Genomic DNA, 56,919 nt, shown 5'->3' on the forward strand with positions numbered 1-56,919 from the left:
CGATGTCGGCTCATCGCATCCTGGGGCTGTAGTCGGTCCCAAGGGTTGGGCTGTTCGCCCATTAAAGCGGTACGCGAGCTGGGTTCAGAACGTCGTGAGACAGTTCGGTCCCTATCCGTCGTGGGCGTTGGAAGTTTGAGAGGAGCTGTCCTTAGTACGAGAGGACCGGGATGGACACACCGCTGGTGCACCAGTTGTTCCGCCAGGAGCATTGCTGGGTAGCTACGTGTGGTCGGGATAAGTGCTGAAAGCATCTAAGCATGAAGCCCCCCTCTAGATGAGACTTCCCATCATTTTAAATGAGTAAGATCCCTCAGAGACGATGAGGTTGATAGGTTCGAGGTGGAAGCGTGGTGACACGTGTAGCTGACGAATACTAATCGATCGAGGACTTAACTATATGTTTTATATGTCTTTCGTTCTTATCTAGTTTTGAAGGTATACAAAAAGTATTTGCTTTTTTGTCTAGAAAGTAATAGACTATATCTTGTCCTTGAAATTTGAATAACTGTTTGGTGGTAATGGCGGAGAGGTCACACCTGTTCCCATGCCGAACACAGAAGTTAAGCTCTCCAGCGCCGATGGTAGTTGGGGCATTGCCCCTGCGAGAGTAGGACGCCGCCAAGCATTAGAAAACCCGATCAACTTTTAATAGTTGATCGGGTTTTTGGGTTTTCATTGATACCGTTCGCTTTTTTTATTTCTCCCTATGCATATCCACGATTCACTGGAGTAACATACATTGCTATAATAATTGCTCTATGTTTTAGCTATCCAATTCTAACAAGTTCTATTTAATTTTTAAACTACATACTCTATACTTTAGTAAAATTGTCATTCATTTAATCTTTTAAGCAAACATTATTTTATCTAAAAAGGGTAAACAAAGGATATAGAAAAGAGGGGTAGCAATGGAAACATTAGTAGATGATATTGGAAGTGGCCACTTTAGTTTAATTATGGTTCGGATTCTAGTTGCACTTATTTTATCAGGTTTAATTGGTTTTGAGCGTGAATTGAACAATCATTCAGCTGGATTTAGGACGCACATTCTTGTTGGAGTTGGATCGTGCCTAATGATGCTATTATCTTTATATGGATTTGAGACTTACCTTGAGGAAAATAAGAATATTCAGTTTGACCCTGCACGAATACCGTCCTATGTCATTAGTGGCATCGGTTTTTTAGGTGCCGGCACTATTATTGTTAATGGTGTTACCATTCGAGGACTCACAACGGCAGCATCCATATGGACAGTAGCAGGGCTTGGTTTAGTTATTGGTGCTGGAATGTACAGTGCAGCTGTTTTTACTACTATTGTTATTCTATTGAGCCTTGTCTTTCTAAATAATGTAGAAAAAGTGTTTACCAAAGGACGTAGACGTTTTCGTATGCGAATTGTTGCTGGGAACAAGGTGAAAATGGGACAGATAGAAGCGGTTATCGATTCCTTTCATCTATCGATTCGTCGAATGGAAATAGAAAAGAATTCGGACGATGAACGTACGGTGCTAATCGAAATAGAAAAGGGGCATGAAATTAACCAAGTAGTCTTGTTTGGAAAATTAGCAGAAATTGAGGATGTTAAATATATAAATGAAAGGGATTAAGTAAAATTACCAAGTATGGAGGTTTTTTTACACAAGTATTGTCAATAATAATGCTAACTATTTGCATCATCGCTTGACTGGAGTATAATATAAATAAAGTCAAAGATAGTCAAAGTCAAGATCTGAGGAGGAGGGTAAATGAGCAACATTTCGGATATCATTGAGCAATATTTAAAAGAAATATTAAAAACAAACCAAAATAATGAAATCGAAATTAAACGAAGTGAAATAGCTGATCGTTTCCAGTGCGTTCCTTCTCAAATTAATTATGTGATTAATACGCGCTTTACTGTGGAAAAGGGTTATATAATTGAAAGTAAACGTGGCGGAGGCGGCTATATCCGAATCATTCGTGTAAGGAACAAAGATAAAGCAAAGCTAATTGATGAAATTATTGCCATGATTAATCCAGAGGTGTCCCAACAAGCTGCACTTGATATTTTAGAAAGAATGTTTGAGGAAGATTTTATTACAAAGCGTGAGGCACGAATTATGATGAATGCAATTAATCGCAACACATTATCCTTTCAATTACCACTTCGTGACGAGATTAGAGCTAGAATTATGACAGCTATGCTTGTCGCTCTTAAATACGATTAAGGGGGGAGAAATAATGGAGTGTCAGGAATGCCATGAACGTCCAGCAGCTCTACACTTTACACAAGTAGTAAACGGTGATAAGACAGAAGTGCACGTTTGTGAACATTGTGCAAAAGAAAAGGGCTATATGTCGTACGGTGAGGAAGGATATTCTTTACATCATCTATTGTCAGGGTTGTTTAATTTTGAGCCTTCTCCTTTTGGGAAGTCAACATCAACGTCAAATGAAAAGATTTCAGAACAGGGTTTAAAATGTCCGAAATGTGGAATGACCTATAAGGATTTCACCCGTGTAGGCAAGTTTGGCTGTTCGGAGTGTTACCAAGCTTTTTCAGATCGATTAAATCCTATTTTTAGACGTGTTCATAGCGGAAATACAAAGCATGATGGTAAGATACCTAAACGGATTGGAAGCAATCTTCATCAGAAGAAAGAGTTAGAACAGTATCGAATTAAATTACAGCAATTGATTGAACAGGAAGCTTTTGAGCAGGCAGCAAAAGTTCGTGATCAAATAAAAAAGTTAGAAAAAGAAGTGCATTGTAAGGAAGAAGGTGAGTTCTGATGTCTTTAGAACAGTTTATTAGTAAGGCGGTTAGTCCTTGGTTAAAAGAAGATGGGCCTGACAGTGATATCGTGTTAAGCAGTCGTATACGCCTTGCCAGGAATTTTGATCAGATACCATTTCCGATTATTGCAGATAAAAGTGAGTTAGAAAAAGTATTGGATTTTTTTGGTCAAGAATATCAGCACCAATCGTTTAAAGCATATGAGGATTTAGAGTTAGTTCAAATGCGTGATTTAAAACCTATTGAGAAGCGGGTTCTTGTTGAAAAGCATTTAATAAGTCCGCACCTTGCTGAAAGTAATGGTGAGAGCGCCGCCTTAATATCGAAAAGCGAACAAGTTTCATTAATGATTAATGAAGAAGACCACATTCGTATTCAACTGTATCTTCCAGGCTTTCAACTAGAGCGCGCACTACAACAGGCATTTGAATTTGATGACTGGCTAGAGGAGAAGATTAATTATGCATTTGATGAGCAACGAGGTTATCTTACAAGTTGTCCGACAAATGTTGGTACAGGAATGCGCGCATCGGTCATGATGCATATTCCTGCTTTGGCATTAACCCAACAAATTAACAGAATGATCCCTGCAATAAGTCAGCTTGGTCTAGTAGCGAGGGGCATTTATGGCGAGGGTAGTGAAGCATTAGGTAATATTTTTCAGATTTCCAATCAAATTACTTTAGGGAAATCAGAATGGGATATTGTGGAAGACTTGCAAAGCGTCGTGCAACAGTTAATTGAACGGGAGCGTAAAGCTAGGCAATCGCTAATGGATCAAACAGGCCTTCAGCTAGAAGATCGTATCTTTAGATCTTATGGTATCTTAGAACATAGTCGTATCATAGAATCCAAAGAGGCGGCAAAATGTTTATCAGATGTAAGACTGGGTATTGATTTAGGATATTTAAAAAACATTTCCAATACGATTTTAAACGAGCTAACCATTTTGACACAACCAGGATTCTTACAGCAATATGCAAAAAAAACGTTGTCTCCAGATGAACGAGATGAATTAAGAGCATCTTTAATTCGGGAACGACTGGATCTTGAAAAATAACTTTTGTAAGGAGGAAGGCCTTTATGATGTTTGGTCGTTTTACAGAGAGAGCACAAAAGGTTCTAGCACTATCCCAAGAAGAGGCGGTTAGGCTAGGTCATAATAATATAGGTACAGAGCATATTTTATTAGGTTTAGTTAGTGAAGGTGAAGGTATTGCTGCAAAATCTTTAACATCTTTAGGGTTAGAAACAGAAAAAATACAACAAGAGGTAGAGCAACTGATCGGACGTGGTCAAAAGGCCTCCCAAACGATTCATTATACACCACGAGCAAAAAAGGTGATTGAATTGTCCATGGATGAAGCGAGAAAGCTTGGACATTCATACGTCGGAACAGAGCATATTCTTCTCGGGTTAATTCGAGAGGGTGAAGGTGTAGCAGCAAGGGTGTTAAATAATTTAGGTGTCAGCCTAAACAAAGCACGTCAACAAGTGCTTCAGTTACTTGGTAGCAATGAGTCAACATCTGCTCAGAATGGACGTGGTGGACAATCGGCAAATGCAAATACGCCAACGTTAGATTCACTAGCTCGAGATCTTACTTCTATTGCAAGAGAAGGAAATATTGACCCTGTAATTGGTAGGGAAAAGGAAATTGAGCGTGTTATTCAAGTACTTAGTCGACGGACAAAAAATAACCCGGTATTAATTGGTGAACCAGGAGTTGGTAAAACTGCTGTTGCAGAAGGATTAGCACAACAAATTATCAATAATGAAGTACCTGAAACATTACGCGATAAACGTGTGATGACATTAGATATGGGAACAGTTGTAGCTGGCACCAAATACCGTGGTGAGTTTGAGGATCGTTTGAAAAAAGTGATGGAGGAAATTCGGCAAGCTGGAAATATTATTTTATTCATAGATGAGTTGCATACGCTTATTGGGGCAGGTGGTGCAGAAGGAGCAATTGATGCTTCCAATATTTTAAAACCGTCCCTTGCTAGAGGTGAACTACAGTGTATAGGTGCAACTACTTTAGACGAATACAGGAAATATATTGAAAAGGATGCAGCCCTTGAACGGCGATTCCAACCAATCCAAGTAAATGAACCGACAGTAGAACAGTCTGTCCAAATATTAGAGGGACTTCGTGACCGATATGAGGCACACCATCGAGTAACGATAACAGATGAAGCGATTGAAGCAGCTGCACAGTTTTCAGATCGTTATATTAGTGATCGTTTTCTTCCAGATAAAGCGATTGACTTAATAGACGAAGCAGCGTCAAAGGTTCGTTTGCGTTCCTATACAGCTCCACCTAATTTAAAGGAATTAGAGCAAAATCTAGAAGAAGTTAGAAAAGAAAAAGATGCGGCAGTACAAAGCCAAGAATTTGAAAAGGCAGCCTCGTTAAGAGACACAGAACAGCGGTTACGTGATGAACTTGATAAAACAAAAAATGAATGGAAAGAAAAACAAGGTCAAGAAAGCTCAGAAGTAACAATGGAAGATATCGCAAGTGTCGTATCCACATGGACGGGTGTTCCTGTTTCTAAGCTAACGAAGGACGAAAGTGAACGTCTTTTAAACATGGAAGAAATCTTACACAATCGCGTAATTGGTCAAGAAGAAGCGGTAAAGGCCGTTTCCAAAGCTATTCGACGTGCAAGAGCAGGGTTAAAAGATCCAAAACGTCCAATCGGCTCTTTTATCTTTTTGGGTCCAACGGGTGTTGGTAAAACGGAGCTTGCTAGAGCATTAGCAGATGCGATGTTCGGTGATGAAGATGCCATGATCCGAATTGATATGTCTGAGTACATGGAAAAACATGCAACATCTAGGTTAGTAGGTTCACCACCAGGCTATGTTGGATATGAAGAAGGTGGACAGCTGACTGAAAAGGTACGAAGAAAACCTTATTCTGTTGTCTTATTAGACGAAGTGGAAAAAGCACATCCAGAAGTGTTCAATATTTTGCTTCAAGTTTTAGAGGATGGCCGACTAACAGATTCAAAGGGCCGCGCTGTTGATTTTAGAAATACAGTATTAATCATGACCTCTAATGTCGGAGCGAGTGAGCTAAGGCGTAATAAGTATGTTGGCTTTAATTTAGATGGTGATGATGATCAGGACTACAAAGGTATGAAGTCAAAGGTTATGGATGAGATGAAAAAAGCCTTCCGTCCAGAGTTTTTAAACCGTATTGATGAAACGATCGTATTCCACTCTCTAGAGAAGAAACATATGAGTGAAATTGTTACTTTAATGGTAGAACAACTGCAAAAACGCTTGTCTGCTCAAGAAATTGACTTTACAATTTCCGATAAAGCAATTGAGAAAATAGCAAATGAAGGCTTTGACCCAGAATATGGAGCTCGCCCGCTTCGTAGATCCATTCAGAAAAATGTAGAGGATTTACTTTCAGAAGAGCTATTAAGGGAAGCGATCACTAAGGGGCAGAAAGTAAAAATAGATGTAGATAAAAAGGGTGCATTTAAAGTTAGTCCTAAGAAGTAATGGGAGTTCTTTATCTTTTGGATGATGAGATCGGGAGGTTTTTAACACCTTCCGATTTTTAATACATCAATAATAAATTTTAAGAAAATTGATAGAATGATGTAACATCTATGATAAGTAATTCGTATATAATGGAGAGGTAGACAAGGGAGAGGTATGTTTGGCTAAGCGAAAATCAAAATTTGTCTGTCAAGAATGTGGATATGAATCCCCGAAATGGATGGGTAAATGTCCAGAATGTCAAAACTGGAATACGATGGTAGAGGAATTCGTAGCCTCCTCATCTCAGAACAGTTATCTGCACACATTTCAGGGTGTAAGCAGCACGAAAAAACCAGAGATCATAACCAAAATTAAATCAGAAAAAGAGCCTAGAATTACCACAAAAATGCCAGAATTTAACCGAGTTTTGGGAGGGGGAATTGTTCCAGGCTCATTAGTTCTTATTGGTGGAGATCCTGGTATTGGAAAGTCTACCTTATTGCTTCAAGTGTCAGCCCAGCTAGCAGATAAAGCATTTCCTGTTCTGTATATTTCAGGAGAAGAATCGACCAGGCAAACAAAGTTACGTGCTGACAGACTTGGAATTAAATCGGACTTACTTTATGTTTTGTCTGAAACAAATTTACTAGATGTAACGAATCAGATCGAGTTATTAAATCCCTCATTTGTCGTGATTGATTCTATTCAAACGATCTATCGAGAAGAGGTTTCAAGTGCACCAGGAAGTGTGTCACAGGTTAGGGAATGTACGAGTGAGCTTATGCGTATCGCAAAAAGCAAAGGAATTCCAATTTTTATTGTGGGGCACGTCACAAAGGAAGGTTCTATAGCAGGCCCGCGATTACTTGAGCATATGGTGGATGCCGTACTATATTTTGAAGGTGAGCGCCATCATACCTTTCGAATCCTTCGAGGGGTGAAGAATCGATTTGGTAGTACGCATGAAATGGGAATATTTGAAATGAAAGAAGAAGGATTACGCGAAGTAAATAATCCGTCTGAAATTTTCCTAGAAGAGAGATCACAAGGTGCAGCAGGTTCGACCGTCGTTGCTTCCATGGAAGGAAGTAGGCCAGTTCTAGTTGAAATTCAGGCACTAATATCACCAACTAGTTACGGTAACCCTAGAAGAATGGCTACTGGGATTGACCATAACCGGGTTCCTTTGTTAATGGCAGTCCTAGAAAAAAGAATCGGATTAATGCTTCAGAATCAAGATGCATATGTTAAAGTAGCAGGCGGTGTCAAGCTGGATGAGCCTGCAATTGATTTAGCCGTTGCAGTAAGTATCGCTTCTAGTTTTCGTAATCAGCCTTCAAGACCTGATGATGTTTTAATCGGAGAGGTTGGCCTCACGGGAGAGGTGAGAAGGGTTGCTCGAATTGATCAAAGGGTGCAGGAAGCAGCAAAGCTTGGTTTTAAACGTGCGATTATCCCCCAGAAAAATCTAGAAGGTTGGACTCCGCCAAAGTCGTTGGAAGTAGTGGGTGTGAACTCAGTTCAAGAGGCCCTGAAAGCAGCCCTAGGAGGAGCATAAATGGATTGAAAAACAAAAAACAAATGATTATTCGACAACCCTATTTAAATTGACTAAAACTGGTAATTATGATAAAGTTATATATTATTATGTATTTATTTATTTAGAATTAGATTATTTTTAGAAAATTGGGTAATACTGTCTGATAGGAGGTGACGGCGGTGTTAAAAAAAATAGTGCAGCTATTCATCGTTATAGCAGGAGGTACAGTTGGCTATTTGTATATGCCAGATGTGGTAAGGTTACTTAACCCTACTGAAACGAAGTGGATGGAGTCCAGTTATGTAGGATTAGTGTTAGGTGCAATTATCTTGTTTTTATTAACATTTTGGTTTGTTGATTATATCGTAGATTTCCTGCGTTGGGTGGAAGAGACGCTAGTGAAAGCGCCGATTAGTGATTTGTTATTTGGTAGTCTAGGAATCATAGTAGGTTTGGTTATTGCTTTTTTAATTAATATTCCGATCAAGGATATAGAGATTCAACCTGTGTCACAAGTTTTGCCAATCTTTTTGACATTTTTCTTAGGCTATCTGGGATTTCAGGTTGGATTTAAAAGAAGAGATGAGTTCTTAGGGCTGCTTATGATTGCCCGTAAAGAAAAGGATAGAGAGCGAAAAAAGCAATCGGATCAAGATGACTTAGATGATAACAAGCCCAAAGAAAAAATTCTGGATACAAGCGTTATTATTGATGGCAGAATTGCAGATATTTGCCAAACTAGTTTCCTAGAAGGAACGGTTATTATTCCACAGTTTGTCCTTGAGGAGCTACAACATATAGCGGACTCTTCTGATGTGTTAAAGCGTAATCGTGGACGACGTGGATTGGATGTGTTGAATCGAATGCAAAAGGATTTACCAGTTAACGTAGAAATTTATGAAGGTGATTTTGAGGATATACAAGAAGTGGATAGCAAACTTGTTAAGCTTGCGAAGGTTATTAATGGAATTGTCGTAACCAATGATTTTAATTTAAACAAAGTATGTGAATTCCAAAATGTTCAGGTGTTGAACATTAATGATCTTGCAAATGCTGTGAAACCAGTAGTGTTACCTGGTGAGGAATTGACTGTCCAAGTCATAAAGGACGGAAAAGAACAGAATCAGGGTGTAGCCTATTTAGATGACGGTACCATGATTGTTGTAGAGGAAGGAAAGAATTATATCGGTAAAACGATCGAGGTGCTTATCACAAGCGTTCTTCAGACTTCTGCGGGAAGAATGATCTTTGCAAAGCCTAAACTACTTGAAAAAGCATTATAAAAAAGGTATAACAAATAGAGGAAAGCAAAAGTGATAACATTATGTTATCGCTTTTGTTCTTTATAGTGGATCGATGGTAAAACAGTCACCAAATGATAACCTGTGTCTAATTTGCCGACTTTTTTGAACCCACTTATAATAGTCAGTATAGGCGGAATAATATGATAGAATATCGTGTAATCGTTTTAGCAGCGGGTGAGGGGAAACGGATGAACGCAGGGGAAAATAAACAATTTATCAAAATTGGTCATAAGCCGTTAATCCTTCATACGTTAGATGTATTTAATAAAGACAAATGGTGTACGTCCATCGTATTAGTTGTCAATAAACGTGAAAAGGATCGGATGAAATCTATTCTCAAGGGCTTTCCATTGAAAAAAACCTTATCACTTGTTGAGGGCGGAATGGAACGTCAGGAAAGCGTTTTTTATGGACTAAAGCACATCAATGATGATGGATCGATTGTGTTTATTCATGATGGCGCCAGACCTTTTGTTTCGGTAGATAGCCTACACGAGCTAGCAGAGGAAACGAGTAAGACAAAGGCGGCTCTTCTTGCAGTTCCTGTTACAGACACAATTAAACAACGTAAGGGTTCTGAATTAAACACACTAGATAGAAAAACGTTATGGGCAGCACAGACACCGCAAGCTTTTCACTATGATATTATTTATCATGCACATAAACAAGCGGCTGAGACGGGCTTCCTTGGTACCGATGACGCTTCACTTGTGGAACGTACAGGACATCCAGTGTCAATTGTGAAGGGTAGTTATGATAATATTAAATTAACAACCCCTGAGGATTTAAACAGAGCACAATCGTATTTAAAAAACAAATAGCCAGAAAAGAGGATTTACATGTTTCGAATTGGCCAAGGTTTTGATGTCCATCAATTTGTAAACAATCGAGATTGTATCATTGGTGGGGTCAAAATACCTTATGAAATGGGGCTTTTAGGTCATTCTGATGCGGATGTTTTATTACATGCCATTACAGATGCTTGTTTAGGGGCGATCGGTGAGGGAGATATCGGAAAGCACTTTCCTGACACAGATCAACAATATAAGGGCGCAGATTCCCAAGAATTACTCAAGGAAGTTTGGGGTATTGTTCGTGATAAAGGTTATCGTCTCGGAAATATGGATTGTACCATTATTGCACAGTCACCTAAATTGGCGCCGTATATAGAAACGATATGCAAAAATATTGCCAGAATTCTAAAAGTCAATACATCACAGATTAATGTAAAGGCAACAACTACAGAAAAGTTAGGATTTACAGGGAGAAAAGAAGGGATTGCAGCACAAGCGGTTGTTTTACTATATGCAAACGAATCGTCTGACAACGTGCTTTAGCCTAAACGAATCGAAAGGAGAATGACATTGACAAATACTGTTCGTGTGCGTTATGCACCAAGCCCAACAGGTAATTTACATATTGGAAATGCTCGTACTGCGTTATTTAATTATTTATATGCTCGCCATTTAGGTGGGAAGTTTATTATTCGTACCGAGGATACAGATGAAAAGAGAAATGTCGCTGGTGGAGAAAAAAGCCAGTTCCATTTTCTGAAGTGGTTAGGTATTGACTGGGATGAAGGTGCTGATGTTGGTGGCGATTATGGCCCGTATCGACAAACGGAACGGATTGATTTATACAAGCAATATGTTGATGAACTACTGGATCGTGGGCTCGCGTACAAATGTTATATGACGGAAGAGGAACTCGATCAAGAAAGGGAGACCCAACGTGCTAACGGACAAGTTCCAAAGTATTCTGGAGCCCATCGTAATTTAACCGAACAACAAATTCAACAATTTGAAGCGGAAAATCGTAAGCCCAGCATTCGTTTTCGCGTTCCAGAAAACCAAACATATTCCTTTAATGACATAGTTAGAGGCGATATCAATTTTGAATCATCGGATTTTGGGGATTGGGTAATAGTAAAGAAAAACGGAATTCCGACGTATAATTTTGCCGTTGCAGTTGATGATCATTTAATGAAAATTTCCCATGTTTTGAGAGGAGAAGAACACATTTCTAATACTCCAAAACAAATGATGATATATGAAGCTTTTGGGTGGCAGCCGCCAAAATTCGGCCATATGACTTTAATTTTAAATGAAAATCGAAAAAAACTTAGTAAACGTGATGAGCACATTTTACAATTTATTGAGCAGTATAAAAACCTTGGTTATTTACCAGAAGCGATGTTTAACTTCATAACCCTACTAGGGTGGTCGCCTGTTGGTGAGGAAGAAATTTTTTCAAAAGAACAGCTTATTGAAATATTTGATCCTGAAAGGTTATCCACCTCGCCAGCTATTTTTGATCCGCAAAAATTAAAATGGATGAACAATCAATATATAAAAGCGGCAGACATGAAACGTGTGGAAGATTTATCGTTACCACATTTAATTGCAGCTGGAAAATTACCTGAGGATATGGGTGAAGACGAAAAAAAGTGGGCACTTGAATTAATTAGCCTATACAAAGAACAAATGAGCTATGGTCAGGAAATTGTTCCGCTAACAGAGCTATTCTTTAAAACAGATATAGAATATGATGGTGAAGCGATGGATATTTTAAAGGGTGAGCAGGTTCCTGAAGTATTGTCGGTATTCGCGACGAAACTAGAAAAACTGGAACCATTCTCTCCAGAAGCGATTAAAGGGGAGATAAAGGCGACCCAGAAGGAGACGAAGCAAAAGGGTAAAAAACTTTTTATGCCTATACGTGTGGCTACAACAGGCCAGGCGCATGGCCCAGAGCTTCCAAATGCAATTCACCTGCTCGGAAGAACTGTTGTATTAAAACGGTTACGTAATACACTTGATAAACTTTAATAGGATGTTCAAAAATAACACTATGGCTTGCCAGACTACACGTAAGGCTAAAGATTACTATTTCGTAAAAAAGTCATCAAATATGTAAGCAGTCTTATTCACAAAACCAAAATCGTGTAATATAGTAGTAATACACTATATATGGAACATTGATGAGGAGAAGTAAAAAGTAATGGGCTTAAGCAGAGAAAATCACCTTGGCTGAAAGTGATTATAAGCACGGACTTTTGAAATGCACCTCGGAGTCCCTTGTTGAATAAGTAGACAAGGGCGGATTTCCTTCCGTTAATAGGACTCAAGTTGAGGATTCTTCTTTCATCCTAAACAGAGTGGAACCGCGCTAAATGCGTCTCTGTGTTGTCATACACAGGGGCGTTTTTTAATTTTAATCGTAGTTAGGGGGCTGACTAGGTATGGGACTTTTTAAAATGCTTAAGGAAGACGTTGATGTAGTATTTGACCAAGACCCTGCAGCGCGCACATATGCCGAGGTATTGCTTACTTATTCTGGATTACACGCAATATGGGCACACCGAATTGCTCATGCCTTTTTTAAGAAAAAGTTCTTTTTTATTGCCCGGGTAATATCACAGGTGAGTCGCTTTTTTACTGGAATTGAAATACATCCAGGTGCTAGGATTGGTAAACGCTTCTTTATTGACCATGGAATGGGTGTCGTCATAGGAGAAACGTGTGATATTGGGGACAATGTAACCATTTTTCAAGGTGTAACACTTGGGGGAACAGGAAAGGAACGAGGGAAGCGACATCCTACAATAAAGGATAATGCTCTAATAGCTACAGGTGCTAAAGTGTTAGGATCTATCGTAATTGGCGAGAGTTCAAAAGTCGGTGCAGGTTCAGTGGTTTTGCGTGATGTGCCAGACCACTCAACAGTAGTTGGTATTCCGGGTAGAGTGGTGGTTCAAAACGGGGAAAAGATAAGAAGGGACCTAGATCACCATTTGCTACCAGACCCCATTTCGGAAAAACTTAAAGAAATGGAACGAGAAATAGATCGTCTTACAAATGAAGTGAAAAAACGGTAAGCGGGTATGCATTAAAAGCACATGTCAAATTCAGCTAAGCAGAAGTTTAACTAAGAGTAAAGGAGTGATCGTCCGTGTCGATAAAAATTTATAATACCCTTACACAGCAAAAGGAAGATTTTGCGCCTATTGAAGAAGGAAAGGTACGAATGTATGTATGTGGTCCAACCGTTTATAATTACATTCATATCGGGAATGCAAGACCAGCTATTGTTTTTGATACAGTAAGAAGATATTTTGAGTATCGTGGTTATGACGTTAAATATGTGCTTAATTTTACGGATGTGGACGATAAAATTATTAAGGCAGCAAATGAGCTAGGAGAATCTGTTCCTGAAGTGTCTAATAGATTTATTGAAGCTTATTTAGAGGATGTTCGTTCACTTGGCGTGAAAAAAGCTGTTCATCATCCAAAGGTAACGGACACGATGGAAGATATTATTGCTCTGATCGATGAATTAGTGGAAAAAGGATATGCTTACGAATCGGAAGGGGACGTATATTATAAAACGCGTGCCTTTAACGGTTACGGAAAGCTTTCACATCAATCCATCGATGAACTGCGATCAGGGGCACGAATACAGGTTGGAGAGAAAAAAGAGGATCCGCTTGATTTTACGCTATGGAAACAGGCAAAACCTAAGGAAATTGCATGGGACTCTCCATGGGGAAAAGGTCGACCTGGTTGGCATATTGAGTGTTCAGCAATGGCTAAAAAATATTTAGGTGAGACCATAGATATCCATGCAGGCGGGCAGGATCTCGCGTTTCCACACCATGAAAATGAGATTGCTCAATCTGAGGCAAGTACAGGTAAAACATTCTCTAACTATTGGATGCACAATGGCTACATTAATATTGATAACGAAAAGATGTCAAAGTCACTAGGTAATTTCGTCCTAACACATGATTTAATCCAAGCACATGATCCCCAGGTTATTCGCTTTTTTATGTTAAGTGTTCATTATCGAAATCCAATTAATTTTAGTGAAACTTTACTAGAAAGCGCAAAAAACAGTTTGGACAGAATTCGAAATGCGTATCTTAATTTAGAACACCGTAAGAATTCTAGCACGAATCTTGACAAAGACGCTGAAGCTTGGCTGAAAAAGTTGAAATCGCATGAAAAAAGATTTGTTGAGGAAATGGATGATGACTTTAATACTGCAAATGCAATTTCCGTATTGTTTGAGGTGACAAAGGATGCAAATGTATACCTTCAATCAAAACAAACGTCTGTTGAAGTGATCGAAGCCTTCCAAAAACTTTTTAACGAAATAACAGAAGTATTGGGCGTTCAATTAAAGGTAGAGAATGAATTACTGGATGAAGAGATTGAAGCGTTTATTCAACAACGGATAGAAGCGAGAAGAAACAGAAATTTTGCACTTGCAGACAAAATTCGAGATGATTTGAAAGAAAAGAATATCATATTAGAAGATACACCTCAAGGAACCCGCTGGAAAAGAGGATAAAAAGCTATGGTAGATGTGAAGCAAATGAAAAGTTTATCCCTTGCTTATATGGGGGATGCTGTGTATGAACTTTATGTTCGACATCATTTAATAGACAAAGGGAATGTGAAGCCACAACAGCTTCATCAGAACGCCATTAAATTTGTATCCGCGAAATCCCAAGCAAACGTTATTTTGAAGTGGATCAAAACAGACAAACTAAATGAAGCGGAAACAAGTATCGTACGGAGGGGCAGAAATGCCAAATCAGGCTCTGTCCCTAAAAATACGGATGTCCAAACGTATCGCTATAGCACCGCATTTGAGGCATTAATCGGCTATCTGTATTTAGAAGGACAACAGGAGCGGATGGAACAATTAATTGTAAACGCAATTCAATATGTAGAGGAAAGGGGTTGATGCGTATGGCAGATGAGTGGATTATAGGGATAAATCCAGTTATGGAGGCGCTGCGTTCTGGACGTACCATGAATAAAATCCTTGTTTCAGAGCAGTTACACAACCAATCCTTTCAAAAAATCCAAAAACTAGCTAGTCAAAAGGGTTTTATCGTTCAAAAGGTCCCTAGAAAAAAGCTGGATCAACTAGTTGAAGGAAATCATCAAGGAATAGCTGCTGCTATTGCTGCCTATGAATATGCAACAATGGATGATTTATTTTCAAAAGCTGAAAAACGCCAAGAAACACCTTTTTTTCTGATCTTGGATGAAATAGAAGACCCGCATAACCTTGGATCGATCCTTCGAACGGCGGATGCAACTGGTGTACATGGTGTAATTATACCTAAGCGTCGTTCAGTGGGATTGACGGCAACGGTTGCCAAAACGTCTGCTGGTGCGATTGAATATGTTCCTGTTGCAAGGGTCACCAATATAGCAAGCACGATTGATGAATTAAAGGACAAGGGTGTTTGGGTAGTTGGAACAGACGCAGATGCAACAGAAGACTATCGAAGGCTTGAAGGGGATATGTCGCTTGCCATCGTAATTGGAAATGAAGGAAAAGGAATCAGCAGACTTGTGAAAGAAAAATGTGATTGGACGGTAAGTCTTGCGATGAAGGGGAAAATATCGTCGTTAAATGCCTCTGTAGCCGCGTCTTTGTTGATGTATGAAGTATATCGAAAACGATACCCAGCTGGTGAGTAAGCGATGGTAGTCCTATTAGTTGATGGATATAATATGATAGGTGCATGGGAGGAGTTACAACGATTAAAGGATCAGGATCTTGGCCAAGCAAGAGATCTTTTAATTAATCAGTTAGCTGAGTATCAAGCATTCACTGGGGATCGTGTGATCATTGTATTTGATGCTTATTATGTTCGCGGTTTAGAAAAAAAACAAAAGGATCATCGAGTAGAAGTGATCTACACGAAGGAAAATGAAACAGCGGATGAATGCATAGAAAAATTAGTCAAGCAGGTTAAAAATGTGAAAACGAAAGTTTATGTTGCAACTTCTGATTACGCGGAACAACGAACGATATTCGCGCAAGGGGCATTAAGAAAATCGGCAAGGGAACTATATATTGAAACGAAAAACATAGAGAAAGAAATTGAAAAAGAGGTGACATTTCATAAGCACAATCAATCGTCTTCTAGAATTCCAATGAACAAAGAAATGCGAGATTTGTTTGAGAAATGGCGCCGTGGCAACAAATAAAATTTAACTATATTGCGTTACGGAAACGCTTCCTGTATAATGATATCTATATATTCACGTGAATGTTGTCGGGGGGAATCCTGGTGAGCATCAGGTATAAGGATACAGACAAGCATGAATTACAGAACCTTGAAGATGATCAATTAATTAAATTGGTTCATCAAGGTCAGGGTCAGGCACTCGATTTTTTAATAACGAAGTACCGTAATTTTGTTCGTGCAAAAGCTAGAACATATTTCCTTGTTGGTGCAGACCAGGAAGATATTACGCAGGAAGGTATGATCGGTCTGTATAAAGCGATTCGAGATTATGATGGAGACAAACTCTCATCCTTTAAAGCTTTTGCAGAACTATGTGTTACACGGCAAATTATTACGGCGATTAAAACGGCTACCAGACAAAAACATATTCCTTTAAATTCATATGTATCATTGGACAAGCCCATATATGATGAAGAATCAGATCGGACATTAATGGATGTAATTGCTGGGTCCAAAGCATTTGATCCCCAAGAACTTTTAGTTGACCGAGAAAAACTAGGTGATATGGAAGGGAAGATGTCCGAGTTATTAAGTGAACTGGAAAGGCAAGTGTTATCGCTTTATCTCGATGGGCGTTCTTATCAGGAGATTTCTGGTGAATTGAAACGTCATGTGAAATCAATTGACAATGCATTGCAAAGAGTAAAGCGGAAGTTGGAACGTTACCTCGAAATAAGTGAGATTACTCTATAGCGGTGCTACTTTTGCTGATTGCTTTTATTGATGCTTCTGATCGGACATCCGAACAATTTGATCATCTATTTACTCCTGCTACACGCATTGAAACATACGTTGACAGGCTATTTTTTCGGTGCTACATTAGTATGAGTAATAGAAGATGTCAAATAGAGAAGTAATTGTGGTGGTAAACATGAGGAAAAAATTTATTTTGGAATGCGAAATTTGTAGTAGTCGGAATTATCGATTAGATAAAAAAGCTGATCAATCAGAGCGTTTCATATTAAAAAAGTTTTGTAAAAGGTGTGGAATGCAAACCCTACACCGTGAAACGAAATAAGAGAGAAGCCTTATGGCTCATAGTTTGGGGGTACTAGCATGAACTTAGTCGCTTTTTTTAAAAATGTTACTCGAGAAATGAAGAAAGTCAGTTGGCCAAAAGGTCAGGAGTTAACGAAATATACGATTACAGTTGTAACTACTGTTGTTTTTGTGACTGCATTCTTTGCTGTTGTTGACCTAGGGATTACACAAATACTAAACTTATTTTTTGAATAAAGACTGGAATTATATGCTATAATGTTTAATAGAATAGTTTTTCGCGAAAAACCCGTTTTGCGGGTTTTTTAATATTGGAATGAAATTGGAAGCATGACTTCATAGTAAAGGGAGGGAAGGACAAGGGTATTGTCCTGTAAATATGGAAAAAAGATGGTATGTTGTACACACCTATTCTGGGTATGAAAACAAAGTAAAAACAAATTTAGAGAAGCGGGTAGAATCGATGGGGATGGAGGATAAGATCTTTCGTGTAATCTTCCCTGAGGATGAAGAAACAGAAATTAAAAACGGTAAAAAGAAAGTGGCCAAAAAAAAGGTCTTTCCTGGGTACGTCCTTGCTGAAATGATTATGACGGACGATTCTTGGTATGTTGTACGAAATACTCCTGGTGTTACAGGCTTTGTAGGGTCAACTGGTTCAGGATCAAAGCCAGTTCCGCTTTTACCAGAAGAAATTGATGCAGTGTTAAAACGAATGGGGATGGATGAGCCTGTTGTTGATGTAGATTTTGAAATAAAAGAATCTGTTCGCGTCACGGATGGTCCATTCACTAACTTCACTGGCCAAATTGAACACATTGATTTAGATAAACAAAAGGTTAAGGTACATGTAAATATGTTTGGTCGGGAGACGCCTGTTGAACTGGAATTTTCTCAAATTCAAAAGTTGTAGGTTTTGAAAAGGATAGTTTGATTTAGGGATTCTAGTCATTTCATGAAAGCGAATATGGAAACCATACTTGCAATTTAGAGGTAAAGATGCTAAAATTTCTATGTTCTTTATGCCTTGGGTATAAGACTTGTATTGATATATTTATTGAGTGGGAGGGTATAACCCTATTACCACATCACGGACTTTAAGGAGGTGTGTTTCGTGGCTAAAAAAGTAATGAAAGTTGTAAAACTTCAAATCCCAGCAGGGAAAGCAAATCCAGCACCACCAGTTGGGCCGGCGCTAGGTCAAGCAGGTGTTAATATTATGGGGTTTTGTAAGGAATTTAATGCCCGTACGCAAGATCAAGCTGGTATGATTATTCCGGTTGAAATCACGGTTTTTGAAGACCGTTCTTTTACATTTATCACAAAGACTCCACCTGCAGCTGTTTTACTTAAGAAAGCAGTTGGAATTGAAACAGCATCAGGTGAGCCGAACCGTAATAAAGTTGCAACCATCAAGCGTGACAAAGTTAAAGAGATTGCTGAAACAAAAATGCCTGATTTGAATGCTGCTGATGTTGAAGCGGCAATGCGTATGGTGGAAGGTACTGCACGTAGCATGGGTATTGTTGTAGAAGATTAATTTAACAGTACGCTGCTAATGTTAAAGGTTGCGAGGATGGGAAGCCATTTCGTGACCTTTCTTCTAGGTCAAACACGCATCTTTCAGTGTACGACCATTCCGCTTTTTCAAATCTAGCTACACGGGTTAGGGTGATCGTGACATTAGCAGCATCCAAGCCCGTTCTGCTTTTTTAAGTGGGAGGTATAACCGTTAAAACCACAATCAAGGAGGAAATAATAATGGCTAAAAAAACAAAAAAACAGCAAGAAGCCCTGAAGCTGGTTGATCGCACGAAAGCATATGATACAAAAGAAGCGATCGAATTGGTAAAACAAACTGCGAAAGCAAACTTTGACGAAACCGTGGAAGCTGCATTTCGTTTAGGTGTTGACCCGAAAAAAGCAGATCAACAAATTCGAGGTGCAATGGTATTGCCACATGGTACAGGTAAAACCCAACGTGTTCTTGTATTTGCGAAAGGTGATAAAGCGAAAGATGCAGAAGCGGCTGGAGCAGATTATGTTGGGGATCAAGATTTAATTAACAGAATTAACCAAGGTTGGTTTGATTTTGATGTTGTTGTTGCAACACCAGACATGATGGCTGAGGTTGGTAAATTAGGACGTGTATTAGGACCTAAAGGATTAATGCCAAATCCTAAAACTGGTACGGTAACGTTCGAAGTTGAAAAGGCAATTCAAGAAATCAAAGCCGGTAAAGTAGAATACCGTGTTGATCGTCAATCAAATGTTCATGTTCCAATCGGTAAAGTTTCTTTTGATACAAACGTATTAGTAGAAAACTTTGCAGCGATTACGGAAACACTAGTTAAAGCTAAGCCACAAGCAGCTAAAGGGATCTATATGAGAAATGCTTCTGTTTCATCTACAATGGGTCCTGGTGTTAAAGTAGACGTTTCCACATATGTCCGCGGCTAGAAATATAGATTGACTTTTTAGGTCAAGTTAGGTACAATTACTTTTATTGTTATGTAAAGACGGATTTGATCCGAATCAATTACAATTTAAAATCGATCTTTATACCGTAGATAGCAGGTGCGTAGATGCTTAATATCCTGCCGAGGTTTGTGAATATATAGTGATAATATGATTGCGGATTGTTATTTATCACTTCATCATGCCTCCATGTCTACATGGAGGCATTTTTAATCATCCATCCTCGGATGTCTGACGGAATGATGTAAAGTTAATAGGAGGTGGAACGATGTCCAAGACAATTGAGCTGAAAAAGGAAGTTGTAAGTGAAATCGCAAATAAATTTCGCGAAAGTAAATCCACTATCTTAGTGGACTATCGCGGGCTTGATGTTGCAGAAGTAACAGAGCTTCGTACACAATTACGTGAAGCAGGGATAGATTTTAAAGTTTATAAGAATACCATGACACGTCGTGCGGTAGAGGCAGCAGAACTTTCTGAACTAAGCGATACATTAGTAGGTCCTACTGCTATTGCGTTTAGTAATGAAGATGTGGTTGCACCAGCAAAAATCTTGAATAATTTCGCTAAGGATCATGATGCACTTGAAATAAAAGGCGGAATTATTGAAGGTAATGTTGCTTCATTAGAACAAATCAAGGAGCTTGGTAACCTTCCGAATTACGAAGGGCTGCTATCAATGCTTCTCAGTGTACTTCAGGCGCCTGTCCGGAACTTTGCTTATGCTACAAAAGCAATTGCAGAGCAAAAGGAAGAACAAGGAGCATAAGTTAGTACTAGCTGTTAAGTAAAACATGTATCGAAAAATAATATAACGAAGAAATCAAGGAGGAAATATCATGTCTAAAGAGCAAATTATTGATGCAATAAAAGAAATGTCTGTTCTTGAATTAAATGATCTTGTAAAAGCAATTGAAGAAGAATTTGGAGTAACTGCAGCTGCGCCAGTTGCTGCAGCTGGAGCAGGTGGCGGAGAAGTTGCTGAAGAACAAACTGAATTTGATGTCGTTCTTGAGAGCGCTGGAAGCTCAAAAATTAAAGTTGTTAAAGCTGTTCGTGAAATCACTGGGCTTGGACTTAAAGATGCAAAAGACCTAGTAGACAATGCACCTGGAGCAATCAAAGAAGGTATTGCTAAAGAAGAAGCTGAAGAAGTGAAAGCAAAACTTGAAGAAGCTGGAGCCACTGTCGAATTAAAGTAATAAAAGCAAATGCTCGCCGTATGAACGGCGAGCATTGTTTGCTTTAAATATAAGCTATAGTGCGTGTTAAGCTTCTTATTTATGCGTGCTTTTAGTAGAATCGATCTGATTAAAACTAGGTTGATGAAAAGAAGGTGTACTTTATGCCAGATCATTACTTTTCAAGGCATCCCCATTCAAAAAGTTCTCCAAAATCATGGGAATATAAGTTAAAAGGAAATGTATTCACTTTTACGACTGACCACGGTGTTTTTTCGAAGAATGAAGTTGATTTTGGATCGCGAATTCTAATTGATACCTTTAAAGAACCTCAAATAGAAGGAGAGATTTTAGATTTGGGCTGTGGCTATGGTCCTGTTGGTCTTTCTTTGGCAAAAACTTTTCCGAATCGACATTTTTATCTTACAGATGTCAATGAAAGGGCAGTTACCTTAGCTGAACACAATGCTAAGCAGAACAACATTACAAATGTAACATTTCAATTAAGTGACCGATTTGAACAGTTAGCTGACAAAACGTTCGCTGCCGTCCTTACCAATCCACCAATCCGCGCAGGGAAAAAGATTGTTTATCAAATTTTTGAAGACAGTTACCGTTATCTTAATCCATCTGGAACGCTATGGGTGGTCATACAGAAAAAACAAGGTGCCCCCTCTGCTCAAGCTAAATTAATGGAACGATTTGGGAATGCAGAGGTAACTACGAAGAAAAAAGGCTACCATATACTTGTCTCTAAAAAAGTTGACCCTAATTCTTGAATATGGTAATATTAAAAAATGCCAATAGGCGACCTTCCATGTCAAGGGGAAATTTTATACTTTTATGTATGCGATTATAGGTGAAAGGGCACAATGGTAAAATCGTTCTATTTTGTCATTGATCATACCTTGGAGATGATCATACATATAAATAGGGTATTCGCAACTACCCTTTTCCTATCCCTTGGATAAATGTAAGTTTAAAAGAAATAATGAATCCAGTTAAATACCAATTTTAATGACGAGTCAATGTTAGAGTTGATATACCATTCGTATTGAAACGAATGCTTTTATAATATAACTTGTGAAATAGTATGGCAGCTTCACGAGTTTGTTCGGCATGTTTGCTGAACATTATTTTACTATACAATTATGCTTGATTTGAGGGGTGAATCAGTGTTGACAGGTCAACTAGTTCAGTATGGACGACACCGCCAACGCAGAAGTTATGCGCGCATTAGTGAAGTGATTGAGTTACCAAATCTAATCGAGATTCAAACCGCTTCTTATCGATGGTTTTTAGAAGAAGGTTTAAAGGAAATGTTTCAAGACATTTCCCCTATTGAGGATTTCACAGGAAACCTATCATTAGAATTTGTAGATTATAGTCTAGGTGAGCCGAAATATCCTGTGGAAGAATCAAAAGAAAGAGATGTTACCTACAATGCTCCACTTCGCGTGAAAGTCCGTCTATTAAATAATGAAACGGGGGAAGTGAAGGAGCAAGAAGTGTTTATGGGTGACTTCCCGTTAATGACAGACACAGGTACGTTTGTTATTAATGGCGCCGAAAGGGTTATTGTATCACAATTAGTACGCTCGCCAAGTGTTTATTTTAGTGAAAAAATTGACAAAAACGGTAAGCGAGGAAATACGGCGACAGTAATTCCGAACCGTGGTGCATGGCTTGAGTATGAAACCGATGCAAAAGATGTAGTCCATGTTCGGATTGATCGCACAAGAAAGCTTCCTATAACCGTATTATTACGGTCACTGGGTTTTGGTACAGATCAAGAAATCATAGATCTTCTTGGTGATAATGAGTATTTAAAGAATACGCTCGAAAAAGATAATACAGAAAATAGTGAAAAGGCATTACTTGAAATATACGAGCGTCTACGTCCTGGTGAACCACCGACTGTAGAGAACGCAAAAAGCTTACTAGTTTCGCGTTTTTTTGATCCTAAACGTTATGACCTTGCACATGTTGGTCGCTATAAAATGAATAAAAAGCTTCACATTAAGAACCGTCTCTTTAATCAAATTCTAGCTGAAACACTTGTAGATGAAGAAACAGGCGAGGTGTTAGGGCAAAGAGGAGACAAAATTGATAGACGTCTATTAAACAAACTACTTCCATACTTGGAAGGAAAAGATACGAACTTTGGTGAGGAAATACTAGAGCCAAATGAAGGAGTATTACAGGATCCAATCAAAATACAATCTGTTAAGATCCTTGACCCAACTGATCCAGAAGGTGAAAGGACGTTAAGGGTTATTGGTAATGCAAATGTCGATAATAGCGTTAAAAACATTGCTCCTGCCGATATTTTAGCGTCGATTAGTTATTTCTTTAACCTACTCCACCAAGTAGGGGATACGGATGATATTGATCACTTGGGCAACCGTCGTCTTCGTTCGGTTGGCGAACTGTTGCAAAACCAATTCCGTATCGGTTTATCTAGAATGGAGCGAGTGGTACGGGAACGGATGTCTATTCAAGACACGTCCGCCATCACGCCCCAACAGTTAATCAACATTCGACCAGTGATTGCATCCATTAAAGAATTTTTTGGTAGCTCACAACTTTCTCAATTTATGGATCAAACAAATCCGTTAGCCGAATTGACACATAAACGCCGTTTGTCAGCTCTAGGACCTGGTGGACTAACCCGTGAGCGTGCAGGTTTTGATGTCCGTGACGTACACTATTCGCACTATGGACGGATGTGCCCGATTGAAACACCAGAGGGGCCTAATATTGGGTTGATTAACTCACTATCATCCTATGCAAAGGTGAACAAGTTTGGTTTTATCGAGACACCGTATCGTCGTGTTGATACTGAAACTGGAAAGGTAACAGAACAAATAGACTACCTAACAGCAGATGAAGAAGATAATTATGTTGTCGCACAGGCAAACGCGAAACTCGATGAAGAGGGATATTTCATTGATGAAGAGGTAATTGCTCGCTTTCGTGGTGAAAACACTATTGTGAAGAGAGACAGACTTGACTATATGGATGTATCACCGAAGCAGGTTGTATCTGCTGCGACAGCTTGCATCCCATTCCTAGAGAACGATGATTCTAACCGTGCCTTGATGGGTGCGAACATGCAACGTCAAGCGGTACCGTTGTTACAACCAAGATCACCGCTTGTTGGTACAGGGATGGAGTATGTGAACGGTAAAGATTCAGGTGCAGCTGTTATTTGTCAAACTGAGGGAATTGTTGAACGAGTGGAAGCTAAGGAAGTTCATGTTCGTCGGATATCGGAAGTGGATGGAAAGGAAATACAAGGTGATGTAGATCGTTACCGTCTTCAGAAATTCATCCGTTCTAATCAAGGAACTTGTTACAACCAACGTCCAATCGTTAAACGTGGTGATCGAGTAGTCAAAGGAGAAATTCTTGCTGATGGTCCTTCAATGGAAGAAGGGGAACTAGCTCTAGGGCAAAATGTCCTTGTTGGTTTTATGACTTGGGAAGGCTACAACTACGAGGATGCCATTATCATGAGTGAGCGACTAGTGAAAGACGATGTATACACCTCCATTCACATAGAGGAATACGAATCAGAAGCTCGTGACACTAAACTAGGACCAGAAGAAATTACGCGCGACATCCCAAACGTAGGTGAAGATGCTTTACGTGATTTAGACGAACGAGGCATTATCCGTGTTGGTGCTGAAGTGAGTGATGGCGATCTTTTAGTTGGGAAAGTCACGCCAAAAGGTGTAACAGAGCTTTCCGCGGAAGAACGTTTACTACATGCGATCTTTGGCGAAAAAGCACGTGAAGTCCGTGATACCTCTTTAAGAGTACCACATGGTGCAGGTGGGATTGTGCTAGATGTAAAAATATTTAACCGTGAAGATGGAGATGAGCTACCTCCAGGAGTAAACCAGCTTGTTCGTGCGTACATTGTTCAAAAAAGAAAAATTCACGAAGGCGATAAGATGGCTGGACGTCACGGAAATAAAGGTGTTATTTCAAAAATTTTACCTGAAGAAGATATGCCATTTCTTCCAGATGGTACACCAATAGATATTATGCTTAACCCATTAGGGGTTCCATCACGTATGAATATTGGACAGGTGCTTGAACTGCATTTAGGTATGGCAGCAAGACAATTAGGGATTCATGTAGCTACACCTGTATTTGATGGAGCTAGAGAAGAAGACGTTTGGGAGACCCTTGAAGAAGCGGGTATGCCGAGGGATGCAAAAACAATTCTTTATGATGGCCGAACAGGGGAACCGTTTGATAACAGGGTTTCTGTTGGTGTCATGTATATGATCAAGCTTGCGCACATGGTCGACGATAAACTCCATGCACGGTCAACTGGACCATATTCCTTAGTGACACAACAACCATTAGGTGGTAAAGCCCAGTTTGGTGGGCAACGTTTTGGTGAAATGGAAGTATGGGCATTGGAAGCATATGGTGCAGCGTATACGCTGCAAGAAATTCTAACTGTAAAGTCTGACGATGTGGTTGGTCGTGTGAAGACTTACGAAGCGATCGTTAAAGGTGACAACGTACCTGAGCCGGGTATCCCAGAATCATTCAAAGTATTGATTAAAGAATTGCAAAGTCTTGGTATGGACGTTAAAATGCTGTCAGCAGATGAAGAGGAAATTGAACTTCGTGATATCGAGGAAGATGAAAACCAATCAGCAGATAAGCTGAACTTAGAAGTCGAAGAAAAATAATCAACAGTTCTCGAGCTTAGGGTAAAACCTGAAACTAAAAGGGAGGTAGGCTCCTTGCTAGATGTAAACAATTTTGAGTTCATGAAAATTGGTTTAGCTTCGCCTGACAAAATCCGTTCGTGGTCATTTGGTGAGGTAAAAAAACCAGAAACAATCAACTATCGCACGCTTAAACCTGAAAAAGATGGCCTGTTTTGTGAGCGTATCTTTGGGCCGCAAAAGGACTGGGAATGTCACTGTGGCAAGTACAAACGTGTACGTTATAAAGGTGTTGTTTGTGATCGTTGTGGTGTAGAAGTTACCAAATCAAAAGTTCGTCGTGAGCGTATGGGGCACATAGAACTTGCTGCTCCTGTATCTCACATCTGGTATTTTAAAGGTATTCCAAGTCGGATGGGGCTTGTGCTTGACATGTCCCCTCGTGCCCTTGAAGAAGTGATTTACTTTGCTGCCTACATTGTGACGGATTCGGGAGATACAGCACTTGAGAAAAAACAGCTTTTATCCGAGAAAGAATATAGAGCGTATCGTGAAAAGTATGGCCAAACATTCCAAGCACAAATGGGTGCAGAGGCAATACGAAAACTGTTGCAGGATATTGATCTTGACAAGGAAGTAGACTTTTTAAAAGAAGAGTTGAAAACAGCGCAAGGTCAAAGAAGAACGCGTGCGATTAAACGTCTTGAGGTATTGGAGGCGTTTCGTAACTCTGGGAATTACCCTTCTTGGATGATTTTAGATGTACTACCGATCATTCCACCAGAATTACGTCCAATGGTTCAATTGGATGGTGGTCGTTTTGCCACATCTGATTTAAACGACCTATATCGTCGTGTAATCAATCGTAATAATAGGTTAAAACGTTTACTGGATCTTGGTGCACCAAGCATCATCGTTCAAAACGAAAAAAGAATGCTGCAAGAAGCGGTAGATGCTTTGATTGATAATGGTCGCCGTGGTCGTCCTGTTACAGGACCAGGAAATCGTCCGTTGAAGTCCCTGTCACACATGCTAAAAGGGAAACAAGGGCGTTTCCGGCAGAATCTTTTGGGTAAACGTGTGGATTACTCGGGACGTTCTGTTATTGTCGTTGGCCCTAATCTTAAAATGTATCAATGCGGACTGCCAAAGGAAATGGCGCTTGAATTATTCAAGCCATTTATTATGAAGGAACTAGTGGAAAAAGGATTAGCTCATAATATTAAATCAGCGAAAAGAAAAATTGAACGCGTTCATCCAGAGGTCTGGGACGTATTAGAAGAAGTTATTAAAGAACATCCAGTTCTTTTAAATCGCGCACCAACCTTACACAGGCTCGGAATCCAAGCGTTTGAACCTACACTAGTGGAGGGACGTGCAATCCGACTTCACCCACTTGTCTGTACTGCTTACAACGCAGACTTTGACGGGGATCAAATGGCTGTTCACGTACCATTGTCAGCTGAAGCTCAAGCAGAAGCAAGAATATTAATGCTTGCAGCACAAAACATTTTAAACCCGAAAGACGGTAAGCCAGTAGTTACTCCTTCACAAGACATGGTGTTAGGTAATTATTACCTTACGATGGAGCGTGATGATGCTGTTGGTGAAGGCATGGTGTTTAAGGATTTAAATGAAGCGTTGATCGCATATCAAAGCGGCTACGTACACTTGCATACAAGGGTTGGCGTTCAAGCGGGGTCGTTACACAATGAGACGTTTAGAGAAGAACAACGAAAACAACTGTTAATTACAACGGTTGGTAAGCTGATTTTTAATGAAATGCTTCCAGCTTCGTTCCCTTACATTAATGAACCTACACATGAGAATCTAGAACTAAAAACTCCTGAAAAATATTTTGTTTCTAAAGGAACAAATATTAAAGAGGAGATTAAAACTAGGGATTTGATTGAGCCATTCAAGAAAGGGATTCTTGGTGATATAATTGCAGAGGTATTTAAGAAGTTTAAGATTAGTGAAACTTCAAAAATGCTTGATCGTATGAAGGATCTTGGCTTCAGTTTTTCAACGAAAGCAGGTATTACGGTTGGTGTATCTGACATTGTAGTTCTTGCTGAAAAACAAGAAATATTAGATCAAGCTCAAGGTAAAGTGGATAAAGTGTTAAAACAATTTAGACGTGGATTAATCACAGAGGACGAAAGATATGATCGAGTGATCTCCATCTGGTCCCAAGCAAAAGATGATATTCAAGATAAATTGTTGAAAACATTAAACCCACGAAACCCAATCTTTATGATGAGTGATTCTGGTGCTCGTGGTAACGCATCAAACTTCACACAACTAGCAGGTATGCGTGGTTTAATGGCTAACCCAGCAGGTAAAATAATCGAGTTACCAATTAAGTCAAGTTTCCGTGAAGGTTTAACTGTACTTGAGTACTTTATCTCTACCCATGGTGCGCGTAAAGGTCTTGCGGATACAGCATTAAAAACGGCTGACTCTGGCTATCTAACACGTAGATTAGTTGATGTTGCTCAAGATGTTATTGTCCGTGAAGAAGATTGTGGAACCGATAGAGGGTTAACAGTACAGTCAATTACTGAAGGAACAGAAATGATTGAACCACTAATTGATCGACTAATTGGAAGAACTGCATTCCAAATCGTTAAACACCCAGAGACGGATGAGATACTAGTGGGTCTTAACGAAGTCATCACGGAGGATCTTGCCAAGCAAATTGTGGATTCAGGTATAGAAAAGGTAATTATCCGTTCCGCATTTACATGTAATACAAAACACGGCGTTTGTAAAAAGTGTTATGGTAGAAACTTGGCAACTGGTGACGAGGTTGAAGTCGGAGAAGCGGTAGGTATTATCGCGGCACAATCTATTGGTGAGCCAGGTACACAGCTGACCATGCGTACATTCCACACAGGTGGGGTTGCGGGAGACGACATTACTCAAGGTTTGCCACGTATCCAAGAGCTATTTGAAGCACGTAATCCAAAAGGGCAAGCAGTTATCAGTGAAATAGACGGTGTTATCCAAGACATTAATGAAGTGAAGGATAAACAAGAATTGGTTGTTCAAGGTGATGTTGAAACGAGAACATACACCGCACCATATGGCGCAAGACTTAAAGTAGTCATTGGTGACAACATTGTTTCTGGGCAAGAACTGACTGAGGGTTCAGTGGATCCGAAAGAGTTGCTAAAGGTTCAAGGCCTAGACGGTGTGCAAGAATATCTACTAAAAGAAGTACAGAAGGTTTACCGTATGCAAGGGGTTGAAATTGGGGACAAACACGTAGAAGTAATGGTTCGTCAAATGCTCCGAAAAGTACGGGTGATCGATAACGGAGATACTGACGTGTTACCTGGTTCATTGCTTGAAATCCATCAGTTTAGAGAAGCAAACAAAAAAGTACTACAGGAAAATGGGCAGCCTGCAATAGGTAGACCAGTCATCCTTGGTATTACAAAAGCTTCGCTAGAGACAGATTCATTCTTATCAGCTGCTTCATTCCAGGAAACAACACGTGTTTTAACGGATGCAGCAATTAAAGGTAAACGTGATGAATTGCTTGGGTTGAAAGAAAATGTGATCATCGGTAAGCTTGTTCCAGCTGGAACGGGCATGCAAAGGTATCGTAAAGTTCAATCTTCAGTTGAAACGTCTAGCGAGGAAACAGTTGAACATTTAACCGAAGAAGTAATCCAATAATGTGTTTCAAGGCGATCGCTAATGAGAAATGAGTGATCGGCCAGTTTTTCAAATATGTAAACAAGGAATAAATGGAAAGGATGCACCAGATTATAGTTGAAGGCTGCTCAAAAAGGGTATATAAACGTGTAATCGTAAATTATAACCCTTCAAAGCTCCTTGCATTTTAATGTTGACATTGAAATGGCTGAATGATACTATATTCAAGGTGCTTCCGTTTATCCTTGTTACTTTGGAGGATATAATTATGTCTTATGAAAAAGTAGCACAGGTGAAAACTGGTTTAATAATAGGAACCAAACAAACGATAAAAGCCATGAAGAATGGCGAGATTAGCGAAGTTATTCTTGCTGATGATGCTGACCAGCAAATAACGAGCAAAGTTTCACGTCTTGCTAATGAACTGAACATTCCATGTTTACGAGTAGAATCGATGAAGAAACTTGGTCATGCATGTGGAATCGATGTTGGAGCAGCGACGGTAGCAATAAAACGATAGAGTTTTGGCGATTACTTAATGTAACGCAAGGCTTTGTTTTTTTGCTTGATTATGAACCACCTGGATATGTGGAATTACAGCTTATGAATGAAAGGAGGAAAACAATATGCCTACTATTAATCAACTTGTACGCAAAGGGCGCGTGAGCAAGTCGAAGAAATCTGACTCTCCAGCACTTAATAAAGGGTATAACAGCTTTAAGAAATCTTTAACAGATCAATCCTCACCACAAAAACGTGGAGTTTGCACACGTGTTGGAACCTTAACACCTAAAAAACCGAACTCTGCACTACGTAAATATGCGCGTGTTCGTTTAACGAATGGAATAGAGGTTACAGCTTATATTCCTGGGATTGGCCACAACCTTCAAGAACACAGTGTTGTGCTTATCCGTGGTGGACGTGTAAAGGACCTTCCTGGTGTACGTTACCACATTGTTCGTGGTGCACTTGACACTGCAGGAGTAGAAGGTCGTTCACAAGGACGTTCAAAATACGGTACGAAAAGGCCGAAAAAATAAAGCTGAATCTAGATCAACATAAGGGAAAGGAGGGGGACATATGCCACGTAAAGGACCAGTAGCAAAACGTGATGTCTTACCAGATCCGCTATATAATTCGAAACTTGTAACTCGGTTGATCAACCGAATCATGGTAGATGGCCAACGAGGAAAAGCGCAAAAAATTCTATATAAAGCGTTTGAACTAGTGAAAGAGCGCGGTGGTAAAGATGCAATGGAAGTTTTTGAACAAGCGATGAAAAATGTTATGCCTGTACTTGAGGTTCGTGCTCGTCGTGTAGGTGGATCGAACTACCAAGTTCCAGTAGAAGTCCGTCCAGAACGTCGTCAAGCTTTAGCGCTTCGCTATATTGTGAACTATTCTCGTCTACGAGGAGAGAAAACAATGGAAGAACGTCTAGCAAACGAAATTCTAGATGCATCGAATAACACAGGTGCTTCCGTCAAGAAGCGCGAAGACATGCATAAAATGGCAGAAGCAAATAAAGCATTCGCTCATTACCGTTGGTAGGAGTGAAAATCAAAATATCTCGATCAGGAAGGAGAAAGATTCATGCCTAGAGAATTCTCCTTGGAAAAGACGCGTAATATCGGTATTATGGCCCATATTGATGCCGGCAAAACTACCGCTACTGAACGTATTCTTTTCTATACAGGACGTATCCATAAAATTGGAGAAACACATGAAGGTGCCTCTCAAATGGATTGGATGGAGCAGGAGCAAGAACGCGGAATTACAATTACCTCCGCAGCAACTACTGCTCAATGGAAAGGTCACAGAATCAATATCATCGATACACCAGGACACGTTGATTTCACAGTTGAAGTGGAACGTTCCCTACGTGTATTAGATGGTTCCGTTGCACTATTAGACGCGCAATCAGGTGTAGAACCACAAACAGAGACTGTTTGGCGCCAAGCTACAACATACGGCGTTCCTCGTGTTGTGTTTGTAAATAAAATGGATAAAATTGGTGCGGATTTCTTGTATTCTCTTAAAACAATTCACGATCGTTTAGGTGCAAATGCACACCCTGTACAATTACCGATCGGTGCAGAGGATAACTTTGAAGGTATTATCGATTTAATTGACATGGAGGCATATTATTACCTTGATGATCTCGGAACCCGCGCAGAATCACGTGCTATTCCAGCAGAGTTAAAGGACCAAGCTGAGGAATATCGCACAAAGCTAGTTGAGGCAGTTGCCGAGCTTGACGAAGAATTAATGATGAAGTACCTAGAAGGGGAAGAAGTAACAAAAGAAGAGTTAAAAGCGGGTATCCGTAAAGCAACTCTTGATGTCGAATTCTATCCAGTCTTCTGTGGATCAGCATTTAAAAATAAAGGTGTACAATTGTTGTTAGATGGTGTAATTGATTATTTACCATCACCAATGGATGTACCTCCGATTGAAGGTATTATTCCAAATACGGAAGATAAAGTTGTTCGAAAAGCAGATGATAACGAACCATTCTCAGCTTTGGCTTTTAAAGTAGCAACGGATCCTTATGTTGGAAAGCTTACATTTTTCCGTGTGTACTCTGGTACACTAAAAGCTGGTTCATATGTAAAGAACTCAATAAAGGATAAACGTGAACGTGTAGGACGTATTCTACAAATGCACGCAAACCACCGGGAAGAAATTTCAGAGGTTTATGCTGGTGATATTGCAGGGGCAGTTGGGTTAAAGGACACTAGTACTGGTGACACACTATGTGATGAAAAATCATTAGTTATCCTTGAATCTATGGAATTCCCTGAACCAGTTATTTCAGTAGCGATTGAACCTAAAACAAAAGCAGACCAGGATAAGATGGCTGTTGCTTTAGGTAAACTTGCGGAAGAAGACCCTACATTTAAGACAGAAACCAATCCAGAAACAGGACAGACGATCATTTCTGGTATGGGTGAGCTTCACCTAGATATCATTGTTGACCGTTTAAAACGGGAGTTTAAAGTAGAGGCTAATGTAGGTGCGCCACAAGTTGCTTATCGGGAGACATTCCGTGCTTCTGCTCAAGTCGAAGGTAAATTCGTTAAACAGTCTGGTGGTCGTGGTCAGTATGGTCACGTTTGGGTTAAATTTGAACCAAACGAAGAGGGTGCTGGATTCGAGTTTGTGAACAAGATCGTCGGTGGTGTCGTGCCTCGTGAATATATCCCATCTGTCGAGGCTGGTATAAAAGAATCGATGGAAAACGGTGTCGTCGCAGGATACCCACTTATCGACGTAAAGGCAACACTTTACGATGGAAGCTATCACGATGTTGACTCGAATGAAATGGCCTTTAAAGTTGCTGCATCAATGGCACTAAAAGCTGCAAAAAACAAATGTCAACCAGTTCTTCTTGAACCAATGATGAAAGTGGAAGTTGTTATTCCTGAAGAATATATGGGTGATATCATGGGTGATATTACCTCAAGACGCGGACGCGTTGAAGGTATGGGTACCCGTGGTCCAGCTCAAATAGTAAATGCATTCGTACCTTTAGCTGAAATGTTTGGTTATGCAACTGCATTGCGTTCTAACACGCAAGGTAGAGGACAATATACGATGCACTTTGATCACTATGAAGAAGTACCAAAGAGTATATCTGAGGAAATAATTAAGAAAAACGCTGGTGAATAATTGATTTTTTCATGTTCATCAAGTATAACTTGTATTGTAAGCTCAGAAACAGCATGGAACGCTGTTTCTGAGCAAACAAATAAATTACTTAAAAAGCTTATAATTTTAAAGGAGGAAACTATAAATGGGTAAAGAAAAATTTGATCGTTCCAAGTCCCACGTGAACATCGGAACAATCGGACACGTTGACCATGGTAAAACGACATTAACAGCGGCAATCACTACTACACTTTTTAACAAGTATGGTAGAGGGGAAGCTCGTGCATATGATTCTATCGATGGAGCACCTGAAGAGCGCGAGCGTGGTATCACTATTTCTACAGCACACGTTGAATATGAAACAGACAACCGTCACTATGCACACGTTGACTGTCCAGGTCACGCTGACTATGTTAAAAACATGATTACTGGTGCAGCACAAATGGATGGAGCAATTCTTGTAGTATCTGCTGCAGATGGACCAATGCCACAAACTCGTGAACATATCCTATTGTCACGTCAAGTAGGTGTACCTGCGATTGTCGTATTCCTTAACAAAACGGACATGGTAGACGACGAAGAACTACTAGAACTAGTTGAAATGGAAGTTCGTGATCTACTTACTGAGTATGACTTCCCTGGTGATGATGTACCAGTAATCAAAGGTTCCGCTCTTAAAGCGCTTGAAGGCGAAGAGCAGTATGTAAATGCAATCTATGAATTAATGGATGCAGTTGATGAATATATTCCAACTCCTGAACGCGATACTGAAAAGCCATTCATGATGCCAGTTGAGGATGTGTTCTCCATCACTGGTCGTGGTACAGTTGCTACAGGTCGTGTTGAGCGTGGTCAAGTTAAAGTTGGTGACGAAGTAGATATCATTGGTCTTTCTGAAGCACCGAAGAAAACTACTGTAACTGGTGTAGAGATGTTCCGTAAGCTTCTTGACTATGCCGAAGCTGGAGATAACATCGGTGCACTTCTACGTGGTGTATCTCGTGATGATATTAACCGTGGTCAAGTACTAGCTAAGCCTGGTACAATTACTCCACACACTAAATTCCAAGCGGAAGTTTATGTGTTATCTAAAGAAGAAGGTGGACGACACACTCCATTCTTCACAAACTACCGCCCACAATTCTACTTCCGTACAACAGATGTAACTGGAGTTATCCAATTACCTGAAGGAGTGGAAATGGTTATGCCTGGAGATAACGTAGAGATGTCAGTTGATCTTATTTCTCCAATTGCCATTGAAGATGGAACTAAATTCTCTATTCGTGAAGGTGGACGTACTGTAGGAGCAGGCGTTGTTGCAACCATTACCGAATAAGGATAAACCTTAAAAAAACAGACAGCGAATTGACTCGCTGTCTGTTTTTTTAACGGCATTTCCTATTCTAGTTGGCAGAACTATGTCAAAAAAACACTAAACGCAAAATGATCCCTTTATTTACCATGGATAAAATCGCGGTGGTTCTTGAATCACGATGCTTTTATTTAGTATAATACGTTGAGGTGCTCGAAAGTATGTTTATGTATTATGAAAAAAGTTGGATAATGTTAAAAATGATGTATAAATAGCTTGATAATGGTTGCATTGCCCGTCGTTTTTCTATATAATGAGTAATGTTGGTCATAAAAGGCGATGAAGCGGAAGGTTGTTGATACACCCGGCCCCTTTGCCATGGCGGGTTATTAAGGAATTTTCGCGGAGAATGTCTATTATAAAAATGGGCGAAAAGGAGGGAAAGTAATGGCAAAAGAAAAGATTAGAATTCGTTTAAAGGCGTATGATCATCGTATTCTTGATCAGTCCGCAGAAAAAATTGTAGATACAGCAAAGAGATCTGGTGCAAACGTATCGGGGCCGATACCGTTACCTACAGAGAGATCTGTTTACACAGTACTTCGTGCGGTGCATAAATACAAAGATTCTCGTGAGCAATTTGAAATGCGCACACACAAACGTCTTATCGACATTGTTAATCCAACCCCACAAACGGTTGATTCGTTAATGAGATTGGATTTACCGTCAGGTGTCGATATTGAGATCAAACTATAATTCAAATAATTACAATTCAGGAGGTGTGACGGATGACGAAAGGAATCTTAGGTCGTAAAATTGGCATGACACAGCTTTTCACAGAAGATGGCGAGTTAACACCAGTCACGGTGATTGAAGCTGAACCAAACATTGTACTCCAAAAGAAGACTGTTGATAGTGATGGATACGAAGCAATTCAGCTTGGTTATGCTGATAAGAAAGACTCTCGTGTGAACAAACCAGAAAAAGGCCATGCTGAAAAAGCAAACACAAATCCTAAGCGCTACATTCGTGAAATCCGTAATACTGACCTTGGTGAATATGAGGTAGGCCAAGAAGTTAGTGTTAAGATTTTTCAAGCAGGAGATGTAATTGACGTAACTGGTACTTCAAAAGGGAAAGGGTTCCAAGGCGCAATTAAGCGACATAACCAATCAAGAGGACCAATGACCCATGGTTCACGTTATCATAGAAGACCAGGTGCAATGGGTGTAATTGACCCGATGCGTGTATTTAAAGGAAAAAAACTACCAGGGCATATGGGTGGAGAGCAAGTTACGATTCAAAACCTTGAGATAGTTAAAGTAGATGATGAACGTAATCTACTACTAGTAAAAGGGAATGTCCCTGGAGCTAAAAAGTCATTTGTTAAAATTACTAGTGCAATTAAGGCTAACTAATCACTAGATGAAGGGAGGATATGTCATGCCTAAAGTAGCACTTTATAATCAAACTGGCGCGAAAGTCGGAGATGTTGAATTGAATGACAGTGTATTTGGTATTGAACCAAACACACATGTATTACATGAGGCTGTAGTTATGCAACGCGCTTCTTTACGTCAAGGAACACATGATGTTAAAAACCGTTCCGAAGTTCGGGGTGGTGGTCGTAAGCCGTGGCGCCAGAAAGGTACAGGTCGCGCTCGTCAGGGATCCATTCGTTCCCCGCAGTGGGTTGGTGGTGGAACTGTGTTCGGACCAACACCTCGTAGCTATAGCTATAAGTTACCTAAAAAAGTACGTCGTTTAGCATTGAAATCTGCTTTTTCTTCTAAAGTAATGGAGGATGACATTGTAGTATTAGATAACATTGCAATTGACGCACCTAAAACAAAAGAGGTAGTAAATCTTCTACAAGCATTGAATGTTGAAGGAAAAGCGTTGATCGTGACTACTGAGAAAAACGAAACAGTATTCCGCTCAGCCAATAACTTACCAAATGTAAAAGTACTCTCTGTAAGTGAAGTAAATGTTTTAGATTTGCTTACGCATGACAAGCTGATCGTAACAAAAGAGGCAGCTGAAAAAGCAGGGGAGGTGCTTGCATAATGAAGGATCCGCGAGATATTATTAAGCGCCCTGTAATCACTGAGCACTCAGCCGATTTAATGGCAGAGAAAAAGTACACTTTTGAAGTAAGTACGGATGCTAACAAAACACAAATAAAACAGGCGGTTGAACAAATATTTGATGTTAAAGTGGAGCAAGTAAACACAATGAACCTCAAAGGTAAGTTTAAGCGTATGGGAAGATACGGTGGTTTTCGGCCAGATCGAAAGAAAGCTATTGTTCAACTTTCCGAAGATAGTAAAGAACTAGAATTTTTTGAAGGTGCATAAAAAACTTTGATAACGAAGGAGGGAAACAACGATGGCGATTAAGAAGTACAAACCGACTTCAAATGGTAGACGTGGCATGACAACATCAGATTTCGCAGAGATCACAACTAGTCAGCCAGAAAAAACCTTGCTAAGCCCATTACACAATCGTGGTGGACGTAACAACCAAGGTAAGCTAACGGTTCGTCATCAAGGCGGCGGTCACAAACGACAATATCGTATTATTGATTTTAAACGCGACAAAGATGGAATACCAGGACGCGTTGCCACAATCGAGTATGATCCAAACCGTTCCGCTAATATTGCATTGATTCATTATGTTGACGGGGAAAAGCGTTATATACTTGCTCCGAAAGGTCTTAAGGTAGGGAATGAAGTGCTTTCAGGTCAAGGTGCAGACATTAAGATTGGTCATTCACTTAAGCTTGAGGACATTCCAGTAGGTACCGTTATTCATAACATCGAATTAAAACCAGGACGGGGTGGACAGCTTGTACGTTCCGCAGGTTCACAAGCGCAAATCCTTGGTAGAGAAGGTAAGTACGTTCTTGTACGTTTAACATCTGGGGAAGTTCGTTTGGTACTAGGTACATGTCGTGCAACAGTTGGCCAGGTTGGTAATGTAGAACATGAGTTGATTAAAGTAGGGAAAGCAGGACGTTCTCGTTGGAAAGGAAAGCGCCCAACAGTTCGTGGTTCAGTAATGAACCCTAACGATCACCCACACGGTGGTGGTGAAGGACGCGCACCGATCGGACGTAAGTCACCTATGTCACCATGGGGCAAACCAACACTTGGTTACAAAACGCGTAAACGTAACAAGCCAACAGATAAATTTATCGTTCGTAAACGTAAAAAATAACGTGATTGCATGATGGAAAGTAGAACTATCTGGCAATCACGAAGGGAGGTTTATGTATGGGTCGTAGTTTGAAAAAAGGACCTTTCGCAGATGACCATTTGATGAAAAAAGTAGAGAAGTTGAACGAAGATAATAAAAAACAGCTGATAAGAACTTGGTCACGTCGCTCTACTATATTTCCTAAGTTTGTTGGACATACAATTGCTGTGTATGATGGTCGGAAACACGTTCCGGTTTATGTCACAGAGGATATGGTCGGGCACAAGCTAGGTGAATTCGCGCCATCCCGTACGTTCAAAGGGCATTCTGGCGATGATAAGAAAACAAAACGCTAATGAGAGGAGGCACTCCTAAATGCAAGCTAAAGCCGTTGCGAAATCTGTTCGTATTGCTCCTCGTAAAGTTCGTTTAGTTGTAGATTTAATTCGAGGAAAAAAAGTTGGAGAAGCTGTTGCAATACTACGCCACACTCAACGTGGAGCTTCCCCTGTAGTAGAAAAGGTTTTAAATTCTGCTATCGCTAACGCGGAACACAATTATGAAATGAACACAGATAACCTTATAATATCAGAAGCATTTGTAAATGAAGGTGCTACAATGAAACGTTTCCGTCCTCGCGCAATGGGACGTGCAAGTCAAATAAACAAACGCACTAGCCACATTACAGTGGTCGTATCTGAACAGAAGGAGGGATAATCTTGGGTCAAAAAGTTAATCCGGTAGGTCTACGTGTTGGTGTAATTCGTGACTGGGAATCAAAATGGTACGCAGGTAAAGATTACGCTGAACTATTACATGAAGACATTAAAGTTCGTGAATATATTGAACAACGCCTTAAAGACGCTGCTGTTTCAAGTGTTGAAATTGAAAGAGCTGCGAATCGTGTGAATATATCTATTTCTACCGCTAAGCCTGGTATGGTTATCGGAAAAGGCGGTTCTGAAGTTGAAGCCTTGCGTAAATCACTGAACGCACTAACTGGTAAAAGAGTGCACATTAATATTGTTGAAGTAAAAAAGGCTGATTTAAACGCAAAATTAGTTGCAGAAAATATCGCTCGCCAATTGGAAAATCGTATTTCTTTCCGTCGTGCTCAAAAACAAACGATTCAACGTGCTATGCGTGCTGGCGCAAAAGGTATTCGTACACAAGTATCTGGTCGTCTAGGCGGAGCAGATATTGCACGTGCAGAACATTATAGTGAAGGAACTGTACCACTACACACCCTTCGTGCAGACATCGATTATGGAACTGCAGAAGCAGACACCACTTATGGTAAATTGGGTGTTAAAGTGTGGATTTATCGTGGAGAAGTCCTTCCAACAAAAAACAACAAGTAAGGAAGGGGGAACAGCATTATGTTAATGCCTAAACGCGTAAAACATCGTAAACAGCATCGTGGTCGCATGAAAGGTCAAGCAAAAGGTGGAACGGAAGTTGCATTTGGTGAGTATGGTTTACAAGCCCTTGAAGCTTCTTGGATCACAAGCCGACAAATTGAGGCTGCACGTATTGCTATGACTCGTTATATGAAACGTGGCGGTAAAGTTTGGATCAAAATATTCCCGGATAAGCCTTATACTGCTAAACCCCTAGAAGTACGTATGGGTTCTGGTAAAGGTGCTCCTGAGGGTTGGGTAGCAGTAGTAAAACCTGGCAAAATCATGTTTGAAATTGCTGGTGTATCCGAGGAAGTAGCTCGCGAAGCATTACGTCTTGCTTCTCACAAGTTACCGATCAAAACAAAATTTGTAAAACGTGAAGAAATTGGTGGTGAAATCAATGAAGGCTAATGAAATTAGAGAACTAACCACTGCCGAAATTGAACAAAATGTCAAATCATTGAAAGAAGAACTTTTTAACTTGCGTTTTCAGTTAGCAACAGGCCAACTTGAAAACACAGCACGTATTCGTGAAGTTCGTAAATCAATTGCACGCTTAAAAACTGTTGCTCGTGAAAGAGAATTAAGCGTAAATAACTGAAAAACCGAGAGGAGGTAGGCCTCAGGATGAGTGAACGTAATAATCGTAAGGTTTATACTGGTCGTGTCGTCTCTGACAAAATGGATAAAACGATTACCGTATTAGTCGAAACATACAAGTTCCATAAACTTTATGGAAAACGTGTTCGATATTCAAAGAAATTAAAAGTACATGATGAGAATAGCAAAGCAAAAATTGGTGATATTGTACGCATCATGGAAACTCGCCCGCTATCAGCTACCAAGCGCTTCCGTCTGGTTGAAATAGTAGAAGAAGCGGTTATTATTTAATAAAGTTGGCTCGGAAGGATTCCGAAGGGAGGTTACAGCGGTATGATTCAACAAGAATCACGTTTAAAAGTTGCAGATAACTCAGGCGCTCGTGAGGTGTTAACGATCAAAGTGTTAGGTGGTTCAGGTCGAAAAACAGCTAACATTGGTGATGTAATTGTTTGTACGGTAAAACAAGCAACACCAGGAGGCGTTGTTAAAAAGGGTGAAGTAGTTAGAGCTGTTATTGTACGCTCAAAAAGCGGAGTTCGTCGGAAAGATGGTTCTTATATTCGATTTGACGAGAACGCAGCAGTAATCATCCGTGATGATAAAAGTCCTAGAGGTACACGTATTTTTGGACCTGTTGCACGTGAACTGCGTGATGCAAAGTTCATGAAAATTGTTTCTCTAGCACCAGAAGTTTTATAAATTATGAGGCAATAACGTATGAACACAAATGTTACTCGTATCAATAAATAATCTATTTTCGTATAAGTCATAGGACTTAATAAGAGCCTCAAAAATGGAAAGATAAGCCTTGTAAGGAGGTGCGTTAAGCATGCATGTTAAAAAAGGTGACAAAGTCATGGTGATTTCAGGTAAGGATAGCGGAAAACAAGGAACCATCCTTGAATCTTACCCGAAGAAAGATCGTGTTCTTGTAGAAGGTGTAAATGTTGTTAAGAAACACGCAAAGCCATCTCAAGATAATCCGCAAGGCGGGATTTTGAATCAGGAAGCACCAATTCATGTTTCAAATGTAATGCCAATTGATCCAAAGTCTGGAGAACCGACTCGTGTTGGTTATGAAGAACGTAACGGAAAGAAAGTTCGTATCGCTAAAAAATCCGGTGAAGCATTAGATAAATAACTTAGCGGCGAAAGGAGGGCTACTCGATGAACGAATTGAAACAAAAATATCAAGATGAGATTGTTCCATCTTTAGTAGAAAAGTTCAACTATGAATCAGTAATGCAGGTTCCTAAATTAGAAAAAATTGTAATCAATATGGGTGTCGGTGACGCTGTTCAAAATTCAAAGGCTTTGGATAGTGCGGTTGAAGAACTAGGTTTAATTGCTGGTCAACAACCAGTGGTTACAAAAGCGAAAAAATCAATTGCGGGATTCCGTTTGCGTGAGGGGATGCCTATCGGGGCAAAAGTTACCTTACGGGGAGAACGCATGTATGAGTTTTTACAAAAGCTTGTAGCTGTATCTCTTCCACGAGTTCGTGACTTCCGTGGTATCTCTAAAAAAGCTTTTGATGGACGTGGTAATTATACACTTGGTGTAAAAGAACAATTGATTTTTCCAGAAATTAATTATGATAAAGTAAGTAAAGTCCGCGGCATGGACATTGTTATCGTAACAACATCAAACACTGACGAAGAAGCTCGTGAACTTTTAGCTAAACTTGGCATGCCTTTCCAAATGTAAGCGAAGAAGCGAATCGAAGGAGGGAAAATAGTGGCTAAAAAATCAATGATTGCAAAACAAAAGCGCCAACAGAAGTTTAAAGTGCAAGAATATACTCGATGCGAACGCTGTGGTCGTCCTCATTCTGTATTGCGTAAATTTAAACTTTGCCGTATTTGTTTCCGTGAACTTGCCTATAAAGGTCAAATTCCTGGTGTTAAAAAAGCAAGCTGGTAAACCCCGATTAGGGAAGGAGGTAATAAGTAATGACTATGACAGATCCAATCGCAGATATGCTTACTCGTATTCGTAACGCAAATATGGTTCGCCACGAAAAATTGGAGCTTCCTGCGTCTAAACTTAAAAAAGAAGTGGCAGATATCCTGAAGCGTGAAGGTTTTGTTCGTGACTATGAGTATGTTGAAGATGATAAACAAGGTGTACTTCGCGTTTTCCTTAAGTATGGAGTGAACGAAGAACGAGTTATAACAGGTCTTAAGAGAATCAGCAAACCAGGTTTACGTGTTTATGCTAAGGCAGACGAACTGCCAAAGGTACTAAACGGCTTAGGTGTCGCGATCGTATCAACATCTAAAGGCGTTTTAACAGATAAAGAAGCACGAGAACAAGCTGTTGGTGGCGAAGTGCTTGCGTACGTCTGGTAATATATATATTTTAGTTAGGAGGTGTAATTGAATGTCTCGTGTAGGACTTAAATCATTAGAAATTCCAGAGGGCGTTGAAATTAACCAAAATGAAAATACGATCACTGTAAAAGGGCCTAAAGGAGAACTAACCCGAAGCTTCCACCCAGATATGACAATTAAAATTGCAGATAACGTTCTAACTGTAGAGCGTCCAAGTGATCATAAGGAACATCGTGCGTTACACGGTACTACTAGAAGCCTTATCGGTAACATGGTAGAAGGCGTGCATAAAGGATTCGAAAAAAGTCTAGAAATTATTGGTGTCGGTTACCGCGCTCAAAAACAAGGAGAAAAGATTGTGATTAGTGCGGGCTATTCCCATCCTGTAGAACTTGAAAAACGTGAGGGAATCGATATTGAAGTACCTTCCAATACAAAGGTGACCGTAAAGGGAATAGACAAAGAACTTGTAGGTGCAGTTGCTGCAAATATTAGAGCCATTCGTCCACCTGAACCTTATAAAGGAAAAGGGATCCGTTACGAAGGCGAAAATGTACGTCGTAAAGAAGGTAAGACAGCTAAATAAGGTTAGTTAGGTAGCAGAAAGGAGTGACCTAGATGATCACAAAGCCAGACAAAAACGTTGTACGTAAAAAAAGACATGCACGTGTACGTAAAAACCTTTTTGGTACTGCAGAACGCCCACGTCTAAATGTATACCGTTCAAATAAACACATTTACGCTCAGCTAATTGATGATATAAATGGTAAGACAGTAGCGAACGCTTCAACAGTTGACAATGAAGTAAACCTAGAAGCGACAAGTAATGTGGAAGCAGCTCAAAAGGTTGGAGAACTCATTGCAAATCGCGCAAAGGAAAAAGGCTACACAAATATCGTATTTGACCGTGGTGGTTACTTGTATCATGGACGTGTAAAAGCACTTGCGGATGCAGCCCGTAGCGCAGGGCTAGAATTTTAATTGTTAAAGGAGGGACATATATGCGTACAAACGTTGATCCGAATAAGTTAGATCTAGAAGAACGTGTTGTTACAATCAATCGTGTTGCAAAAGTTGTAAAAGGTGGACGTCGATTTCGTTTTGCTGCATTAGTTGTTGTTGGCGATAAAAATGGTCACGTCGGATTTGGCACTGGTAAAGCACAAGAAGTGCCAGAAGCAATTAAAAAGGCAATTGATGATGCAAAGAAAAATTTAATTACAGTACCAGTCGTTGGTACGACTATTCCACACGAAATTACTGGACGTTTTGGAGCAGGTAGTATACTAATGAAACCAGCTTCTGAAGGTACAGGAGTTATCGCAGGCGGACCTGTCCGTGCGGTATTAGAACTTGCTGGTGTTGGTGATATTCTATCTAAGTCATTAGGTTCTAATACACCTATTAACATGGTGCGTGCAACTGTTAATGGTCTTAGTGAGCTTAAGCGTGCAGAAGATGTTGCGAAACTACGTGGAAAGTCCGTAGAAGAACTGTTAGGATAAGGAGGGAAATTACATGGCTAAGAAATTAGAAATTACCCTCACGCGCAGTGTTATTGGCAGATCAGAAGCACAACGTGCAACTGTCAAAACATTAGGATTAAACAAGATTCGTCAATCAGTAGTCCGTGAAGATACTCCAGCTGTTCGTGGCATGGTCAATAAAGTAGCGCATTTAATATCGGTTAAAGAAGTTTAAATAACGAAAGCGTTAAAGAGGAGGTGCTCGCATGAAACTGCATGAATTGAAACCAAATGATGGAACACGCAAAGAACGTAATCGCGTTGGTAGGGGAATGTCCTCAGGAAACGGAAAAACTTCTGGGCGCGGTCACAAAGGGCAAAAAGCACGTTCAGGTGGAGGTGTGCGCCCAGGTTTTGAAGGTGGGCAAATGCCATTATTTCAACGTCTACCAAAACGAGGGTTTACTAATATTCACCGTAAGGAATTTGCGGTTGTTAACTTAGAAACTTTAAACCAATTTGAAGATGGCACAGAGGTTACACCTGAGCTTTTATTAGAAACTGGTGTTGTAAGTAAACTAAAGGCAGGCATTAAAATTCTTGGAAAAGGTAATATTGAAAAGAAACTTACAGTAAAAGCTCAAAAGTTCTCTGCTTCAGCTAAAGAAGCAATAGAGGCAGCGGGCGGTCAAACTGAGGTGATTTAATGTTCCGTACAATCTCCAATTTTATGCGCGTAAATGACATTCGACGGAAAATAATTTTTACCCTGCTTATGTTAATTGTGTTTCGCCTAGGTACATTTATTCCGGTTCCTTTCACTGATCGAGAGGCCATTAATTTTATGAATGAACAAAGCGTATTTGGTTTCTTGAATACCTTTGGAGGCGGTGCATTGCAAAACTTCTCTATTTTCGCAATGGGGATTATGCCATACATCACAGCGTCCATCATTATGCAACTATTGCAAATGGATGTTGTACAGAAATTTTCTGAGTGGAAAAAGCAAGGTGAAGTTGGCCGTAAGAAATTAGCACAGTTTACCCGCTATGGAACGATTGTGCTTGCTTTTATTCAAGCAATAGGTATGTCGATTGGCTTTAACGCTTTAACCGGCGGAACTTTAATAGCAGATCCTGGTATTGGTAAATTCCTTGTGATTGCTATTGTATTGACTAGTGGTACAGCATTTCTTATGTGGCTAGGTGAACAAATTACTGCCAATGGTGTAGGAAATGGAATATCCATTTTAATCTTTGCAGGTATTGTTGCAGCAATTCCAAATGGTGTTAATCAAATTTACGAGCAATATTTCGGTGGAGATGTTGGTGAAGCGTTATTTCTGAACATTGTTATCGTTGCATTAATCGTGCTAGTGATTCTAGCAGTAATCGTTGGGGTAATTTTTATTCAACAGGCATTGCGAAAAATCCCAATTCAATATGCAAAGCGTTTAGAAAATCGTTCACCAGTGGGCGGCCATTCCACACATTTACCTTTAAAGGTAAATGCTGCAGGAGTAATCCCTGTAATTTTTGCGATTTCCTTTATAATAGCGCCACGAACGGTCGCTGGATTCTTTGAAGGGAATGATATTGCAGGAGCAATTGCAAACATTTTCGACTATACACAGCCTATAGGAATGGTGATGTATGTTGCGTTAATCATAGCATTTACCTACTTTTATACATTTGTTCAGGTTAATCCAGAGCAAATGGCTGAAAACTTAAAAAAGCAAGGCGGCTATATACCAGGGATTCGTCCTGGAAAAAATACAGAGAAGTATTTAACACGTGTGATGTATCGTCTAACGTTTGTGGGTTCGATCTTCCTTGCGGCTGTTTCCGTTTTGCCTCTCATTTTAGGTAGTGTTGCTAATTTACCATCGTCGGTTCAAATTGGTGGTACTAGTTTGTTGATTGTAGTAGGGGTTGCCTTGCAAACAATGAAACAGTTAGAAAGCCAACTAGTCAAACGTCACTATAAAGGCTTTATAAAATAATTGACAAATAAATGGTAAAACACCTTGATGATTACACGAGAGCGAGGGGAAAGTTGTTGAATCTTATTCTGATGGGTTTACCTGGTGCTGGAAAAGGTACACAGGCAGAGAAGATAGTTGAAAAGTATCACATCCCTCATATTTCAACAGGAGATATGTTCCGCTTAGCTATTAAAGAAGGAACAGAGCTTGGTACAAAAGCAAAAGGATACATGGATCAAGGGGAGCTAGTTCCTGATGAGGTTACGATTGGGATTGTGAAAGAACGCTTAAGCAAGGATGATTGTGCAAAAGGATTTCTATTAGATGGGTTTCCTAGGACATTAGCTCAAGCTGAAGCTCTTGAGCAATTATTGGCAGATATCGATGCTACCCTTGATTATGTTTTGCACGTGGATGTACCAAATGAACAACTTGTTGAACGTTTAACTGGACGCAGAATTTGTCCAACATGTGGAACGGCTTACCATGTTATTTTTAATCCTCCAAAAGAGGAAGGTATTTGTGACAAAGATGGTAGTAAATTGATTCAGCGTGATGATGACAAAGAAGCCACTGTTAAAAAGCGATTAGAGGTTAATCTGAAACAGACACAGCCGATGTTAGATTTCTATCAGGAAAAGGGCTACTTAGTGACTATAGCTGGAGATCAGAACATTGATAAGGTATTTTCGGATATTGACGTGAAGCTTAGAGGCCTATCTTAGATGATTATTTGCAAAACACCACAGGAAATCGAAATAATGAAAGAAGCAGGCAAGATCGTGGCATTAACACACAAAGAACTAGAGCCCTATATCCAACCAGGGATTACGACGAAGGAACTGGATAACATTGCTGATAAATTCATCAGTAGTATGGGTGCAATTCCTTCTTTTAAAGGGTATAATGGATTCCGTGGTAGTATTTGCACATCTGTCAATGATGAGCTTGTGCATGGAATTCCAGGTCAACGAAAACTGAAGGGTGGAGACATCATCAGTATCGATATTGGAGCATATTATAACTCCTACCATGGTGATTCTGCATGGACCTACCCAGTTGGTATAATAGATGAGGCGAATAAAGAGTTGTTAGAAGTTACAAAGACCTCTCTTTTCTTAGGTATGGAAGAGGCTAAGCCAAATGTTCGTTTATCCAATATATCTCATGCCATACAACGTTTTGTGGAACCTAAAGGTTACGGTATTGTAAGAGAATACGTCGGGCATGGAGTCGGGCGAAATTTGCACGAAGAACCACCGATCCCTCATTACGGACCACCTAATAAGGGGCCATTATTAACACCTGGCATGGTACTTGCAATTGAGCCAATGGTTAATGCAGGTGCGAGATTTGTAAAGACACTTGCAGACAATTGGACAGTTGTTACCAAAGATAGTAGAATGTGTGCACATTTTGAGCATACCATTGCTATTACAGAAGATGGTTATCAAATCTTAACTATAGCCTAAGTGAAGGTGATTATGGTTGAATGATGCTGAGTCGAGTCCACAGATAGGTCAAGTTGTTCGTATCGTACAAGGACGTGAAGCAGGACAGTTTGCGGTTGTCATTGGTTTGGTAGATAATCGTAATGCCTTGCTTGCCGATGGAGAAAAAAGAAAATATGATCGACCTAAAAAGAAGAATATCAATCATATTGAGCCCCTTGATTTTATTTCTCCAGAAGTACAACAAAGCCTTCTAGAAACAGGTCGCGTAACGAATGGTAAGCTACGCTTTGCTATATCAAAATTTGTCAATGAGATAGTGACTGATTGGAAGAAGGGAGATCAATTCGATGGCGAAAGACGATGCAATTGAAGTGGAAGGTACCGTCACGGACACATTGCCGAATGCAATGTTTAAGGTTGAGTTAGAAAACGGTCATACCGTTTTAGCACACGTTTCGGGAAAGATTCGAATGCACTTTATTCGAATTTTACCTGGCGACAAAGTGACGGTTGAACTTTCTCCGTATGATTTAACAAGAGGTCGTATTACGTACCGTTATAAATAACAGATAAGCTCCGATATAAAAGGAGGATGGATGATGAAGGTAAGACCATCTGTAAAACCAATATGCGAAAAGTGTAAAGTAATTCGCCGTAAAGGAAAAGTTATGGTAATTTGCGAAAACCCTAAGCATAAACAGAAACAAGGATAAATCCAAAAGGAGGTGCATGTATCTAATGGCACGTATTGCAGGTATTGATATTCCCCGCGATAAACGCGTAGTAATTTCACTAACTTATATTTATGGAGTTGGAAAGATTACTGCACAGGAAATTTTAAAAGATGCGGGTGTATCTGAAGACACAAGAGTTCGTGATTTGACTGAAGAAGAGCTAGGCAAGATCCGTCAATCAATGGAAAAATACTCAGTTGAAGGGGATCTTCGTAGAGAAGTTTCTATGAACATTAAACGTTTAATAGAAATCGGATCTTATCGTGGAATCCGTCATCGCCGTGGGTTACCAGTTAGAGGTCAAAAAACAAAAAACAATTCCCGTACACGCAAAGGCCCGCGTAAAACAATGGCCAACAAGAAAAAATAATAGAAGGAGGTTAACCATTAATGGCTCGTAAAACCAATACACGTAAACGTCGAGTGAAAAAGAATATTGACACGGGTGTAGCGCACATTCGTTCTACTTTTAACAACACAATTGTAACGATTACTGATGTTCAAGGTAATGCGATTAGCTGGAGCAGCGCAGGTTCACTTGGATTTAAAGGTTCTCGTAAATCTACGCCATTTGCGGCACAAATGGCAGCAGAGGCTGCCGCCAAATCAGCTATGGAACACGGTTTAAGAACTCTAGATGTAACTGTTAAGGGGCCTGGTGCTGGACGTGAAGCAGCAATTCGTTCACTTCAAGCAGCCGGATTAGAAGTTACGGCAATTCGTGACGTGACACCTGTTCCTCATAATGGCTGCCGCCCACCAAAACGTCGTCGTGTTTAATTCATCCGTATATAATTTGTCACCCTGTCTATAATGGGTTATGATAGCTTAAATAGCATCTAGGTATGACAGAGAGTACGAGAGTAAATAGAGCAGAGAACGGTAACTGCCTACCAGAGGAATTTCGGTTAGACTATGTCTGACCGAGGTTTCGACGTTTTGAATGGAGGGTTTTGTAGAATGATCGAAATAGAAAAGCCAAAAATTGAAACGGTTGAGATCAGCAATGATGCAAAGTTTGGTAAATTCGTCGTAGAACCGCTTGAACGTGGGTATGGTACAACTCTAGGTAATTCCTTGCGTCGTATCCTATTATCCTCACTTCCTGGCGCTGCTGTTACATCCGTCCAAATTGATGGAGTGCTACATGAGTTCTCAACAATTGAAGGCGTTGTTGAGGATGTTACAACCATCATCTTAAATCTTAAAAAGCTAGCCCTAAAAATCTATTCTGAAGAAGAGAAAACATTAGAGATAGATGTGCAGGGAGAAGGCAAGGTAACAGCTGCAGATATAACACATGATAGTGATGTAGAAATTTTAAATCCGGATCTTCATATCGCTACCCTTGGTAAAAACGCGAACCTACGCATGCGTATTGTTGGAGAGCGTGGTCGTGGATACCGTCCATCAGAAGGAAATAATCATGATGATCTACCGATTGGTGTAATTCCAATTGATTCTATTTTCACGCCAGTGTCCCGTGTAACCTATCAAGTTGAAAATACACGTGTAGGTCAAATTGCTAACTATGATAAACTTACATTGGACGTATGGACAGATGGTAGTATACGACCAGAAGAAGCAGTATCTTTAGGAGCAAAAATCTATACAGAACATTTAAACATCTTTGTTGGTCTGACAGATGAAGCGCAAAATGCTGAGATCATGATTGAAAAAGAAGAGGATCAAAAAGAAAAGGTTCTTGAAATGACAATTGAAGAACTAGACCTGTCTGTTCGGTCTTACAATTGTTTAAAACGTGCTGGGATCAATTCCGTACAAGAACTTGCGAATAAGTCGGAAGAAGACATGATGAAAGTCCGTAACCTTGGCCGAAAATCACTTGAAGAAGTGAAGCATAAGCTTGAGGATCTTGGACTTGGTCTTCGTAATGACGATTGATTTATAGACATCTATGACATGCCGAAAAAGGGAGGGATAATACATGGCTAGAAAATTAGGTCGTACTACTGACCAGCGTTTGGCTTTGTTACGCAACCTTGCTACAGACTTAATTATTCATGAAAGAATTGAAACAACAGAAGCGAAGGCTAAAGACTTACGTTCTGTAGTAGATAAGATGATTACGCTCGGTAAGCGTGGAGATCTTCATGCGCGTCGTCAAGCCGCTGCATACTTATATAATGCAAACGCAAGCGAGGATCAGGATGCAGTTCAAAAACTATTCACTGACATTGCTGAACGCTATGACGAACGTCAAGGCGGTTATACAAGAGTCCTTAAACTAGGACCTCGTAAAGGTGATGGAGCGGAAATGGCTGTCATTGAACTCGTTTAATGATAAATAAAAAAGGCTAGAAGGGCAGGACAGAGTCTCTCCACGAGGTGAATCCCAGCCCTTTTTTGTTTTGGGTGGAGCGGATACAGAGACAGCTAATAATTGCTAGAATCGATTTGTGAAGGTAGCATTCAACTATAGGAACATAAAATAAAACAACCAATCGCTACATAACACCAAGGAACATCCTACCTGATTTATTCCCTGGGCAATATTTTTGAGTTGAGGAGTGGCATCATGGAGAAAAGAATAGTGACGTTTCGAAATGTCTCATTTCGTTATAGAGAATCCCTCCCTTGGGTATTAAATAATGTTTCCTTCTCCATTAATGCGGATGAATGGGTGGCTATTATTGGTCATAATGGCTCAGGAAAGTCTACCATTGCGAAACTCATGAATGGTTTACTTACACCACAAGAAGGAGAAATTCTAGTTAATGGTACACCAGTTACGCCCGAAACGATATGGGAGATTCGAAAAAATATCGGGATGGTCTTTCAAAATCCAGATAACCAGTTCGTCGGTACAACTGTTCAAGATGATGTCGCTTTTGGGTTAGAGAATCGAGGCTTCCCAAGAAAAGAAATGGTAAAGCGTATCAAACAAACTTTACTGCAAGTAGGAATGGAAGCATATACGTTACATGAACCCCATCGCCTTTCTGGTGGACAAAAACAAAGGGTTGCAATAGCGGGAGTACTTGCTATTGCACCACAGGTAATTATATTAGATGAGGCAACAGCGATGCTAGATCCTAGAGGTCGACTGGAAATAATGGAGACAATGCATCATGTTAAGGAACAGCATAATGTATCATTCATAATGATCACACATGACCTTAAAGAAGTGGTTCGCGCTGACCGAGTCATTGTAATGAGTGAAGGAAAAGTAGTCGAAATCGCTCCTCCTAGGGATATTTTTGCTAAAAAGGAAAAGTTGCAACAAAGCGGATTAGACATCCCATTTGTTGCTAAATTAGTGGATGAGCTAACCAAATTAGGTACAAAGCTTTCAAAAGAGCCGTTAAATCATGATGAACTACTGGAGGAACTATGGACATTATATTTGAAAAGGTAAGCTATGTTTATCAAAAAAATACACCATTTGAACATCAAGCCATTCAAAATTTGTCCTTCCATATTCCATCAGGCGCCTTTGTTGCTATTGTTGGCCATACGGGCTCAGGTAAATCGACAGTAATTCAGCATTTAAACGGCTTATTACGACCAACTAAAGGAGAAGTACGAATCGGTGAGTACATTTTGTCATCTGATCAAAAAATAAAAGAACTTAAACAGTTACGAGAGAAAGTTGGAGTGGTGTTTCAATACCCAGAGCATCAGCTTTTCGAAGAGACAGTTGTAAAGGATATTGCTTTTGGCCCTCAAAACTTTGGTGTAAGCCAAAACGAAATTGAGGCACGAACCAAAAGTGCATTTGAGGCTGTCGGTCTTTCAGAGGAATTACGAGAACGTTCTCCTTTTGATTTAAGTGGTGGTCAAATGCGAAGGGTAGCAATTGCTGGTATTTTAGCGATCCAGCCAGAGGTACTTGTGCTAGATGAACCAACTGCAGGGCTAGACCCAAAAGGACATCGAGAAATTATGTCTATGTTTAAACGACTCCATCGTGAGAATGAATTAACTACGATTCTCGTGACACACAGCATGGAGGACGCCCTAGAGTATGCCGACCATGTCATTATACTTGATCATGGAACAAAATATATGGAAGGGAAGCCTGAAGAAGTTCTAATTCAGAAGGACAAGCTTCAGGCTGTACAGTTAGATGTTCCAGAAATCATTCAATTCTTATTTCGAGTGGAAAACATCTTTGGCGTAAAAATACCATACCAAGGTCAATCGATAGTAGATCTAGCATCTGAATTAAATCGTTTGATACGAGGAGATGGTTCAAGTGAATAATGCGTTTATTGTTGGTCAATATGTCCCAGGTGAATCTATGATTCATCGTCTTGACCCTAGATCGAAAATGGTTATTATTTTTCTATTTGTTATCGTTGTATTTCTTGCTAATTCAGTATGGAGCTACGGCCTTTTAACCATATTCACAGTATTAACGACACTGAGTACTAGGATTCCTTTATCTTACATTGCAAAAGGGTTAACTCCTGTTTGGTTGTTAATTGTATTTACATTTATTTTGCAATTGGTCGTTACAAAAGAGGGGGCTGTACTGTTCCAAATTATTTCCTATCCTATCTATTCTGGGGGAGTTGCGCAGGGAGCAGCTATTTCACTTCGGTTTTTTTTACTTATTTTAGTTACGTCCTTACTAACATTGACAACAACACCGCTTGAAATTACGGATGCGATTGAGAGCTTGCTACATCCATTGAAACGAATCAAATTCCCTGTCCATGAGTTGGCCCTCATGATGTCAATCTCTTTACGGTTTATTCCGACGCTCATGCAAGAAACAGAAAAAATCTCAAAAGCACAGGCATCAAGGGGTGTAGACTTTAAATCAGGTCCAATTAAGAATCGGATTCAGGCTATTATACCACTGCTCGTTCCTCTCTTTGTGAGCGCCTTTAAGCGCGCTGAAGAATTAGCCATGGCAATGGAAGCTAGGGGGTATCAAGGTGGAGATGGTAGAACAAAGCTAAGGGAGTTAAGAATCGAAGGGATAGACTACCTTGCAATTTCGGTATTTTTTTTGATTGTGATTGGCTTATTTTTGACACGAGTTTAAATGAGTGTATGAGCATCCTATAAAACGGGGTTCTCGAAGTAATTTAGTGACTGTTTGAACAACCTCTAAAAGGCAGGGAAAGCGTAATGGAACGGATAAAGTGCACGATCCACTATGATGGTACGTGGTTTTCAGGCTACCAAATTCAACCAAATGGTAGAACAGTTCAAGAAGAACTAGAGACTGCGCTTACTAAAATCCATAAGGGGAGAGTAGTCAAGGTAGTGGCCTCCGGAAGAACGGACGCGGGTGTGCATGCAAAGGGTCAAGTGATCCATTTTGACTCTGACCTCCATATTCAAAAAGAAAACTGGAAAAAAGCATTGAATACACTGCTCCCTGATGACATTTTAATCGATGAAGTATCAATTATGAATATTCCCTTTCATGCACGCTTTGATGTTAAGGAAAAAGAGTATCGCTATTTTGTCCTAAATACAAAAGCCCAAGATGTATTTCGACGGCATTTTGCTTATCATGTACCTTATGACCTAGATATAGCATCTATGCAACAGGCTTGTGAATTTGTGAAAGGGAAACATGACTTCACATCGTTTTGCGCCTCTCATTCAGGGGTAAAGGGCGACAAAGTCCGAACGATTTATGCTGCCTCATGTGAAAAGGAGCAAGGGTTGATCACAATAACATTTAAAGGTAATGGTTTTTTATATAATATGGTACGTATCTTGGTGGGAACATTGTTAGAGGTAGGAGAAGGGGAAAGAAAACCATCCGATCTACCTTCTATTATACAAGCCGCCAATAGAGAAACAGCTGGAAAAACTGCACCTCCACAGGGGTTATTTTTATGGAAGGTATCGTATGATTAATTTGTTCGTTATTCTATATGCGTAACGGGTTGAATTTAAACAACGAAACCGGGTGTAACATATCCTTGACATATAAGGTTGAGTAGTATATGATGATCTATGGCATTTTATTTTCTAAACCACGAATAGCCCCGGAAAGTTAATTCGTGTTGGAATATATTTATTAAAATAGGATTGTCTGACTAAGCTCGTCACTTCCTATGTTGCGATCGGCTATAATGATAGCTAGATGTGAAAAAAGGCTAAGGTAGTAACCTAGCATTCAAAAAGTGAAAATGAGGAATTTGAAATTCAGGAGGTTAACAGATCATGCGCACTACTTTCATGGCGAATGAAAATAATATCGAACGCAAGTGGCTTGTTGTGGATGCGGAAGGACAAACGTTAGGTCGTTTATCTAGCGAAGTTGCATCCATCCTTCGTGGAAAGCATAAGCCAACTTATACACCGCATGCGGATACAGGTGATTATGTAATTATCTTAAACGCTGAAAAAATTGAATTGACTGGTAACAAGATAAATGACAAAGTGTATTACCGTCATTCCAACCACCCAGGTGGATTAAAAGAACGTAATGCAGACGAAATGCGTACAAAATACCCTGAGAAAATGCTAGAAATTGCAATTAAAGGTATGCTCCCTAAAGGAAGCCTTGGTCGTAAAATGGGTAAGAAATTGCACGTTTATCGTGGCGCAGAACACAACCAGCAAGCACAAAAACCAGAAGTATATGAGCTTCGCGGATAAATAAAAAGGAGGTTTCTTATTGTGGCACAAGTACAATATTACGGCACTGGTCGTCGTAAAAGTTCAACTGCACGAGTACGTTTAGTTCCAGGTACTGGACGTATCGTTGTGAATAATCGTGATGCGGAAGATTATTTCCCATATGAAACACTACGTACCATCATCAAACAACCACTAGCTACTACTGAAACAGAAGGTGGTTATGATGTATTAGTTAATGTACATGGTGGAGGATTTACTGGTCAAGCTGGAGCAATTCGCCACGGCGTTGCCCGTGCATTGCTAGAAGCAGATCCGGAATACCGTGCTTCACTTAAACGTGAAGGATTTCTTACTCGTGATGCCCGCATGAAAGAACGTAAAAAATACGGTCTTAAGGGCGCTCGTCGTGCACCACAGTTCTCAAAACGTTAATTGTCATGCGTTTCAAGGCTCTTTTCACTTCGGTGGAAAGGGTCTTTTTTAATATAGGAAATTTTCATGTGGTTAATGTCGTCCGCAGAAACCCCGGTTGCCGAAAATCCAATCATTTTTGACCCATTTATAGCAAATAGCGTCCTGTGAGTCCGCAAACCCAATGAAATCATGCTATTTACGGAAAATAAGGGCCTGTGAGTCCGCATAGAATTTTAAGCGGACTCAGAAGCCGCTATTTGGCAAAAATTCATGGTTTTGAGAGGTTTAGCGGACTGAGAGGGCACACATTCACGAGCACTAGGGATTGTTGAAATTTCTGAGTCTGAGGTAAATAAGTCATGTGTAAACTGGCAGGCAGTATAGGAGGAAGAATCTATTACTTCCTTTCAACATTTTTATAAGCTGATATGATATTTAAAATATTAACGTAGTCACCTAAAGCATTAAAGGCATAATTCACCCCCTTGTCCCATATAGTGAAAACAGGATTATATTCGGGGGGAACAAGTATGGGGCGGTATTTGAAAATAATTAGTTGGATTGTTGGGGCGTTTCTTTTAGTTTTTTTAATTCAGTATCCGATTCAAAAGTCACAAGAATCATGGGATACATGGTCACTTCCATTGTCAGGAAAAGTGATTGTATTAGACCCTGGTCATGGAGGTGTTGATGGTGGTGCAGTAGGGAAGGATAATACGCTTGAAAAGGACATTGTGCTAAAAATTGCTAAGGATTTGCAAAACTATCTCCAGCAATCTGGTGCCCTAGTTTACTTGACAAGAGAAGAGGACAAGGATTTAGCTGATGAGGGAACAGATGGACTAGCTAGAAGAAAAGTAGAAGATATACGAAGAAGAGTAGAGTTCATAAAAGACAAAGAAGCGGATTTTTTTGTTAGCTTACATTTAAATGCTTTACCATCTACTCGTTGGAATGGGGCACAAACCTTTTACTACCCAGGTCTTGAAGATAGTGAGAATTTAGCAAAATTTATTCAAGCTGAAATTAAAAGAAATTTAGAAAACACCAAGCGTCAAGCACTCGCATTAAACGGGATGTACATCTTGAAAAATGCTGATTCGCCTGGAGCACTAGTAGAGATGGGGTTTTTATCAAATAAGCACGAAAGGGAGCTTCTCAAAACAGAAAAATATCAGCATAAGATGGCAGGTAGTATCTATGAGGGGATTCTAAGATTTGTAACAGAGAAATCAACAAATGAAGGATAAAGAATGAAGCGTTAGATCCTGAAATCCTAATTACTTAGCATCTGGCAAAAGTATGTTATACTAGCCGTGAAAGATAAGTACCAAGTATGAATTCATACAATGATAGCAATGCTAGGAATAAAGGATGGTGACCTATTTTGTTAACGAAAGAAAAAGTAGTGGAATTGCTTAACCCTATAGAAGACCCGTTTTTACATAAAACGTTTGAAGTAACTGGCGGTATTGAAGAAGTAGTCGTTAAGGAAGACAAAAATCATGTTAGTATAAAGTTGGCAATTGCCAAAACAAATACTGGTGAGCAAATGCAACTCCAGCAACATGTCGTTAATGTGTTAAAAAAAGCAGGTGCAGCAACCGTTGGCTTAAGGTTTACACAACTACCAGATGAAGTAATTGAGAAACATCAACCTAGTTCCGAATCTAAACAGGAAGCTAATTTACTAAATGCGGAATCGAAGACGAAATTTATTGCAGTAGCTAGTGGAAAAGGTGGAGTAGGGAAATCAACTGTTGCGGTAAACCTTGCTGTATCCTTAGCCCGACTAGGTAAAAAGGTTGGCATTATTGATGCCGATATTTATGGGTTTAGTGTACCTGATATGATGGGAATAGAAGAACGCCCAGTCGTTAGAGGAGAACGCATTATTCCTGTAGAACGTTTTGGTGTTAAAGTGATCTCTATGGGTTTTTTCGTAGAGGACAATTCTCCGATTATTTGGAGGGGGCCAATGCTGGGTAAAATGTTGACAAGCTTCTTTAAAGAGGTTGAGTGGGGAGAATTGGATTATTTGCTTCTAGATCTACCACCAGGAACTGGAGATATTGCGCTTGATGTTCATTCCATGCTCCCTTCGTCAAAGGAAATTATTGTTACAACCCCACATCCAGCTGCTGCGTTTGTGGCAGCGCGCGCGGGTCAAATGGCGCTACAAACCGATCATGAAATACTAGGTGTTATTGAAAACATGGCGTATTTTGAGAGTAAAATTACTGGAGAAAAAGAATATGTATTTGGTCAAGGTGGTGGTAAAAAGTTAGCTGAAGTTTTGAAAACAAAAGTTATTGGTCAGTTACCGCTTCAACAACCATATGAAGAAGAAGACGTTTTTGCACCATCCATTTACCAAGAAGATCACGTTTCTGGTCAAGAATTACGCAGAGTTGCCGCAAAGATAATAGCGCAGTTAGAATAAAGAATAGGGAAGTGCCTAATTTTGGTGCTTCCCTATTTATTGTATTTTGTTTTCTGTAAGTGTGGGTTCAAAGAGCCGATAAATTAGAAGGTCGACTAATGTTGTTGCGTCCTGTGGCAACGTCAACACTAGCGTCCAAACAGGTAGGC

70 protein-coding genes, 2 rRNA genes and 2 other annotated features are annotated in these 56,919 nt (G+C 39.9%); all 72 genes read left to right on the top strand.

What is annotated here, in order from left to right:
* Positions 1-400 (top strand): 23S ribosomal RNA (locus tag NC797_RS13360); the annotation flags it as partial.
* A 111-nt stretch (positions 401-511) separates the two neighbouring features.
* Positions 512-627, top strand: a 5S ribosomal RNA gene (gene rrf / locus NC797_RS13365).
* 284 nt (positions 628-911) lie between these two features.
* Positions 912-1,610, top strand: a complete 699-nt coding sequence (locus NC797_RS13370; RefSeq protein WP_272437301.1) for an MgtC/SapB family protein — start codon at positions 912-914, stop codon at positions 1,608-1,610.
* A 138-nt stretch (positions 1,611-1,748) separates the two neighbouring features.
* Positions 1,749-2,210, top strand: coding sequence for a CtsR family transcriptional regulator (locus NC797_RS13375; RefSeq protein ID WP_272437302.1), 462 nt, complete (start codon positions 1,749-1,751; stop codon positions 2,208-2,210).
* 13 nt (positions 2,211-2,223) lie between these two features.
* Entirely contained in the window at positions 2,224-2,775 is a 552-nt protein-coding gene (locus tag NC797_RS13380) for a UvrB/UvrC motif-containing protein (protein ID WP_272437303.1), read from the top strand.
* Positions 2,775-3,839, top strand: a complete 1,065-nt coding sequence (locus NC797_RS13385; protein ID WP_272437304.1) for a protein arginine kinase — start codon at positions 2,775-2,777, stop codon at positions 3,837-3,839. The genes NC797_RS13380 and NC797_RS13385 overlap by 1 nt, the downstream gene beginning before the upstream one ends.
* A gap of 23 nt (positions 3,840-3,862) precedes the next feature.
* Positions 3,863-6,301 carry an ATP-dependent protease ATP-binding subunit ClpC gene (gene clpC, locus NC797_RS13390; RefSeq protein WP_272437305.1) on the top strand — a complete coding sequence of 813 codons (2,439 nt, stop codon included), beginning with the start codon at positions 3,863-3,865 and terminating at the stop codon, positions 6,299-6,301.
* Between the two features lie 160 nt (positions 6,302-6,461).
* Entirely contained in the window at positions 6,462-7,841 is a 1,380-nt protein-coding gene (radA, locus tag NC797_RS13395; RefSeq protein WP_272437306.1) for a DNA repair protein RadA, read from the top strand.
* A 161-nt stretch (positions 7,842-8,002) separates the two neighbouring features.
* Complete coding sequence (locus tag NC797_RS13400; RefSeq protein ID WP_272437307.1) at positions 8,003-9,106, top strand: PIN/TRAM domain-containing protein; 1,104 nt, start codon at positions 8,003-8,005, stop codon at positions 9,104-9,106.
* A gap of 164 nt (positions 9,107-9,270) precedes the next feature.
* On the top strand, positions 9,271-9,948 hold the full coding sequence (ispD, locus tag NC797_RS13405; protein ID WP_272437372.1) for a 2-C-methyl-D-erythritol 4-phosphate cytidylyltransferase: 678 nt from the start codon (positions 9,271-9,273) through the stop codon (positions 9,946-9,948).
* An 18-nt stretch (positions 9,949-9,966) separates the two neighbouring features.
* Positions 9,967-10,464 (top strand): 2-C-methyl-D-erythritol 2,4-cyclodiphosphate synthase, encoded by a 498-nt coding sequence (gene ispF / locus NC797_RS13410; RefSeq protein ID WP_272437308.1) that lies wholly within the window; start codon positions 9,967-9,969, stop codon positions 10,462-10,464.
* Positions 10,465-10,491: 27 nt separating this feature from the next.
* Positions 10,492-11,955, top strand: a complete 1,464-nt coding sequence (gene gltX, locus NC797_RS13415) for a glutamate--tRNA ligase (protein WP_272437309.1) — start codon at positions 10,492-10,494, stop codon at positions 11,953-11,955.
* 140 nt (positions 11,956-12,095) lie between these two features.
* Positions 12,096-12,312 (top strand) — a binding site (T-box leader).
* 56 nt (positions 12,313-12,368) lie between these two features.
* A complete protein-coding gene (gene cysE, locus NC797_RS13420) occupies positions 12,369-13,004 on the top strand; it encodes a serine O-acetyltransferase (RefSeq protein WP_272437310.1) in 636 nt (211 codons plus the stop codon).
* 74 nt (positions 13,005-13,078) lie between these two features.
* Positions 13,079-14,479, top strand: a complete 1,401-nt coding sequence (gene cysS / locus NC797_RS13425) for a cysteine--tRNA ligase (RefSeq protein ID WP_272437311.1) — start codon at positions 13,079-13,081, stop codon at positions 14,477-14,479.
* Between the two features lie 6 nt (positions 14,480-14,485).
* Positions 14,486-14,878 carry a Mini-ribonuclease 3 gene (locus NC797_RS13430; RefSeq protein ID WP_272437312.1) on the top strand — a complete coding sequence of 131 codons (393 nt, stop codon included), beginning with the start codon at positions 14,486-14,488 and terminating at the stop codon, positions 14,876-14,878.
* Positions 14,879-14,883: 5 nt separating this feature from the next.
* Positions 14,884-15,627: a 23S rRNA (guanosine(2251)-2'-O)-methyltransferase RlmB gene (gene rlmB / locus NC797_RS13435; RefSeq protein ID WP_272437313.1), complete on the top strand. Its 744-nt coding sequence runs from the start codon at positions 14,884-14,886 to the stop codon at positions 15,625-15,627.
* Between the two features lie 3 nt (positions 15,628-15,630).
* Complete coding sequence (locus NC797_RS13440) at positions 15,631-16,140, top strand: NYN domain-containing protein (RefSeq protein WP_272437314.1); 510 nt, start codon at positions 15,631-15,633, stop codon at positions 16,138-16,140.
* 62 nt (positions 16,141-16,202) lie between these two features.
* A complete protein-coding gene (gene sigH / locus NC797_RS13445) occupies positions 16,203-16,874 on the top strand; it encodes an RNA polymerase sporulation sigma factor SigH (protein WP_272437315.1) in 672 nt (223 codons plus the stop codon).
* A 178-nt stretch (positions 16,875-17,052) separates the two neighbouring features.
* Positions 17,053-17,199, top strand: coding sequence for a 50S ribosomal protein L33 (gene rpmG, locus NC797_RS13450; protein ID WP_272437373.1), 147 nt, complete (start codon positions 17,053-17,055; stop codon positions 17,197-17,199).
* A 38-nt stretch (positions 17,200-17,237) separates the two neighbouring features.
* Positions 17,238-17,417 (top strand): preprotein translocase subunit SecE, encoded by a 180-nt coding sequence (gene secE / locus NC797_RS13455; RefSeq protein WP_272437316.1) that lies wholly within the window; start codon positions 17,238-17,240, stop codon positions 17,415-17,417.
* 142 nt (positions 17,418-17,559) lie between these two features.
* Positions 17,560-18,093, top strand: a complete 534-nt coding sequence (nusG, locus tag NC797_RS13460; RefSeq protein WP_272437317.1) for a transcription termination/antitermination protein NusG — start codon at positions 17,560-17,562, stop codon at positions 18,091-18,093.
* A 201-nt stretch (positions 18,094-18,294) separates the two neighbouring features.
* The gene (gene rplK / locus NC797_RS13465) at positions 18,295-18,720 is read left to right on the top strand and encodes a 50S ribosomal protein L11 (protein ID WP_272437318.1); all 426 of its coding nucleotides are present in this window, start codon (positions 18,295-18,297) and stop codon (positions 18,718-18,720) included.
* Between the two features lie 221 nt (positions 18,721-18,941).
* Positions 18,942-19,640, top strand: coding sequence for a 50S ribosomal protein L1 (gene rplA, locus NC797_RS13470; protein ID WP_272437319.1), 699 nt, complete (start codon positions 18,942-18,944; stop codon positions 19,638-19,640).
* An 86-nt stretch (positions 19,641-19,726) separates the two neighbouring features.
* Positions 19,727-19,879, top strand: a sequence feature (ribosomal protein L10 leader region).
* 47 nt (positions 19,880-19,926) lie between these two features.
* A complete protein-coding gene (rplJ, locus tag NC797_RS13475; protein ID WP_272437320.1) occupies positions 19,927-20,427 on the top strand; it encodes a 50S ribosomal protein L10 in 501 nt (166 codons plus the stop codon).
* A 70-nt stretch (positions 20,428-20,497) separates the two neighbouring features.
* Positions 20,498-20,860, top strand: a complete 363-nt coding sequence (rplL, locus tag NC797_RS13480; RefSeq protein WP_272437321.1) for a 50S ribosomal protein L7/L12 — start codon at positions 20,498-20,500, stop codon at positions 20,858-20,860.
* 143 nt (positions 20,861-21,003) lie between these two features.
* A complete protein-coding gene (locus NC797_RS13485; protein WP_272437322.1) occupies positions 21,004-21,618 on the top strand; it encodes a class I SAM-dependent methyltransferase in 615 nt (204 codons plus the stop codon).
* A gap of 399 nt (positions 21,619-22,017) precedes the next feature.
* Positions 22,018-25,554, top strand: a complete 3,537-nt coding sequence (rpoB, locus tag NC797_RS13490) for a DNA-directed RNA polymerase subunit beta (protein WP_272437323.1) — start codon at positions 22,018-22,020, stop codon at positions 25,552-25,554.
* A 54-nt stretch (positions 25,555-25,608) separates the two neighbouring features.
* Positions 25,609-29,220 (top strand): DNA-directed RNA polymerase subunit beta', encoded by a 3,612-nt coding sequence (gene rpoC, locus NC797_RS13495; RefSeq protein ID WP_272437324.1) that lies wholly within the window; start codon positions 25,609-25,611, stop codon positions 29,218-29,220.
* 247 nt (positions 29,221-29,467) lie between these two features.
* Positions 29,468-29,719 (top strand): 50S ribosomal protein L7ae-like protein, encoded by a 252-nt coding sequence (locus tag NC797_RS13500; RefSeq protein WP_272437325.1) that lies wholly within the window; start codon positions 29,468-29,470, stop codon positions 29,717-29,719.
* A 106-nt stretch (positions 29,720-29,825) separates the two neighbouring features.
* Complete coding sequence (rpsL, locus tag NC797_RS13505) at positions 29,826-30,239, top strand: 30S ribosomal protein S12 (RefSeq protein ID WP_272437326.1); 414 nt, start codon at positions 29,826-29,828, stop codon at positions 30,237-30,239.
* A 40-nt stretch (positions 30,240-30,279) separates the two neighbouring features.
* Positions 30,280-30,750, top strand: a complete 471-nt coding sequence (gene rpsG, locus NC797_RS13510; RefSeq protein ID WP_272437327.1) for a 30S ribosomal protein S7 — start codon at positions 30,280-30,282, stop codon at positions 30,748-30,750.
* Positions 30,751-30,792: 42 nt separating this feature from the next.
* Entirely contained in the window at positions 30,793-32,871 is a 2,079-nt protein-coding gene (fusA, locus tag NC797_RS13515; protein ID WP_272437328.1) for an elongation factor G, read from the top strand.
* Positions 32,872-32,995: 124 nt separating this feature from the next.
* Positions 32,996-34,186: an elongation factor Tu gene (gene tuf, locus NC797_RS13520; RefSeq protein ID WP_272437330.1), complete on the top strand. Its 1,191-nt coding sequence runs from the start codon at positions 32,996-32,998 to the stop codon at positions 34,184-34,186.
* 423 nt (positions 34,187-34,609) lie between these two features.
* Entirely contained in the window at positions 34,610-34,918 is a 309-nt protein-coding gene (gene rpsJ / locus NC797_RS13525) for a 30S ribosomal protein S10 (protein ID WP_019375535.1), read from the top strand.
* 32 nt (positions 34,919-34,950) lie between these two features.
* Positions 34,951-35,580, top strand: a complete 630-nt coding sequence (gene rplC / locus NC797_RS13530; protein WP_272437331.1) for a 50S ribosomal protein L3 — start codon at positions 34,951-34,953, stop codon at positions 35,578-35,580.
* Between the two features lie 25 nt (positions 35,581-35,605).
* The gene (rplD, locus tag NC797_RS13535) at positions 35,606-36,229 is read left to right on the top strand and encodes a 50S ribosomal protein L4 (protein WP_272437332.1); all 624 of its coding nucleotides are present in this window, start codon (positions 35,606-35,608) and stop codon (positions 36,227-36,229) included.
* Positions 36,229-36,519 (top strand): 50S ribosomal protein L23, encoded by a 291-nt coding sequence (gene rplW, locus NC797_RS13540; RefSeq protein ID WP_272437333.1) that lies wholly within the window; start codon positions 36,229-36,231, stop codon positions 36,517-36,519. The genes rplD and rplW overlap by 1 nt, the downstream gene beginning before the upstream one ends.
* 31 nt (positions 36,520-36,550) lie before the next feature.
* Positions 36,551-37,381 carry a 50S ribosomal protein L2 gene (rplB, locus tag NC797_RS13545; protein ID WP_272437335.1) on the top strand — a complete coding sequence of 277 codons (831 nt, stop codon included), beginning with the start codon at positions 36,551-36,553 and terminating at the stop codon, positions 37,379-37,381.
* A gap of 56 nt (positions 37,382-37,437) precedes the next feature.
* Positions 37,438-37,716 (top strand): 30S ribosomal protein S19, encoded by a 279-nt coding sequence (gene rpsS / locus NC797_RS13550; protein ID WP_272437336.1) that lies wholly within the window; start codon positions 37,438-37,440, stop codon positions 37,714-37,716.
* 19 nt (positions 37,717-37,735) lie between these two features.
* The gene (gene rplV, locus NC797_RS13555) at positions 37,736-38,077 is read left to right on the top strand and encodes a 50S ribosomal protein L22 (protein ID WP_272437337.1); all 342 of its coding nucleotides are present in this window, start codon (positions 37,736-37,738) and stop codon (positions 38,075-38,077) included.
* Positions 38,078-38,079: 2 nt separating this feature from the next.
* Positions 38,080-38,721: a 30S ribosomal protein S3 gene (rpsC, locus tag NC797_RS13560; protein ID WP_272437338.1), complete on the top strand. Its 642-nt coding sequence runs from the start codon at positions 38,080-38,082 to the stop codon at positions 38,719-38,721.
* An 18-nt stretch (positions 38,722-38,739) separates the two neighbouring features.
* Positions 38,740-39,174: a 50S ribosomal protein L16 gene (rplP, locus tag NC797_RS13565; RefSeq protein ID WP_272437339.1), complete on the top strand. Its 435-nt coding sequence runs from the start codon at positions 38,740-38,742 to the stop codon at positions 39,172-39,174.
* Positions 39,164-39,364, top strand: a complete 201-nt coding sequence (gene rpmC, locus NC797_RS13570; protein ID WP_272437340.1) for a 50S ribosomal protein L29 — start codon at positions 39,164-39,166, stop codon at positions 39,362-39,364. The genes rplP and rpmC overlap by 11 nt, the downstream gene beginning before the upstream one ends.
* A gap of 26 nt (positions 39,365-39,390) precedes the next feature.
* Entirely contained in the window at positions 39,391-39,654 is a 264-nt protein-coding gene (gene rpsQ / locus NC797_RS13575) for a 30S ribosomal protein S17 (RefSeq protein WP_272437341.1), read from the top strand.
* A 42-nt stretch (positions 39,655-39,696) separates the two neighbouring features.
* Positions 39,697-40,065 (top strand): 50S ribosomal protein L14, encoded by a 369-nt coding sequence (gene rplN / locus NC797_RS13580; RefSeq protein ID WP_272437342.1) that lies wholly within the window; start codon positions 39,697-39,699, stop codon positions 40,063-40,065.
* 130 nt (positions 40,066-40,195) lie between these two features.
* Complete coding sequence (gene rplX / locus NC797_RS13585; protein WP_272437343.1) at positions 40,196-40,507, top strand: 50S ribosomal protein L24; 312 nt, start codon at positions 40,196-40,198, stop codon at positions 40,505-40,507.
* 26 nt (positions 40,508-40,533) lie between these two features.
* A complete protein-coding gene (rplE, locus tag NC797_RS13590; RefSeq protein WP_272437344.1) occupies positions 40,534-41,073 on the top strand; it encodes a 50S ribosomal protein L5 in 540 nt (179 codons plus the stop codon).
* Positions 41,074-41,103: 30 nt separating this feature from the next.
* Complete coding sequence (locus NC797_RS13595; RefSeq protein WP_025909738.1) at positions 41,104-41,289, top strand: type Z 30S ribosomal protein S14; 186 nt, start codon at positions 41,104-41,106, stop codon at positions 41,287-41,289.
* 29 nt (positions 41,290-41,318) lie between these two features.
* Complete coding sequence (gene rpsH / locus NC797_RS13600) at positions 41,319-41,717, top strand: 30S ribosomal protein S8 (RefSeq protein WP_272437345.1); 399 nt, start codon at positions 41,319-41,321, stop codon at positions 41,715-41,717.
* A 31-nt stretch (positions 41,718-41,748) separates the two neighbouring features.
* The gene (gene rplF, locus NC797_RS13605; protein ID WP_272437346.1) at positions 41,749-42,285 is read left to right on the top strand and encodes a 50S ribosomal protein L6; all 537 of its coding nucleotides are present in this window, start codon (positions 41,749-41,751) and stop codon (positions 42,283-42,285) included.
* A 32-nt stretch (positions 42,286-42,317) separates the two neighbouring features.
* Positions 42,318-42,680, top strand: coding sequence for a 50S ribosomal protein L18 (rplR, locus tag NC797_RS13610; protein ID WP_272437347.1), 363 nt, complete (start codon positions 42,318-42,320; stop codon positions 42,678-42,680).
* 20 nt (positions 42,681-42,700) lie between these two features.
* Positions 42,701-43,204 (top strand): 30S ribosomal protein S5, encoded by a 504-nt coding sequence (rpsE, locus tag NC797_RS13615; protein ID WP_272437348.1) that lies wholly within the window; start codon positions 42,701-42,703, stop codon positions 43,202-43,204.
* 13 nt (positions 43,205-43,217) lie between these two features.
* Positions 43,218-43,400, top strand: a complete 183-nt coding sequence (gene rpmD, locus NC797_RS13620) for a 50S ribosomal protein L30 (RefSeq protein ID WP_272437349.1) — start codon at positions 43,218-43,220, stop codon at positions 43,398-43,400.
* Between the two features lie 31 nt (positions 43,401-43,431).
* Positions 43,432-43,872: a 50S ribosomal protein L15 gene (gene rplO / locus NC797_RS13625; RefSeq protein ID WP_272437350.1), complete on the top strand. Its 441-nt coding sequence runs from the start codon at positions 43,432-43,434 to the stop codon at positions 43,870-43,872.
* On the top strand, positions 43,872-45,167 hold the full coding sequence (gene secY / locus NC797_RS13630) for a preprotein translocase subunit SecY (protein ID WP_272437351.1): 1,296 nt from the start codon (positions 43,872-43,874) through the stop codon (positions 45,165-45,167). Before rplO ends, secY begins: the two co-directional genes overlap by 1 nt.
* Before the next feature lie 56 nt (positions 45,168-45,223).
* Positions 45,224-45,874 (top strand): adenylate kinase, encoded by a 651-nt coding sequence (locus NC797_RS13635; protein ID WP_272437352.1) that lies wholly within the window; start codon positions 45,224-45,226, stop codon positions 45,872-45,874.
* Positions 45,875-46,621 (top strand): type I methionyl aminopeptidase, encoded by a 747-nt coding sequence (gene map, locus NC797_RS13640; protein WP_272437353.1) that lies wholly within the window; start codon positions 45,875-45,877, stop codon positions 46,619-46,621. It begins immediately after the preceding gene.
* Positions 46,622-46,637: 16 nt separating this feature from the next.
* Positions 46,638-46,973, top strand: coding sequence for a KOW domain-containing RNA-binding protein (locus tag NC797_RS13645; RefSeq protein WP_272437354.1), 336 nt, complete (start codon positions 46,638-46,640; stop codon positions 46,971-46,973).
* Positions 46,951-47,169, top strand: a complete 219-nt coding sequence (infA, locus tag NC797_RS13650) for a translation initiation factor IF-1 (RefSeq protein ID WP_003464670.1) — start codon at positions 46,951-46,953, stop codon at positions 47,167-47,169. Before NC797_RS13645 ends, infA begins: the two co-directional genes overlap by 23 nt.
* Positions 47,170-47,202: 33 nt before the next feature.
* Complete coding sequence (gene rpmJ / locus NC797_RS13655) at positions 47,203-47,316, top strand: 50S ribosomal protein L36 (protein WP_003156543.1); 114 nt, start codon at positions 47,203-47,205, stop codon at positions 47,314-47,316.
* Positions 47,317-47,341: 25 nt separating this feature from the next.
* Positions 47,342-47,707, top strand: a complete 366-nt coding sequence (gene rpsM / locus NC797_RS13660; protein WP_272437356.1) for a 30S ribosomal protein S13 — start codon at positions 47,342-47,344, stop codon at positions 47,705-47,707.
* 20 nt (positions 47,708-47,727) lie between these two features.
* A complete protein-coding gene (rpsK, locus tag NC797_RS13665) occupies positions 47,728-48,117 on the top strand; it encodes a 30S ribosomal protein S11 (RefSeq protein WP_272437357.1) in 390 nt (129 codons plus the stop codon).
* Between the two features lie 180 nt (positions 48,118-48,297).
* Positions 48,298-49,242 (top strand): DNA-directed RNA polymerase subunit alpha, encoded by a 945-nt coding sequence (locus NC797_RS13670; protein WP_272437358.1) that lies wholly within the window; start codon positions 48,298-48,300, stop codon positions 49,240-49,242.
* Between the two features lie 43 nt (positions 49,243-49,285).
* Entirely contained in the window at positions 49,286-49,639 is a 354-nt protein-coding gene (gene rplQ / locus NC797_RS13675) for a 50S ribosomal protein L17 (protein ID WP_272437359.1), read from the top strand.
* A 237-nt stretch (positions 49,640-49,876) separates the two neighbouring features.
* Positions 49,877-50,716: an energy-coupling factor ABC transporter ATP-binding protein gene (locus NC797_RS13680; RefSeq protein WP_272437360.1), complete on the top strand. Its 840-nt coding sequence runs from the start codon at positions 49,877-49,879 to the stop codon at positions 50,714-50,716.
* Positions 50,692-51,564, top strand: a complete 873-nt coding sequence (locus tag NC797_RS13685) for an energy-coupling factor ABC transporter ATP-binding protein (protein ID WP_272437361.1) — start codon at positions 50,692-50,694, stop codon at positions 51,562-51,564. Before NC797_RS13680 ends, NC797_RS13685 begins: the two co-directional genes overlap by 25 nt.
* Entirely contained in the window at positions 51,557-52,354 is a 798-nt protein-coding gene (locus NC797_RS13690) for an energy-coupling factor transporter transmembrane component T family protein (protein WP_272437362.1), read from the top strand. Before NC797_RS13685 ends, NC797_RS13690 begins: the two co-directional genes overlap by 8 nt.
* A gap of 86 nt (positions 52,355-52,440) precedes the next feature.
* The gene (gene truA, locus NC797_RS13695) at positions 52,441-53,184 is read left to right on the top strand and encodes a tRNA pseudouridine(38-40) synthase TruA (RefSeq protein ID WP_272437363.1); all 744 of its coding nucleotides are present in this window, start codon (positions 52,441-52,443) and stop codon (positions 53,182-53,184) included.
* A 309-nt stretch (positions 53,185-53,493) separates the two neighbouring features.
* Positions 53,494-53,931 (top strand): 50S ribosomal protein L13, encoded by a 438-nt coding sequence (gene rplM, locus NC797_RS13700; protein ID WP_272437364.1) that lies wholly within the window; start codon positions 53,494-53,496, stop codon positions 53,929-53,931.
* A 21-nt stretch (positions 53,932-53,952) separates the two neighbouring features.
* Complete coding sequence (rpsI, locus tag NC797_RS13705; protein ID WP_272437365.1) at positions 53,953-54,345, top strand: 30S ribosomal protein S9; 393 nt, start codon at positions 53,953-53,955, stop codon at positions 54,343-54,345.
* A 512-nt stretch (positions 54,346-54,857) separates the two neighbouring features.
* Positions 54,858-55,577 carry an N-acetylmuramoyl-L-alanine amidase CwlD gene (gene cwlD, locus NC797_RS13710; protein WP_272437366.1) on the top strand — a complete coding sequence of 240 codons (720 nt, stop codon included), beginning with the start codon at positions 54,858-54,860 and terminating at the stop codon, positions 55,575-55,577.
* A 137-nt stretch (positions 55,578-55,714) separates the two neighbouring features.
* A complete protein-coding gene (locus NC797_RS13715) occupies positions 55,715-56,770 on the top strand; it encodes a P-loop NTPase (RefSeq protein ID WP_272437367.1) in 1,056 nt (351 codons plus the stop codon).
* The last annotated feature ends 149 nt before the right edge of the window (positions 56,771-56,919 follow it).

Origin of the sequence: Terrihalobacillus insolitus (assembly GCF_028416575.1) — a bacterium.
Classification (GTDB): Bacteria; Bacillota; Bacilli; order Bacillales; family Amphibacillaceae; genus Terrihalobacillus; species Terrihalobacillus insolitus.

Coding starts and splice junctions, on each gene's coding strand:
- sigH (WP_272437315.1), top strand. CDS start 16,203: ATGTTGTCGGGGGGAATCCTGGTGAGCATCAGGTATAAGGATACAGAC.
- NC797_RS13670 (WP_272437358.1), top strand. CDS start 48,298: ATGATCGAAATAGAAAAGCCAAAAATTGAAACGGTTGAGATCAGCAAT.
- rpsH (WP_272437345.1), top strand. CDS start 41,319: ATGACTATGACAGATCCAATCGCAGATATGCTTACTCGTATTCGTAAC.
- rplR (WP_272437347.1), top strand. CDS start 42,318: ATGATCACAAAGCCAGACAAAAACGTTGTACGTAAAAAAAGACATGCA.
- rplE (WP_272437344.1), top strand. CDS start 40,534: ATGAACGAATTGAAACAAAAATATCAAGATGAGATTGTTCCATCTTTA.
- clpC (WP_272437305.1), top strand. CDS start 3,863: ATGATGTTTGGTCGTTTTACAGAGAGAGCACAAAAGGTTCTAGCACTA.
- rpsJ (WP_019375535.1), top strand. CDS start 34,610: ATGGCAAAAGAAAAGATTAGAATTCGTTTAAAGGCGTATGATCATCGT.
- rpsQ (WP_272437341.1), top strand. CDS start 39,391: ATGAGTGAACGTAATAATCGTAAGGTTTATACTGGTCGTGTCGTCTCT.
- rplN (WP_272437342.1), top strand. CDS start 39,697: ATGATTCAACAAGAATCACGTTTAAAAGTTGCAGATAACTCAGGCGCT.
- cysE (WP_272437310.1), top strand. CDS start 12,369: ATGGGACTTTTTAAAATGCTTAAGGAAGACGTTGATGTAGTATTTGAC.
- rplP (WP_272437339.1), top strand. CDS start 38,740: ATGTTAATGCCTAAACGCGTAAAACATCGTAAACAGCATCGTGGTCGC.
- rpmC (WP_272437340.1), top strand. CDS start 39,164: ATGAAGGCTAATGAAATTAGAGAACTAACCACTGCCGAAATTGAACAA.
- tuf (WP_272437330.1), top strand. CDS start 32,996: ATGGGTAAAGAAAAATTTGATCGTTCCAAGTCCCACGTGAACATCGGA.
- rplC (WP_272437331.1), top strand. CDS start 34,951: ATGACGAAAGGAATCTTAGGTCGTAAAATTGGCATGACACAGCTTTTC.
- NC797_RS13485 (WP_272437322.1), top strand. CDS start 21,004: ATGCCAGATCATTACTTTTCAAGGCATCCCCATTCAAAAAGTTCTCCA.
- rpmD (WP_272437349.1), top strand. CDS start 43,218: ATGGCTAAGAAATTAGAAATTACCCTCACGCGCAGTGTTATTGGCAGA.
- rpsM (WP_272437356.1), top strand. CDS start 47,342: ATGGCACGTATTGCAGGTATTGATATTCCCCGCGATAAACGCGTAGTA.
- NC797_RS13370 (WP_272437301.1), top strand. CDS start 912: ATGGAAACATTAGTAGATGATATTGGAAGTGGCCACTTTAGTTTAATT.
- rplW (WP_272437333.1), top strand. CDS start 36,229: ATGAAGGATCCGCGAGATATTATTAAGCGCCCTGTAATCACTGAGCAC.
- rplX (WP_272437343.1), top strand. CDS start 40,196: ATGCATGTTAAAAAAGGTGACAAAGTCATGGTGATTTCAGGTAAGGAT.
- infA (WP_003464670.1), top strand. CDS start 46,951: ATGGCGAAAGACGATGCAATTGAAGTGGAAGGTACCGTCACGGACACA.
- NC797_RS13375 (WP_272437302.1), top strand. CDS start 1,749: ATGAGCAACATTTCGGATATCATTGAGCAATATTTAAAAGAAATATTA.
- truA (WP_272437363.1), top strand. CDS start 52,441: ATGGAACGGATAAAGTGCACGATCCACTATGATGGTACGTGGTTTTCA.
- NC797_RS13385 (WP_272437304.1), top strand. CDS start 2,775: ATGTCTTTAGAACAGTTTATTAGTAAGGCGGTTAGTCCTTGGTTAAAA.
- NC797_RS13440 (WP_272437314.1), top strand. CDS start 15,631: ATGGTAGTCCTATTAGTTGATGGATATAATATGATAGGTGCATGGGAG.
- NC797_RS13680 (WP_272437360.1), top strand. CDS start 49,877: ATGGAGAAAAGAATAGTGACGTTTCGAAATGTCTCATTTCGTTATAGA.
- NC797_RS13685 (WP_272437361.1), top strand. CDS start 50,692: ATGGACATTATATTTGAAAAGGTAAGCTATGTTTATCAAAAAAATACA.
- rpsS (WP_272437336.1), top strand. CDS start 37,438: ATGGGTCGTAGTTTGAAAAAAGGACCTTTCGCAGATGACCATTTGATG.
- secE (WP_272437316.1), top strand. CDS start 17,238: ATGAACTTAGTCGCTTTTTTTAAAAATGTTACTCGAGAAATGAAGAAA.
- rpmG (WP_272437373.1), top strand. CDS start 17,053: ATGAGGAAAAAATTTATTTTGGAATGCGAAATTTGTAGTAGTCGGAAT.
- rplF (WP_272437346.1), top strand. CDS start 41,749: ATGTCTCGTGTAGGACTTAAATCATTAGAAATTCCAGAGGGCGTTGAA.
- rplM (WP_272437364.1), top strand. CDS start 53,494: ATGCGCACTACTTTCATGGCGAATGAAAATAATATCGAACGCAAGTGG.
- rpmJ (WP_003156543.1), top strand. CDS start 47,203: ATGAAGGTAAGACCATCTGTAAAACCAATATGCGAAAAGTGTAAAGTA.
- rpsE (WP_272437348.1), top strand. CDS start 42,701: ATGCGTACAAACGTTGATCCGAATAAGTTAGATCTAGAAGAACGTGTT.
- rpsG (WP_272437327.1), top strand. CDS start 30,280: ATGCCACGTAAAGGACCAGTAGCAAAACGTGATGTCTTACCAGATCCG.
- nusG (WP_272437317.1), top strand. CDS start 17,560: ATGGAAAAAAGATGGTATGTTGTACACACCTATTCTGGGTATGAAAAC.
- rplL (WP_272437321.1), top strand. CDS start 20,498: ATGTCTAAAGAGCAAATTATTGATGCAATAAAAGAAATGTCTGTTCTT.
- rpsL (WP_272437326.1), top strand. CDS start 29,826: ATGCCTACTATTAATCAACTTGTACGCAAAGGGCGCGTGAGCAAGTCG.
- map (WP_272437353.1), top strand. CDS start 45,875: ATGATTATTTGCAAAACACCACAGGAAATCGAAATAATGAAAGAAGCA.
- rplB (WP_272437335.1), top strand. CDS start 36,551: ATGGCGATTAAGAAGTACAAACCGACTTCAAATGGTAGACGTGGCATG.
- rpsK (WP_272437357.1), top strand. CDS start 47,728: ATGGCTCGTAAAACCAATACACGTAAACGTCGAGTGAAAAAGAATATT.
- rplD (WP_272437332.1), top strand. CDS start 35,606: ATGCCTAAAGTAGCACTTTATAATCAAACTGGCGCGAAAGTCGGAGAT.
- rplV (WP_272437337.1), top strand. CDS start 37,736: ATGCAAGCTAAAGCCGTTGCGAAATCTGTTCGTATTGCTCCTCGTAAA.
- rplJ (WP_272437320.1), top strand. CDS start 19,927: ATGTCCAAGACAATTGAGCTGAAAAAGGAAGTTGTAAGTGAAATCGCA.
- cwlD (WP_272437366.1), top strand. CDS start 54,858: ATGGGGCGGTATTTGAAAATAATTAGTTGGATTGTTGGGGCGTTTCTT.
- rlmB (WP_272437313.1), top strand. CDS start 14,884: ATGGCAGATGAGTGGATTATAGGGATAAATCCAGTTATGGAGGCGCTG.
- NC797_RS13430 (WP_272437312.1), top strand. CDS start 14,486: ATGGTAGATGTGAAGCAAATGAAAAGTTTATCCCTTGCTTATATGGGG.
- secY (WP_272437351.1), top strand. CDS start 43,872: ATGTTCCGTACAATCTCCAATTTTATGCGCGTAAATGACATTCGACGG.
- NC797_RS13500 (WP_272437325.1), top strand. CDS start 29,468: ATGTCTTATGAAAAAGTAGCACAGGTGAAAACTGGTTTAATAATAGGA.
- rplQ (WP_272437359.1), top strand. CDS start 49,286: ATGGCTAGAAAATTAGGTCGTACTACTGACCAGCGTTTGGCTTTGTTA.
- NC797_RS13380 (WP_272437303.1), top strand. CDS start 2,224: ATGGAGTGTCAGGAATGCCATGAACGTCCAGCAGCTCTACACTTTACA.
- rplA (WP_272437319.1), top strand. CDS start 18,942: ATGGCTAAAAAAACAAAAAAACAGCAAGAAGCCCTGAAGCTGGTTGAT.
- ispF (WP_272437308.1), top strand. CDS start 9,967: ATGTTTCGAATTGGCCAAGGTTTTGATGTCCATCAATTTGTAAACAAT.
- rplO (WP_272437350.1), top strand. CDS start 43,432: ATGAAACTGCATGAATTGAAACCAAATGATGGAACACGCAAAGAACGT.
- fusA (WP_272437328.1), top strand. CDS start 30,793: ATGCCTAGAGAATTCTCCTTGGAAAAGACGCGTAATATCGGTATTATG.